Raw genomic sequence first — 57,671 nt, 5'->3', positions numbered from 1 at the left:
GGCCCGTCGTGCTGTTTGCATACTTGAGTTCTTCTTCGACGATGCCGTACAACGTCACGCTGCTTTGAGCGAACACCGGCGCGGACAGCAAGGGCGTAGCTAACAGCAGGACCTGCTTGAGCGTAGAAGTTTTCATCGGTTTGTCCCGCGTCGGAGTCGTTATTGAAGATAGTTTCGTCTCGCCCGCGCTCACAATTTATCGCCGTATGGAACCGGTTCCATACGAAAGTTTTAAAATTGCATCAGGGCGACATGCATTGCATAATAAAATTATGCGACGCTTCGTTGTTCTAATTGTTTCGGAAATTTATGATCGTGCCGATACGCACGATATTTTACTTGTAAGACGCCTTCAAATTCATGAGAAGATTAGTTTGCTGTGCAGTGCCGTCGATCACGTTGGCATAGCGATTGTCGAGCAAGACGGTAGCATCGACCTTCTGCTTAATAAGGCCAGATTCGAACGCGAGATCTGCCAGATCTTGCGAATAGGACGAGATAGTTGCTGGTGCGACTGGGACGACACGCGCGTACTTCCATACCGATGCCGCCTGGGCGGTAGTGAGATGTAGGCCGTTGACCAATGCTGTCTGAGCTTCTGCCTGATGCTGTACAAACCAGTTCTGGTACGCGACCATGCGTCGGACGAAGTCCTCTATAGCCCTGCCTTTCAGCGTGTCGTCAAGTGACTTGCGATTCGCGAGGAAACCGGTATAGATCGTCAGGCCATAGTCGTTCGCCGTGCCAATAATTTTCGCTCCGTGTTGTAGCGCCGCGGGTAGGTTGTCGGTTACATTGAACAGCACATCAACCTGTCCCGTCTCCAGAGCGAGCACCTGATTGGTGGCATCCAGATTTACAATTGTGACGTCCTTCGCCGTCCATCCCAGTTTTTTCAACACAACCGCTGAAAAGAGACTGTACGAGGAGCCTGGAATAATGCCCCAGCGCTTGCCTTTGCTTTGCTTGATGTCGGTAATGCCTGACATCCTCGACACCGCGATGACGAAACGATCAAACTGCTTGGCGTTTCCCGGACCGGTGACTAGGATGTTTTTGTAAGGCGCCGTTGCGCTCGTCCAGAGTGGCGACGCAGCCGCAGCAGCTTGCGTAGCCGTCCACTGGGAGACGTTATTGGCAATATCCACATTTCCCGACGCAAGCGCGGTCAGATTTGCGGAAGGACTCGGGAATGTGGCGAACTTAAGTTTGTACGGCGTGTTGTCGAAGAGATGAGACGCGAGAAATCCATACTGGGTGTCTGTTCCCTGCTGACCGACTGTGATCGTGACACCGCTTAAATCTGGCTTACCGGTGTTGGTCTGGCCGCTGGCGGCCGGAACACCGAATACAGCGACGGTCATGACCACAGCGGCCAGCGTACGCAGGAATCTGCCCTTTTTGTTGATATTCATGAATCTCCTCTTTGGTGGCGGTGGCGATCGCAAGGATGCGCTGTGTATTATGTATTTTTGGAAATAAGCTTATGTATTTTTATGCAATTTATCGCTTTCGCTAACCGCCCGCAATAAGGGAAATCGCGTATCGCACGTTATTCTTCCGGTCGCTCCATGCCGTGTGCGCATGATCAGTGCAACCAATCATGCCGCGTGGCTTTCTGTTCGAATGCTCACGACCTGTTGAACCGACGGCGAAGACAGCGGGTCGGGACAAGACAGTTCCACCATCACGCGACAGGCGGGTCCGATTAAGCAGTTGAACAGTGCGATGATGCGACCGTAAGCCGTTACCGGCATGTTACGTTACGGAGCCGGCAAGGCGAAGCTGCGTGAAGTGCAGCATGTTCTGTTTGTAATCGGTGTGGCGCGGGGCCAGTTGTAGCGGTGCGGCGTTTGATAAAACCGCAACTACAGTGTCGTCGCTTGGAAGAGGCGGACATGAGAAGCCCAGCGGCGGGACGATAGGCGAAATGAAGCACCGAAGCAATCTGAAACCCGCACTTCACGCAAGGGGCGTATCTGGTGATGGTCTTGCGATGCACTGTCACGAGCGCCATGCACCCAGTAGGTGACCAATTAATCTTTCGTCTATAAAACCATGAATCTTCTTCAGCTCCGCTTCACTCGAGAAATCGTCCGTCAGAACTTCAACATGACCGCTGCGGCCCAAGCCCTTTCGACCTCTCAGCCTGCGGTTTCCAGAGCAGTTATCGAACTTGAGGAAGAGCTTGGAGTCCAGATCTTCATTCGGCACGGCAAGCGCGTGCAATCTCTGTCAGCGCCCGGCCGACTGATTGTAACGAGCATTGAACAAGCGCTTCAGTCAATAGAGAGCCTCGCGCGGGTAGCCGAAGAGTTCTCCGCACAAAACGAGGGCCATTTGGCCATTGCTGCCACGCATACTCAGGCGCGTTATCTGTTGCCGCCGGTGGTCGCGCTTTTCCGGCATCAATTCCCCAAGGTACACCTGTCGATTTTGCAGGGAACGCCGACGCAGGTGGCTCAACTTGTACTGGACGGGAAAGCGGACATTGGCATTGCGACAGAAGCGTTGACTTTATATAACGACCTTATTTCTGTGCCATGCGCCGAGTGGCATCATATCGCCATCATTCCCGATGGCCATCCATTGTTGGCTCAGAAGCGCTTGAGTTTGAACACCCTGGCTCGTTACCCGCTCATGACGTACGAGTCGTCATTCTCTGGACGAACCAAGATCGATGAAGCGTTCGCCGCGCAGCATCTTCATCCCGACATTGTGCTGGAGGCGATCGATGCCGATGTCATCAAGACCTACGTCTCGCTCGGATTGGGCGTAGGATTGATTTCAAGCCTTGCATTTGATGCAGACCGCGATAAAGGATTAAATGCTATATCGGTGCGTCATTTGTTTGGACAGCTTACTGCACGACTGGCATATAGGAAGGGACGTTATTTGCGCAGTTACGTTCACGAGTTCGCGCGTCAGCTTAGTCCAACCATCGATGCGGAACTGGCTGACATGTTGAAGCATGAATGAAGGACACTCTTTGCATCCGGAACCGAGTGCTAGCTTCGCAGGGGTGCAAGACGGTGAGGGAATGCCTCTCGATTCGCGTCTTCAACTATGGCCCTGAGCAGTGCCATCGATATTAAACTCGTTGAAAACATGCATCCGAGTAGATCCAGTGCTGGTTCGAACGGCCAGCGCTCGCGCGATCCCGACGCTCGAATATTCTAAAAAGATATCGCCCGCATCGCACCGAATAACTCTTACGAAAAGAGCCATGCGGTTACATCCCTGTGGACCTTTCCATTGACTGATAGCCACCGACTGAAAAGCATCGACATCCACGCCCATTCCCCGACACTCCCGCAACGAGATGCTCGCAATCCCGCCCAGGCCGATGCACAGAACGAAGCCCCGGCGCGCGTTAAACATCTAACGACGAAAAAATATCCGTCGAAGCATGAGAAAAACGCTGTTACTCTCGCCGCTATGGTCCGGCAAATCGTCCTGCATGAAGCTCATCGAACACATGCCCTCTTCATAAACCGCAATGCTCAACCAGTAGCGAGGCAACACTATGACTCTTGCGCGACTTTCCAGTTGGAATGAATCGCGTAGATCTCCTTGAAATGCAACATGCGCAGATAGAACTCCAGCCGATTAGCACATCGTCAGGCCACCCGCCTGCGCAAAGTGATCGATCGTGCTTCAAACCCGCAATGTACACATGCAGCATCGCCCGAGTCTTCTGCGAGTCCAGCCACTTGAAATCAATATCGAAGACCTACGGATGGACTGCTCTCAATAGCCTCCTTTGCGCGTCGCTGGGCGTGCGCTGCGAGCCGCACCGGCGCATTCACTGCGCCATAACCGTCGTAGGTGCCCTTGCGTTGCACGACCTCCAGGAAAAACCGCTCCGCGAACTGCTCCGTGTAGACCTGGAAAAACTCGCCCCCCGCGTTGTCGCGGTCATACAGGATGCCCCCTTCGCGCATTTGCACGAGCTGGCCCGGGTCAAGATCGTAGCGCGCCTCGAGATCGTCGTAATAGTTGCGTGGAATGTGCAGGAGCGGCACACCCCGCTCGCGCAGCTCCGCGACGGCCGCGAAAATGTCGTCGGTCGCGAATGCAACGTGGTTCAGCCCGGAACCGCGGTAGGTCAACAGCGACTCCACCACGGCCGTATGCCGGTCCGCTGACGCGTTGAGCACGATCCGCACGGAACCGTCCCGGCTGCGCACTGCGCGGCTTCTCACAAGCCCGTACGGGTCCGGCAACAGGACCGACGGCTCGGCGTCGAAACCAAACGTCGCCTTGAAAAAAAGTACCCACGTATCCAGCGTGTCGGCAGGCAGGTTCAGGCACACATGGTCAATGCGGCGCAGGATATCAGCTCGGTCCTGCTTGCCCGTGCCGGCCAGGTCGAAATCGGTCTCGTAGAGCGTGGGTTCGCCCGGCGCCTCGTCGACGAAATATTGCAAACTGTTGTCCGGTGCCTGCACGCTCGGCACCACGCGCTCGTTGGGGCCGACCTTGCCCGAAAAAGGCGCGTAGCCAAAAGCGGCCGCGCGCTCGAACGCCTGCGAGGCGTTATCAACGCGATACGCCGACGCGCAGACCGACAAGCCATGCGCCTGATGAAACGCGCTCGCGAATGAATCAGTTTCGCCGTTCAGGAGGATGCACGCGTCGCCCTGCGCGTATAGCGTGACATTCTTCGAGCGATGCCGGCCAGTCGCGCGAAAGCCCAGGCGTTCGAGCCATTGGGCAAGCGTCAGACCACCGGCCGGATCGACGGCGAATTCGAGAAACTGAAAGCCAGTGTGCGCAGGCGCGGCAGGTGGATGGAACAAGGTCTCATGCGACGTCGTCCTTGAAGCGCCCGCGCATTGCTCCTCCAAAAACAGCAGCGAGCGATACCCGTCGACCGCCGTTGCCGCGTTGGGCGCCGCGCGAAAGCCGTCGTTGAAAATCTCCAATGACAGCGGCCCCGCATATCCCGACGCCAGTACCTGACGTGTAAAGCCGGCCACCTCCAGATCGCCTTGCCCCGGGAGACAACGGTAATGCCGGCTCCATTCAAGCACATCCATGGCCATCTTCGGTGCGTCCGCGATCTGCACGAACGTGATCCGGTCCGCCGGAATGCGGGCTATTTCATCGACTGAATCGCCAATGGAAAGCGTATGGAAGCTGTCCAGGATCAACCCGAGATTCGGATGATCGAGCGTGTCGACCAACCGCCAAGCATGTTTGTACGAGTTGACGTGCCGCCCCCAGGCGAGCGCTTCATAACCCGCCATCACGCCTTCCGAACGCGCGAGGTCGGCGAACTGACCGAGTTGATCGACGATCAACGCATCGCCACCAAGCGAATCCGCCAATGCATTGCTGCACACCAGCACGCGATCCGTGCCGAGTTCATGCATCAGATCAAACTTGCGCCGCGCGCGTTCAAGATTGCGGGCCAGTCGTTCTGGCGATACCCCTTCGAAGTCGCGGAACGGCTGGAACAGCATGATTTGGAGGCCGAGATCGTCGCAGATGTGCCTGATGTCGGCGGGTGAACCGTCGAAGTACAGCAAGTCATTTTCGAAAATCTCGACGCCATCGAACCCGGCGAGGCTGATAGCCTTGAGTTTCTCGACCAGCGTGCCGCTGATTGAGACGGTGGCGATTGAACGTAGCATCATGATGCTTTCCCTAAAAATGCGAAGCGCCAATGACATAGGCAGTCTCGCGGTATCTCTGTATCAATTCAAATGGCCGGTAAGCACAGCAGTCCTCGGACCTGCGTCGCCTCGTCATAGGTCGCGCATATTCAATGCGCAGTGATGTCACGCCCCTGACCGGTTGCGCATGGCTCTCGGCGAGCGTGTCCTTGTCCCAGCGAATGGCGTCTTCGAGCCTTGGCCGGTGGCGTGTTCTTCACGTTCGTAACGAACTCAAGACGTCCGTCGAGATATAAGCAACTGTTGATACCAGTTCCACTGTGCTGTATGGCATGGCCAGGTCGCAGGTCGTAATCTCTAGCGGCTTGAAGTCGTCTCTGCTCATCGACTTGTGCGAACGAGCACAAAAATGAGCCAGCCTCTCGTGGAGCACCCGACCACCGCGTGACAAAGCTGGCGAGGGTTGCTTTGAGTGCACGATTTACTATCGACGCTCGCGACATCCTGAGGCTGAGCAGTGACATTCATTACGATCTCAGACGTCTATGCGGCTTCAAGTTGGTCGATGAGTCAGTTGTCGACAAAGCATCACGGGGGCAGCATTTGACACGATCAAAGCTCGTTTCACGCTAGCCACGCTGATGGAGTTTTGGGTGACGCCAGCCGTCCCATTGCCTTGAACCTCCCGATGAGACCTGTCCGAGCCACGCATCAACCCGGGCTGATAACACTGCGTTCAGCCTTTGGCGGAGAACTGCCCGTACGCCTCAAGCGCACGTAACGAATACACGTAGGCCGCGCCCGCATTTAGCGCAATCGCACATCCCAACGCTTCACTGACTTCCGCTTCGGTCGCACCCGCCGCAAAAGCCGCTGAAGCATGCGAAGCGATACAGCCGTCGCACCGCGTCGTGACAGCGACCGCCAACGCAATCAACTCGCGGACTTTCGGCTCCAGCGTGCCCGGTCCGCTTTGCGCTTCGTTCAATGCACGAAAAGCCGCCAACATTTTTGGATTAGATTTTGAGAACGGTGTGACTGCTCCCTTTACCTTCATGACAAGCTCTGTCCAGTCGTAGAACATGGTTCATCTCCCAAAATGACTTCGTGAAGTTACTGGATTTGCATCGAAACCTTTTCAGCGAGATGACTTGAGCATGCTGAGTTCATCGGACGCTAAAAACGGGACTTCGTAGAAACTCTCGCCTTCGGGTCCCCGGGGCGGCAACACACCACCGCCGAGGTTGAACTGTAGAGACGGCCACATCAGTGTCGGTGTCGCGAGCGTAGCATCGCGTCGCGTTCGCATCGCAGCGAATGCCCCCGCACTCGGATACGGCACTATATGCACGTTGCTTTCGCGCTGAGTTGCTACGGTTGTCTGGAACGCCGGAGATCGGCCCGATGGAGGATAGTCATGACAGACGAACATGCGGGTTTCGTCGGGCAGCGACAGCAAACGGGCAATCGAATTGAAAAGAGCGGACGCATCGCCGCCTGGAAAGTCGCTTCGGGCAGTCCCTACGTCGGGCATGAACATCGTGTCGCCGGGAAACAGGGCATCGCCGATCAGATAGCTCACATCTGCCGGCGTGTGACCAGGGGTATGAAACGCTTGAGCGTTCATGCCCCCAACCGAAAACGTTTCCCCGGGTGCGAACAGATGATCGAATTGGGAGTAGCCGAAAAAGAAATCCGGCGCCAATCCAAGGACCTTTGCGAAATATTCCTGCACGCGGAGCACGTCCTGACCGATTCCAATCCTGCCACCCGCTTTCGCCCGCAGGTAACAGGCTGCGGAAAGATGGTCCGCGTGCACGTGGGTCTCCAGGATCCATTCGGGCACAAGTTGCTTATGCGCCATGAACTTGATCAATGCGTCTGCCGGTGCTGCCGATATGATGCCCGTACCACGATCAAATCCAAGCACAGGATCGATCACCGCGCATTCGGTGCCGTTGCCGTAGACAACGTAGCTGATACAGGATGTCTGCGGGTCAAAAAATCCTTCAACTTTCGGCATCATGGCAATTTACATCTATTAGGTTAGCGAAATATTCTCGTTTCATTAAATTCTATGTTGCCGTCTTGTCACCGCACGTCTTCGTCTTTTCACAAACAAGGACGCCGCGAGTTCGATGTCTACGCTTACTTGCCAGTGACAACCGGGCAATCTTGACGCCCCCCCCACTCCGACCACGACCCGTCGTAGATAATCGTTCCCGATCGGCCGATCACTTCGAGCGCAAGCGCCACAATGGCTGCTGTGACACCCGACCCGCAACTGGCAATGATCGTGCCATCCGGTCGGACACCGTGCGCGCGGAAAATCGCTGCGAGTTCGTCCGGCTGTTTTAGGGTTCCATCGGCTATAAGTTCGTCAGAAGGAACATTCACGGCGCCCGGCATGTGCCCCGAACGCAGGCCAGCACGAGGCTCCGGAACTTCACCTCGGAAGCGGGGCGATGGCCGAGCGTCGACGACCGCCGCAACTCGAGATAAGAGCGCTCCCTTTACATCGTCGACATTGGCCACGCATCCCGGACGTAGCACGGCTCTGAATTGCTCCTGCGCGCGATGATCTGGACCGGCTTCTACCGGCCGCTTCTCAGCATTCCAGCGCGGAAATCCTCCTTCGAGGATGCGCACGTCCCTTGCGCCAAAAATATTGAACATCCACCGCACGCGCGGGGCCGAGAACAACCCTGAACCGTCGTAGATGACGATCGTCATGTCCTCGCGCAGGCCTAACGCCCCGACGGCCGCAGCGAACGCATCGGCATCAGGCAACATATGTGGCAGGCCTGAAGACGCATCGCTGATCGCATCCAAATCAAATCGAACCGCACCTGGAACATGCGCCTCTAAAAAATCAGCCTCAGCGTCGCGATTAGCGGCCGGCATGTACCATGATGCGTCAACGGGCACCACCTTCGAATCGGATAGATGCGCAGCCAGCCATGTAGGGCTGACAAAGATATCTGGATTCACAACTCACCCCCTACTCGGTACTTGAACGATATCCGGATCCCTAATGCGTCAGATTAGCGCTCGGTTATTGAAGTGCAGCGACAGTCCCGGCGATGCCCATTTCATCTTAGCGAGCCGGCCAGATCGCGACATCGTTAGGAATACAGTGCATAGATCGGCACCCCCAAAACAAAGATTGGTGACATGACTATCCGGCATCGCGATATGCTTGTGATGGCTGCCATCGGATGCAATGGTCGTGACGCCGCCGTTCTCCAGGGTCGCGACACAGACATCGCCGTCCTCTTGGACTTTGAGCGAATCGAAATGCTGATATCCGCCCGCGCCAAAGATAAACTTTCCGCCGTTTGGCGACGGATAAGGCAGTTTTTCCAGATGACCCGGAGACAGCACACGGTAACTCCACAGACGCGCCGTGTCCGTCTCTGCCACAAAGATCACGGCGCCGTCAGGCGACAAGCCCACTCCGTTTGGCGTCCACATCGGAAACGCAACTTCCCGGATGAGCGATCCGTCGGTGCGCGCGTAATATAGGCAACCGCGGTCACGCTCCCGTGCGCGCGACTTGCCCAGATCCGTGAAGTAAAAACCACCTTCGCGGTCGAATACGATGTCGTTTGGCCCTTTCAACGGCACGCCATTGCACTCGGTGTAGATGACTTCGACCTTACCCGAGCGGATATCGATTCGTTCGATGCGGCCGCCCGAATAATCGTTCGCCGTTCCGACAATGCGCGTGCCGTCCGCCTCGCGCAACATCTTCGAGCCACCGCTGTTGCAGACGTAGAACATCCCGTCAGGTCCTACTGCGGCGCCATTCGGCCCACCTCCCGGTTCAGCGACAATGACCTTACGGCCATCGGGATAGACCCGCGTGAGACATCGGCGACCGATTTCCACCAGCACCACGGAACCATCCGGCAGCGCGACCGGCCCCTCCGGGAAATCAAGCCCGTCACAGACAAATTCCATTTCCAACACGTTGTGTTCGTCAGGCATTGGCCCTTTCCTTTAAGTTTTACTAAGTCATGGCCTGAAGCATCACGGCTTGAGGATGCTGCCGTCCCGGCGCCGGACCTCAGGCCATCCCCCGCCGAAGGGGTGATCAATCAGCGGATAACGCGCGGCGAGTTTCTCGTCAATATCAATACCCAATCCCGGCTGCTCATTGCACCATTGCCGACCGTCCCGTATCTCCGGCGTGCCCGGAAATACTTCCAGCGCGCGCTCGCTGAACAAGTGAGCTTCCCTTATACCGAAATTCGAGCACGACAGTTCCAAATGCAACTGCGCCGCATGACCGACCGGCGACATGTCGCCTGGACCGTGCCACGCCGTGCGAACGCCGAAGAACTCAGCAAGCACTGCAAGCTTTCTTGCCGGGGTCAAACCGCCGATCATGGAGACATGAACGCGAATAAAGTCGATGAGCCGGTCCCTGATAAGCGGCACGTATTCGCGCTGATTGACATACATCTCACCGCTCGCAATGGGCGTAGCGCATTGCGAGCGCAACGTGCGCAACCAGTCGTCGTCCTCGGGCGCGAACGGATCTTCGAGATAAAACAAATCGAATTCTTCGAGCGCCTTCGCCAGTCGTATGGACTTTATGGGCGGTAGCCGCTCATGGATATCGTGAAGCAGTTGAAGCTCGGTACCGATCTGCGCGCGTACGTGCGCAAAAATCTGCGGCACTTTGATGAAATAATCTTGGGGGTCCCATGCAGGTGGCTCCATCTCGAGACGGCTCGGCGACATTGGTTGGCACCGGACATAGCGAAAGCCCTCGCTCATTTTCCGATAAAGCTGATCGACGATCTCGGCACAGTCGTCGCTCTTTACGTGCGTGTAGACGTCGGCTGCCTGCCGGGTTTTGCCACCGAATAACTGGTAAACTGGGATACCTGCCCGCTTTCCTTTGATGTCCCACAGCGCTTGATCCAGCCCCGACAGTGCACAATTGAGCACTGCGCTATTGCGGTAATATGAGCTGAGGTAGCACGCTTGCCAGACGTCTTCGATGTTCGCCACATCGCGGCCCATCGCGAAGGGTCTCAAATACTCATGCACCGCGGCAGCGACCGCCAGCGGTCGTTGCGGAAACGATGCGCAGCCAACTCCGTACAGGCCAGGCACGGTGGTTTCGACCCGGACCACGACCAGGTTGTGATCTTCGGGCGCGGTGCAGATTGCCTTCAGGTTAGTGATCCGTACTGTATCCGTCACGGTATGTCCACGAAGTTTGAATCGAGCTTTATTACCTTGAAGATGAAAAACGACTTCATTTTTTCCCCATGACACGCATAACGTTCCCTGACCAAATCGATGGCGCGCACCGGCGGCCTTAGGTTATGCATGATGCCCTCCATCCGGACCAATGGTGCGCGTACTTATTCGCAGCGCGTTATCGCGCGATCTGGACCGTCACTGCCGTGCCCTTCTCCGCGCTCTCGTAGGCAGCGTCCACTACCTGCATGGTGCGATGCAAATCGGCAATGCCCGCGAGGCCCTCGAATCGATTCGCGATCCCCGCAATGGCGGCGGCCATGAAAATTGAAGTAAGCGGCCCGGAATCGACATTTGCATTCACCACATCGCTCTCACCTTTCACCGACGTAATGGCGATATCTCCGTTGCGGTCCATCGCCATGAACCCATCTTTCCCCCGTGCCGAATAAGAGAGATAGCGGAATTCGGGACATGTCGGGAACGTATAGCCGACTTCGAGCACTGCGGAAACGCCTTCAGGTGTTGTGATCAGCGCGGAGGATCGATCTTCCACGTCGTAAGCCGACGACAGCCGGTATTGCATTTGTCCCTGTACAGTCAGCGTCGTCGCGCTCGTCGCTTCGAGGAACAAGTCGATGTAATGGACCGCGAGATTAATGAAACTTCCGCCGCCCGCGTATTTTCTTTCAAGCGCCCAAGGGCTCTGATTGATGTACCGTTCAGGCGGACCCGATTGGAAGATGAACGTGGCGTAGTCCAGCGCGCCCAACTTTTGAAGGCTACCCCAGAGATTGCCCGCGCGTTGAATGAATGCGACCGCCACGGGCACTTCGTTCACTTCTGCCGCACGGCGAATTTCGCCAACTTCATCGGCGTTCATGCCCCCCGGTTTCTCCAGAATAATAGGAATTCTCCGTTCGATAAACGCGAGACACACTTCCTTCATCTGCGAGTGCGGACCCATGACCATCACTGCGTCGAGCTTAAGACTGTCATCGAGCAACTCGTGCCAGTCCAAGTGTCCCGTATCGCCGTAAAACGAGCGCACCTCGTCGAGCTTTGACCGGCTCGGGTCCGAATAGGCGACCAGCTCCGCATCACGAGCAATTGTTTCGCGGTAGAACTTGTGGTGCCAGTGGCTGCTGCCGACGACGGCCATACGCGGCTTTTTGAGTTCGGTCATGTTCGCTCCTTGTAGATGAAGTAAGGCTCAGGCGGCCGAAGCGGCCATGATGGAAGTGGGATTGCGATCGATGAGCTCGAGAGCTGTTTCAAAGTTTGCGATCACAGAGGCGGCGCGCTCTTTCGGATCTGGACGGCTTGCGGGCCAATTCGTTTTGACCGCAAGAAACACGAGATCGCATACGTGCCTGAGACTTTCCTCCGCAAGCGCCACGGTCATCAACGAAGCCGGTTCCGCGTATTCGCGCGCCGTGGTATCTGCAAATGCCAGATGAGAATCTGCCCACGCCTTGCCAACCGCATTGTCCTTTGCGGCCGTTCCGGATAACGTGAAGCCTTTTAGCAGTCCGGAAGCGCTTGCCTTTTTGACATGATCGACAACACGCGCCGGATCGCGCACCTCAATTAATGACCGGCCCCAATTGATGCTCATACCGACCGGTGAGCCAGTAAGGCCGTTAAGCACATTAAGTTCCTGGTCGAGCGTGAGGAAACCCTTCTGGGGAGTCTGGCCTTCGACGTAGGCATCGCAATGTTCGACCGTGACTGCGCAGCCGTCCCAATCGAGCCCCGCCACGGCGTCCAACGAACGCGCGAATGAATCCGCATGCGCCGTGTAGATCCGATCGCTGAAACCCGGTGCCGGTTGAATCTCCACGGCAAGCACTGCTTTGCGGCCGGCCGCGTCGTTGACTGCCCTGACCGCAGCGGCGATGTCAGTAATCATCGCCACTGCGGTCTCACGACCTGCCGCGTCAGGAGAGGCGAGACCAAATCGGTGATCGCTCGCCCAGGCCCCAAATGTCGCCGGAATTGCGTTGATTGTAAATACCCACTCATCCGGAACGATCTTCATCAGATCCTCGATATCGCTCTTCATCTGAGCACCCTTCCAAGCAAGTTCGAGACCGCCAGCGCGTTTGACCGTTGCAAGATGCTTGTAGTAAATCATTGAGTCTTCCTTATTGGCCGGCGCTGCGGTGTAACCAGCAATAATGAGTGTCATCGATGCCTCCTTCATATGAGAAATGGTTGCGTACGCCTACTTAGATGTACGTAAAGGCTGCGCTATGTCTGCGCGATCAAGTGTTAGGCGCGCAGACTCGAGCCACGGATCGATGCAATGATCGACCCAGCGGCCCGCATGGCAAGGGCTGCAACTGTGGGCGTCGGGTTCGCCGCTGCGTTGCGCGGAAAACTGCTTGCGCCTACCACCCAAAGGTTCTCCATATCCCAGCAGCGCAGCTCGGAGTCAACCACCGAGTTGGAGGGATGCGTCCCCATGATGGCGCCACCGGCAACGTGCGAATTCTGATAAGCAGCCAGGTTGTAATGGTCCGACAATGATTCAGTTACCTTAAGACTGTCCGCGCCGGTGGCGCGCAGGACCGCCTTCCCCACGGCCGCCATTGCCCGGATCTGCTTGCGTTCGTTCGTTTTCCAGTCGTAGGTCAATCGCAAGAGCGGGTCGCCCCACGCGTCGCGGTATGTGTTGTCCAGATCCACATACCGGTCGCGGTGCGACACGACCTCTCCGGTAAAGTTGATCCGGATCGTGCCGTTTGCGTAGTCGCGCATGGCCTCCTTCCACTCGTGTCCCCATCGAGGCACGCCGGGCGGCGCAATTACATCGGGCTTCGGCTTCAGCTCGAGATTCGAGCTATGCATCTGCACGCCGCCCACGTATTGCTGCGCGAGTCCGTCCGCATCGCATAAGCCGTTCTCGAAATCTGAGACGACCCAACCTGCGCCCGTTCGCAGCGAGCTGTCGATCGTGCGACTCCTGAAGAATCCAGCGGCGCCATACGTCATGTGATTGGACAATCCGCGCCCGACCATCCCGCGCCCGCTCCTCGGGTCGTAGGCCTCGCCGACCTTGGAAAGCAACAGCAAGCGGACATTGTTCAATGTCCACGCGGCGAGCACATACGCGCGGGCGGATACCGATCTTTCCTCTCCGTCCTTGACGTATCGGATACCTGTTACTTCGCGGCCAGCATGTTCCACCCGCCGCACCTGTGCACCGGTGATCAGCGTTAACTTGCCGGAGGCGCGATTGAACGGGTCGAGCGTATTCAACGGCGTGGCAAGCGTGGTCCCGTATTGTTCGCACGGCGTTCTGCGCACACCGTACGGATTGGTGTACGACTGATCGATCTCGGTCACCGGCAGTTCGACCACATTCAGGCCGAGACTGGATGCCCCCAGCCGGAAAATTTCCGAGCCCTCGTTGCTACGCGCAGGTTGCAGCGGATAGGGCGTCGAACGCCACCCGGCTCCGTCGACCGGATCCGTTGGACCCGACACGCCTGCGAGTAGCTCGAAAGCCGCGTAGCCGCTTTCCAGATCGTCGTAGTTGATTGGCCAATCCCGCATTTCAATTCCGTCGAAATCGGCGGTATCCAATAGATGCGCGAAATGTTGACGTGGTTTGAACGATTTCGGCTTGTATCGCGGGCTGACTCCGCCCCACAACACGCCTCCCCCGCCAACGCCGGAACCGGAAAGAAACGGCCCCATCCGGCGTATGGGAACTGCGTTCATCTGCGGTGTATATCGCAGCGTGAAAGTTTCCAGCGCAGCGTTCTGGGTGCGGTCGTGGGGTCTGCGTTCACGGATCGCCCCATGAAAATGACCGCACGGCTCTTGAAGGAGATCTGCGCCGCGCTCCAGAACCACCACATTGAGGCCCTCATGAATTAAACGCGCCGCGATGATACTGCCCACCCACCCATAGCCCACGATAGCAACGTCTGCCGCCTGCGAATTTTCCTCACTCTGCATGACGATCTCCGCTATCGGCCGGCGCGTTGCGGGCCTTGCTTGCGCGCATGCTCAGGTCCGACTCGGCCTGCGCGGATCGAAGCAGCCGTTTCCACGCCGATGCCAATCCGTATTCCCCGAGCGCCGGCGTGACAAACAACGCGGTGAACACCTCATCAAGCACGAGGCTAAAGAAGTCCTGCGCTTCCTTGCCCTCGAAACCTGGGAACTTGCCCTGCTCGAGTTGCTTGATAAGCTCGTCCTGCGTCTCGGCCGGCAATCTGTCGAAGGCAAGTCCGTCCACGTTTGTTGACCAATGCTGCAACATGTCGAGACCGTCGAGCAGCGCATCGCGCCGGCTTCTGCGGGTCTGCCAGCCCATCGCCGGATCGGCGTCGGGCACGAAAGGCAACCCTGCATACGAGTCTTCCCCTGTGCCAAACGGACCGCCCAGATGCGCGATGATGTCGCTCGCCACGTTCAGCTCACTCGCTCCGGGCCCCCAGTCAGTCGATGGATACATGCGTTCGACTAGCGCGTTGAGCGTACCAAGCTGCGTGGCTGACACCCCGTTGTTCTTATCAATTGACGGCATAGGAAGCCCTTAGGTGCTTATCGAACTCGACATCGTTCAGCGTCTTTTCGATCACATCGGAGAACCGTGGGTCAAGCAAGGCCGATGCATCGACCTTCTTGCCGATCAGGCCAAATTTCAACGCTGTATCGGCCAAGCCTTGCGAATACTTTGCAATCTCGGGAGTCGGCGCCATCGGCTTGACACGCGTGTACTGCCAGACGATTTTGGCTTGCTCGGCAGTCAGTTTGCGGTATTTCATGAGTGCCGCCTGCGCAAGCGAGGGGTTGCGGACGAACCAATCCTGCGCACGGATGACGCGGGTGATGAAGTCCTTGATCGCAGCGCCTTTAATCGGATCGTTCAGCGACCGCACGTTCGCCAAATATCCTGTATAGATCGTCACGTCATATTGATAAGCATCACCGAGAATTTGAGCGCCGCGAGCAAGCGCTCCCACTAGATTATCGCGAGGGTTGAAGACAATATCCACACGGCCTGTCTGTAAGGCCAACGCCTGGTTGGTCGAATCCAGGTTCACCACGTTCACGTCCTTGAACGTCCAGCCCATCTTATCCAGCACTTTGGCAGCGAAAAGCTCCCCAGATGTGCCAGGCAAGAAGCCCCAGTTCTTGCCCTTGCTGTCCTTGATGTCAATAACCTTCGACTGCGCGGACGCCGCCATGACAAATCGTTCGAATTTCGTCGGATCCCCGGGAGCGTTGACCAGTACATTGGTGTAAGGCACGGTAGCGGCAGTCCAGGGGGGCGTGGCCCCGGCGCTGGCTTGCGTCGCAGTCCACTGAGCAATGTTATTGCCAATGTCGACACGTCCGCTGGAAAGTGCAGTCAAAGTCTGGTCAGGATTGGAAAACGTCGCATAGGCGATCTGATACGGCGCGTTCGCCATGGCACCCGATTCAATGAAGATGCCCTCGGTTTCAGCCCCCTGCTGTCCCACGGTAATCGTCACACCCGACAGGTCCGGGCCTGCCGTGCTCGCCGCGCACGACCCAGCAGTTCCCACGACCAGCGAAACCACCAGCGTTGCGTTGGTACACATCCTAAAGAACACACGTCGTTGCAGCTTCGCCATACCTTCGTCTCCGTTTTTTACTCCGCCTAGCGAGATAGCGTTATCCCTTCGAAAATTCGTAGTCCTCAGAAACGCCAAGATGGTTAAGGAGAATCTTCCGGATATCGCGAAACTCGGCCGAGCTTCTGTCCCGTGGTCGATCAGCCTTCAGTTCGATATCCACGGCGAGCTCACCTTGCTTCAGGACCAACACGCGATCTGCGAGCACGATCGCCTCTTCAACATCGTGCGTGATGAAAAGCACGCCAGGCTTATGTTGCTCCCAGAGCTTCAGAACCAGGTTTTGCATCTTGATTCGCGTAAGGGCGTCCAGCGCGGCGAACGGCTCATCGAGAAGCAGGAGGTCAGGGGCGCGAACAAGCGCTCGCGCCAGTGCGATCCGCTGCGCCTCGCCGCCAGAAAGGCTTTTCGGCCAGGCGTTGATGTGGTCGGCGAGCCCCACTTCCGCTAATGCCGCGCCTACGTCTACACGATTCCTATCGGTCTTCGACAACCCAAGCAGCACGTTGCTTCGGACCCGACGAAAGGGCAATAGCCGCGGCTCCTGGAAAACGACTGACCGGTTCTGTGCGACTTCTAGTGAACCCGTGGTGGCTACTTCGAGCGAGCTCAGGATCCTCAACAAGGTCGTCTTGCCCGATCCCGAAGCGCCTAGCAGTGCGATAAACTCGCCCTTCTTGAGGTTGAGGTTTATTTCCTTGAGGACCGTACGGTCGCCAAATCGCTTCTGCACGTTGACCAGCGAAATTACGTCATTACCAAGCGTGGTGCGGTCGCTTGCAAACCCCTCTGTGACGCCGACCGCACGAGCCAGTTCCGGCACCTCGGGCCTGTCTAGTCCAGTGTCGTGTGATCGCGCCAAAATATCTGAAGTACGTGCCATTAAGCTTTGCTCCTTGCGAGCCATGGCATGGAATACCGCTCCACGATTCGCATAAATACGTCGACTAAAATCCCCAGCACTGCATACATGATGATGCCCGCCATAATGAGGTCGATCCGAAGCGCGTTGGAGGCCAGATAAATGATGTGGCCGATGCCCGCGTTGCTGTTCACTTGCTCAGCCACGATTAGCGCAAGCAACGAAGTACTCATCGCATATCGCACCCCAACGAGAATGGTCGGAAACGCTGCTGGTATGACAATTTGCATGACGATCTCGCGTCGGCTCATGGCGAACGTTCGACCGACCTCAACCAGCTTCTGATCGACCAATTTCACTGCCGAATAAGTGTTTATGTACACGGGAAACGTGCAAGCCAGGCTGATCAAGACTAGTTTCATGGTCTCACCGATGCCAAACCACACCAAGAACAATGGCACTACGGCGATGAAGGGAATCACGCGGATGATTTGCAGCGTCGAGTCGAACAGCTCTTCGGCCAGGCGCGCGAGACCGTTCGCGACGCCGAAGGTTAGGCCGATGGCCAAACCGAATGCGAGACCCGCGCCAGCGCGAGCGAGGGACGCGGGAATGGCCGACTGAATATCCCCGCCCCGCCATAGCTCGACGAAGCCCATCATGACGTCGGTTGGTGATGGCAACTGAAATCCCTCGCTCGTCACAACAGAGGACGTGACCTGCCAAAGCAAAATGACAAGGAGCGGTATCAATGCCCGCAGCGCCTGTCTTGCGTGCCTTAGCCAAACAAACGTCGCTTTATTGCTCGGCTCGATCGGGAGGCGGCGCAGGTCGATCGTGCTAGTTTTCGGGTAAAGAGCCCTGTTCATCAGTGTTTATCCTTCGAGTTGCCGAGATTCGACACGCGGCGCGTTGCAGCGATGACGGCCGGTTCGCTAGAGCCTCTTTGTTTATGAACTGAAATCAAGATGGATGACATGTTCGCGTGTTCGTACATTGCCTGTCTCCTATTTATGGTGTTCACCCACTCCACTCCTGCACGCATCGGCTCGCCATAGCCTTTTTGACTGGCCTCAAATAGCCATGGAACCGGTTCCAAATCGCATTTGACAATGGTCGTTTCCATCCTCCCCCTGCCTCGTACCATGCGCAAAAACAATCTTTAGAAGCGGCGGAACCGGTTCCATAACAACAATTCCCACTATGTCCTCATAAGCTTATGCATCAAATAGTATTAAGAAGGGGCCTACCCCGCAATAAGGGAAATCGCGTAGGTTTTTTTTAATCGCCCGTCTTGACAATTACCACATGGGCGTTTGCTACGAATTGCCGTGCCTTTCGACATCCTAGTCTTGGCGCAGGGTGCTCTGCGAATTGTCTGAAGGCTCATCTAATTCCCCATATGGCTACGTACTGCCTCGTAACAGTGACGTGCAGATAACCGTCAATAGTCGACATCCCGGCCAGCAATGATGAGCCCGAGCACTACGGTCAAACCGAGCGCCGGCAAGGCCGCTTCCGCCAAACTCAACAATGCCGCCACGACACGATCAGTTTTCCAAAACAAAACGTTCAGGGCATTTATCCCTCCCGTTTGCACCACTAAATGCGTCGTGGTCCGTAAGGGACAACTACTTAAGAACGTCGCGACAGGTAAAGGCTCCGCTCTCTTTCCGTTGAATAGTAACGACCGCTCCGCTAGTTGCTCGTCAAATAACGCAGACGAGCTTGTCTGGTCGCTGCAAGCCGTTGCTTTGCTACCCGCATAAATAATTTTGAGTCGGTCACTCGACGTTGGATATCGTGTTCTCGTTAGCTTAATTAAAGCATAAGCTTATGCAATCATCAAAAAAAGTTGTGAGTTCACTGGGCGGTTTCAAGGGTGAAGTGCAACAGGGAGTTTAGTGTTTAGCGCTTGGAGATTGGCTTGCTGAAACAAGGGTTGCAGCGAAGACCTCGAATGGCGAATGGAACGCGTGAGTGGCGCGCGGGCGGCTGTTCAGGCTGTCGGCGATCGCGTCGAGTTCATCCTGACTGTAGACCGATAGGTCGGTGCCTTTAGGCAAATACTGGCGCAGCAACCCGTTAGTGTTTTCGCAGGTACGGCGTTGCCATGGACTGTGCGGGTCGCAGAAGTACACCTTCCCGCCGGTCGCGGCGGCAAGCTCTTGATGGCGCGACATTTCTTTGCCTTGGTCGTAAGTAAAGCTTTGCCGTAAGGGCGCCACAATCGAATTGAGTTTGGCGGAGAAGCCCGCTAGCGCTGACGCGGCAGTGGCGTCCTCCATCTTGGCAAGCAGCACCAGGCGGCTGGTGCGCTCGACCAGAACGCCGACAGAGGATTGGTTGTTCGCCCCCTTGATGAAGTCGCCTTCCCAGTGACCTGGCAACAGTCGGTCTTCAATTTCGGGCGGTCGAACGTGGATACTGACCATGTCGGGAATCTGTGCGCGCCGGTCTGTGCCCCGCGTGCGTGGCATGCGCGTGCTGTGGCCGTGGCGCAGGCAGGCAATGAGTTGGCGGCGCAGTTCGCCGCGCGGCTGAGCATAGATAGCCGTGTAGATGGTTTCGTGCGAGACGCGCTGGGTCGAATCGGTTGGATACATGCGCTTCAGTGGGTTCTGTCGCAATAACGATGCTGCGGTAAAGTATTGGGATACCAACACTTTGCTTCGGCCCACGATGAAGAAGACTGCGACACCGCGAAAGCCCCTTGGTACGGGCATTGCCAAGGTTCTGAAGCGACTGCATTATCCGCTGGATGTGATGCTGCTGTGCGTGCGATGGTATGTGGCCTATTCGCTCAGTCTTCGCGATCTTGAAGAAATGATGGCCGAGCGCGCCATCGGCGTCGATCATTCAACGGTGCATCGGTGGGTCATCAAGTTGGTGCCGTTGTTCGAAAAGACGTTTCGCAAGCACAAGCGCCCGGTGGGCAAGAGCTGGCGTATGGATGAGACCTATATCAAGGTCAAAGGCTCGTGGAAATATCTGTATCGTGCCGTAGACAAAGCGGGTAACACCATCGATTTTCTGTTCAGAGCCAAGCGGGACAAGGTTGCTGCCCGGCGTTTCTTTGAAAAGGCAATCACTCAGAACGGTTCGCCAGAGACGGTGAGCATCGACAAAAGCGGCTCCAACCTGGCGGCACTGCATGCGGTGAACGCGCAGCGCGAGACACCCATCAAGATTCGTCAAATCAAGTATTTGAACAACGTCGTCGAGCAGGACCATCGGGCCATCAAACGTCGAACTAGACCGATGCTGGGGTTCAAAGACTTCAACTGCGCGCATGTCATTCTGAGTGGCATCGAAGTCATGCACATGATCAAGAAAGGGCAGATGAAGTGTACAGACAAAACGCTGCTTTCTGCCGCCAACCAGTTCTACTCTCTCGCTTCATAAGCAATACGTATCAGTCGTATATGCTCGACCATCTTGCCTTACTGCGACAGAACCATTGGAAATCACTGAACTTTTCGAGGACGCGATTGCCGTGGGCGAGCCATTTTCCCTGACATTGCGCGGTGCATGCGACGCGCTCGCTGACTGGATCGCTCGCAATTGGGAACGACTCTCGCCCGATGACCGTGTCGAGTTGATCACAATAGGTGTCGTGTTGCTTCGGCTGGGCATTGCTCATGATGTCAATCCCGCTCAGTTCAAGTTGCCTTCGGAGGGGAAAGACAAGGGGGAAAATTTGGCGATCGCGCCAAAGCGGACCTGGTCAGCGATCGCAGCAATATCGGGCGCAAAATAGCGATCTACGTCGTAGTACGGGACGTCCTGACGAATGACTCGCATCACCCGTTGCAAGCGTTCGCTCGTGACAAGCGGAGAGCGCATGTCAATGCCCTGGGCAGCTGCGAGCAATTCGATGCCAAGAATGTTCGTTACGTTTTCCGCAATATCACCAAGTTTGCGCGCAGCAAAGGTAGCCATGGACACGTGATCTTCTTGGTTCGCCGAAGTGGGCAGTGAGTCGACAGAAGCTGGATGAGCAAGCGTCTTGTTTTCTGATGCGAGTGCGGCAGCAGTTACATGAGCGATCATGAAGCCTGAGTTGAGCCCCCCATCCTTGACAAGAAATGCCGGAAGGCCTGACATGGTCGCGTCGACCAACAACGCAATGCGGCGCTCGGAGAGTGCACCTATTTCAGCTGCGGCTATTGCCAGATTGTCGGCCGCAAAAGCAACAGGTTCCGCATGAAAATTTCCGCCCGAGATTACTTCACCCGTTTCTGGGAAGATCAGCGGATTGTCAGAAACCGCGTTCGCTTCGATCAGCAGAACACGGGTCGCATGCCGGATCTGGTCAAGACACGCCCCCATCACTTGGGGTTGGCAACGCAGGCAATACGGATCCTGTACCTTGTTGCAGTCGAGGTGCGACACGTTGATGTCTGAATTGTCCAACAACCTGAGGTACGCGGCGGCAGCATCTATTTGTCCCTGGTGACCGCGCAGTGAGTGAATGCGCGAATCAAAGGGCTTGATAGATCCCATGGCTGCATCAACCGACATCGCGCCTGCAACCAACGCAGTGCGAAACAGATCCTCAATAGCGAACAGGTTAAATAACGCTAACGCCGTTGAAGCTTGCGTACCGTTCAGGAGCGCTAAGCCTTCTTTGGCTTGGAGCGATATTGGCGACAACCCAGAGCGTTGAAGCCCTTCGCGCGCACTAATACGCTCGCCTCGAGCGAAAACATCGCCTACGCCAAGCAAGGTCGCAGACATATGGGCCAGCGGAGAGAGATCTCCCGATGCTCCTACCGAACCTTTGATTGGAACTACGGGTAGCACGTCTGCATTAAACAACGTAATCAGCGCCTGCATGACCTCCCGCCGAATACCGGAGTGACCGCGCCCAAGGCTGGACAATTTGAGCGCGATCATCAGGCGAACAATGGGAGCCGACATCGGCTCGCCCACGCCGACCGAGTGCGACAAAACGAGGTTCTTCTGCAACAGATCAAGACTGTCGCGTGGAATATGGGTGCTTGCCAGTAAGCCGAAGCCAGTGTTTATTCCGTATGCGGGCTCGCCTTTCGCGACGATATCTTCCACGGTTTTAGCGCTTGCATCGATTGCAGCGAAGCTGGAGGGATCAAGCTCCAACGACACATTGGAACGTGCGATTTGGCGCAACTGAGCGAGTGTCACCTTACCAGGTGTGAGAATCATGATGAAGTCCTGTTCGTTGTCTGATGCAATGGATGGCGTGCGTGATCCAAGGGAAAACGTAGTGCGGATCGCATGCTTACTTTGCGGCGGGGCCATGCCCCGCCATAAATTGTCTTAATTGCCGGGAACGATCACAGCTAAAGACCTCTTCGGGCGTTCCGCTGACATCGACCTGGCCTTGGCTAAGAAAAATCACGCGGTTCGATACTTCACGCGCAAAGCCAAGCTCGTGGGTGACGACCAACATCGTCCTTCCTTCTTCAGCCAGGGTACGCATGACTAGAAGTACTTCTCCAACCAGCTCCGGATCCAGAGCCGAAGTCGGCTCGTCAAACAACATGACTTCCGGACGCATTGCGAGAGCTCTCGCAATGGCCACTCGTTGCTGCTGTCCTCCGGAAAGTTGGCTCGGATAGTGTCCGCTCTTGTTGCTCAAACCCACTTTGGCTAGGAGCACTTTGGCTTCGTGAATGGCTTCATCTCTAGGCCGCTTTTTAACCCGCGTGGGGCCTTCAATAATGTTTTGCAACACGGTCATGTGAGACCAGAGATTGAAGCTCTGGAACACCATTGCCAAATTGGTCCTGATCCGGTGGACCTGCTGCCGGTCGCTGCGTCGCAGGGTGCCGCTCCTATGCCGGGTGATATCCAGATGTTCGCCGGACACTGCAACTGATCCTTCGTCCGGTGTCTCCAGCAAATTCAAACATCGAAGAAAGGTGCTTTTCCCGGAGCCGCTGGCGCCCAGGATCGAAATCACTTCACCTTGTTTCGCGTCGAGCGAGATGCCCTTAAGGACATGATTGTCGCCAAACCATTTGTGGATATTTCTGGCCGACAGCGCGGCGACTGCTGCGTCATTCATGATAAGTTCCCACGGCGATGGTTACCCGCCGAATCAAGTATTGCCGGCCTCGGAATCACCCGGCCTCTCAGTGTTGAACTGCCGCCCGGAGCCAAGCGCCAAACGAACCTGACGAAGCCAAATGTCACTCACGGTAGCGGCACACATTGCTCAACAGGGGAAGCATCGGCTGTCTCCTGTTGGCAACCATCCCCTCCCCTGATCTGAATGTCAGTCAGCGAGCTCGACCGTCATCCAGATAAGTTCTTTCGTCTCGAAGGTCGACTTCCAGACCGCCTTGCCTACTTCTTCCAACTTGGCCGCATCTGCTTCATCGATCTCACCAAGCACCGGTTGTGAGAGATCCTCGGTCGTTGGTCCATACTGCACAATAAATTTTTGACCAGTCGATTGCGAGAACCGAAGACGTCCGATTGGCGCGTCGCAAATGCGTTCGCGGAGGTGAATTGGCGCCGTACTCACAAACGGCGACCAAGCGTACATCGACTCGCCGGTAACGACGGCGTGGTCCTGAATAGACGTGAAAGGAAGCGCGCCCACGAGGTCGGCACAAAGCTCCGGATTTTCGTTGGAAGCAAGGGTAGCGTTGACCGTGATGTTCAACGGCTTCCAACTGATACGAATCCGTTGCCCCGTCTTAATGTACGCACGCGTTGCACCCATGTCCGAAACAGGTGCCGGGGCCGAAAAAAGACGCTCTTCCGGATACTTGAAGTATTGCCCGAGTCCCCAGGGGAAGTAGTGAAACGACCATGCCTGCAGCCTGTTCGTGTAGTCCGTAAACGCGCGCAGTGCGGCGACTACGTCGGCTTTCGAAGGTTTGTCCTTCAGGTGGGCACGTAGTTCCAGGGCCAGTGCGCCCATCTTCGGAAAACCGCTATAACGAAGATAGTTGCTGTAAGATTGGTCGAGGGCATCTACGACCTTTGACAAGGATTTCGTACTGAGGTCCGGGTCTTCAGCAAGCACGACCAGCGGATACATTGTGTACATTGAGTAATCGCGGAGCATGCCGTGTGCAATATCCCATGTCCCAAAATACTGACCATAGCTTCCCGCCGGGATATCCATTTCGCCAAGACGAAGATCGGCAATTTCTTTCGGCTCTACGGTCATCATGCCAGCAGTTAAAGATTCTACTTCGGCAATAAATTCGCTCAAATTCCTTTGATTCTGGGACATTCTTTTCTCTCCAGTGGTGAACCAGGCATTTCAGTTAATACTCCAAAAACTTTGTAGTACGAAATACCAATAAAAACAGACCGCGTGGCTTATCTGATGACAAGTGCCGCGACTGAACGCGGACCCGTGAAAAAATGTGTTTCTATGGGGACGCACTACCTTGAAAGCAACCTAGTGAGCCGTGTCCGGTAGAGTTGCCTTGACGACCTTGATGGCCCCGCGACTACCCTGATGAAGATGCCGGGACATCCGCTTTTCAATGAAGTGCTGCATGATTGTCCACAGGCCGGTCAACGCCAGGTAATACACCGACACGCCCAGGTAAACTTCGAAGGTCATGAACGTCGCAGCTTGCATTTGCTCGGCGACGCGGAACATTTCGGCTACGCCAATGACGCTGAGCAACGACGTCGTTTTCAGCATGTTGTTGAATTGGTTTCCCAACGCGGGGATAAGTAAAGGCAGCGTCTGCGGCAGAATGATTCGGCGCATCGTCATGCCAGGGCTCATCCCATAAGCTTGCGCTGCTTCCCACTGCCCTCTCGGAATGGACGTAATGCTCGCTCGCGTTATTTCGCTCATGTACGCGCCCTCGTGCATCCCGAAGGCGATAATGCCCGCGGTCAAAGCACCACTAAAAGCGATCGGTCCAAGATGCATGACGCTTGGAAAAAGATCAAAGCCGACGAGATAAGGCAGTCCAAAGTAGATTAAGACCAACTGAACAAGTACAGGGGTGCCGCGGAAAAACCATATGTAGACTTGGTTAAACCCTCGGGCGACTCTGCTGGGAGACATGCTGGCAATGCCTAAAACCAACCCGATAATTGTCCCTAGAAGCTGTGAAATGGCTGCTGCTATAACGGTCGCGACAAGTCCTTTTAGCAGTGCGGGACTCGGCGAGAACACAAATTTTAGAAAAAAACTTGGGTCGAAGACAACGCCTATGTGATCTAACATGGTCACCCCTCTCCTTTGGTCGCCTGAGTTATTCGCATGGATGCATGCTGCTGCATACCGAGACGCTCTCTTGAACTCCCCAACACTTGACAAGAGATGTCATTGCTTCACTTGCCATCATCTTGTGGACGGATGGCAATACCAGCGCCTCTGCGCCAAAATCATGTATCGTCGTCACAATCGCTGCTAGCATCAGTGAAAAAATAGTCATACGAATTATTGCCTCCGTTTCAGGGGCTCGCATGTGATCCGAGGTCCTGGGAACATCGGTCGAAGTGCTGGCGTTCCTGGAACGATTGACCGATGCGGTGCCTGTTTGTTAACCCGCGACGACGTCAATACAAAACGTCATCGCCAGCCAGTACAGCTGCTTCTTCATCTATCGCCCGCTGGAGGGTTTCATCAGTGACGGCCTCAGCTGCCGCTGTGAGGCGCTTGCGCACGACATCAACGAGAAGCTGACGATGCGCCTTCGGCTGTAGCAACGCCAATTTCGCGAAGCGTGTACGTACTGTGTCCGGCCAGATTGCGTCGTAAGCTCTGCGCTCGGGTCCCATGTCGAATGGTGCTGGTGCCTGCGTCGAGCGTCTCGACGCTCGTTTGCATTCGGTGGCCTCCGCATCGATTGATCCGTCATTTAAAAATACAACGCCATAGTCCTGCGATGCTGCGGCGACGGATAACATGCCTCGTTTCAAGTCGCTTGCAATCGCAGGAAGATCACGGTCGAGCGGATCTCCAAATCCTCCGCCTGCGGGTGTCACCAGCCGAAGCACATCGCCACGCTCGAGCTTGAGAACCGTGACGCGTGTCAGGATTTCCTCGTTTTCTTTGCCCGGATTCAACGTTACTTCGGCCATGCGCCCGGGATGCCCCCCGTTGACGCTCCAGGGACGGAACGAAAAACGGTTCATGCCGCGTATCGTCATCGTCGCCTCTGCATCTGTGTTTTCGAGTTCCATCAATAGAGCTGCACCCCCACGCCAGCGGCCGGGCGAATAACTGTCTTCGACGAGCCGGTTTGCGTGAACAACAAGTACTGTTTCAACTTCAATGACCTCTGTCGGGACGCTCTTGAGGTATCCGGAGCGCGAATCGATTGCATCGGTGCCGTCGCTGCCGGCACGCCCACCGCCGCCACCACAAAGAGGGTTGATCACACTGACCTGGCGCTTACCACTGCGCGGGTCTCGCGCGCTGAGCACGATGACACCCGACATTCCAGGACCGGAAGCACTCAACCCTCCCTTGACCGCCTTTTGCAAACATCCGAGTAGAACGTCATAAACCCGCGTACTAGCAGCAACTCGTGATCCGCCGGCGGCTGGGAATTCTGCGTTAATGACTGTGCCCCGCGGAGCATGCAAAGATATGGGACGTAACAGCCCTGCGTTGCGCGGAGCGTCCGGCTCTACTGTCAGAAGGTAGTAAAGAAACGCTTGAATTGTGTAGGGATGCGTCCCTGCGCCGCTAACGAAGTTATATGCAGCCGGGATTTGCGGGTCGGTACCGGCAAAGTCGAACGATACGCTGTCCCCTTCCACGCGCATGGCACACCGAATGTAGGTGTATTGGCCAGGCTCGATGCCTTCCAAGTAGTCACCGAAATCGTAGGTGCCGTCAGGAATCTTCGCAATAACCGAGCGCGCCTTTGCCTCCGAGAAGGCCAACACGTCGAGCATCCCCTGCTCGACCACGTCTCGCCCATATGAAACCGACAGCTGGCGGAAACGACGGTCCATACTTTGGAGCGCCGATATCATGGCCTTCATGTCGCCCCACAAGTCGTCGGGCGTCCGGCTGTTATCAAGAAAGAGCCGACGGACGTCCTCGTTGATTTGACCTTTTTTATAAAGCTTGACCGGCCGGATGCGAATGCCTTCTTGGAACACCTCCGTGAACGCTGGCGAAATGCTGCCCGGGACGGCGCCGCCAATATCCGAGGCATGAACAAAACCCCATGCAAACGCGAACAGTCGACCATCCACGAATATAGGACGAACCATGGTCACGTCCATCATGTGCGTCACAAGACCGTCTGTCGAGAACGGGTCGTTTGTGAGAAAGCAATCGCCCTCTTCAATCCCAAGTTCGTGTAAAAGCTCGATCGTACGTTTGAGAGGTACGCCAATAAACGAGTTCACGCCGGCTTGACTTGGATAGGCGAACACCTCACCGTCCGGGGTCGCGACCGCACATTGGTAGTCTTGGACCAACTTGACGAAAGTTGTATGAGCCGTGCGATACATGACCGCTGACGCCTCTTCTACAATCGCGGTGAATCGATTATTCATCACTGCAGTGCGGACCGCTTGCATCTCAAACCTCCTTCGTCAACAGGATATTGCCGTGCGAATCAACCGTTGCGTTGAAGCCCGGCGGCACGAGAATCGTCGTGTCGCTCTGCTCAATGATTGCAGTGCCGTTGACTGAGTCTCCGGCGCGCAGGCTCCCACGGGCATACACGTTGCAACGGGGCTCCACGCGCGAAGCAACTTGAATTGTTCTTTGCCCGAGAAGCGCGTCGTTCATCGTGCCTTGACGAGGCAATACAGCGCCAGGAATGGGCGCTGGCAACATCCCTCGAATGCGGACTCGAAACTCGGTGAACTCGACGGCCGCAGAAGGGTCGGCGTGCGCGTAGAGTCGTTCGTGCTGACGATGGAATTCGCTTTCAATAACCGCGACATCTCCCGAGCGGGCCGCTTCCTCCGGAACGTTTACCGTTAGTTGAAACGACTGTCCCCGGTATCGCGCTTCGGCGCGATACTCGAATAGGGTTTCACGAAGTCCATCCCCAACGTTTTGCCCGTCCAGCCATTGCCACGCATGGCTTGCCAACAGCGCAAATTCAACCTTCGTTATTTCCGCGTTGGCCGCAACGCCCTGCATGCTCCGGACGTTGTCGTGCGTTAATCCGGCTACCAACCCGCCAAAAGCACAGAAAACCGAGGGCGTGACAGGAACCAACACTCGCCCAATACCCAACTCACTCGCTAACAAAGGGCCATGAAGCGAACCGGCGCCCCCATAAACAACCAGCGTGACATCCGCTGGGTCCAGCCCATGGCGTGCGAGATAGGGAAGGACGCTCGCGATCATGTTGGATGTTGCCACCGTCAGGCAAGCCTCAGCCGCCGCAACCACGTCTGTACCGAGTGCCTCTGCTATCGGTTGCATCGCGGCTTGCGCTGCAGAGAGATCGAGCGTCATTCGGCCGCCAAGGAAATGGTCGGGGTGAATAAATCCGCAGAGCAAATACGCGTCTGTTAGGGTTGGCTGCTTGCCCCCATGACCGAAGCAAGCAGGACCGGGGCGCGCGCCCGAGCTGCGCGGCCCGACCCTCAACACTCCCCCGTCAATCCAGCAGATCGAGCCCCCGCCCGCGCCAATGGCTTCAATGCCGGTGACCGGCATCATCAACGGAAAGTCGCCCACCTCGGCGTCGCCAGTAATCGACGGTTCGCCGTCCTGGATCAACGAGATGTCTGTGCTTGTGCCCCCCATGTCCATGGTAAGCATGCAGCGCTCATCAAGGGACACGCCCAGGTACTGCGCCGCTGTCACACCGGATGCCGGCCCCGAAAGCAATGTATGCACGGGGAGTGCTCGTGCCTCGGATGCAGCTAAAGCTCCTCCGTTCGATTGCATGATAAAAAGCTTGGCGTCGGGTAGCGTCTCACCCAGCCAACGCTCTATCTCCGCAATGTACGAGTTCATCCGCGGTTTCACGTACGTATTGAGCACCGCGACGATCGCGCGCTCATACTCGCCGATCTTTGGCCAGATCTCGCTGGAGATAGAAACGTTTTGCAGGCCCGTCCCCGCCATGATTGTGTCTCGGGCAGCCAGCTCATGTGCCGGGTTGCGAAAGCTATGAAGGAACGCTACAGCGATTCCCTCGACTCCCGCCTCTTTTGCCTGCATTGCGGCACGCGCTACGGACTGCAGGTTTATTTCCTTGCGTGCGCGTCCGCTGGATGCCATGCGTTCGGGAATCTCAAACACCAATTCGCGCGGTACGAGAGGCAATACCCGATCACCCAGCAGATCGATTGCACGCCGCAATTTCAACCGCTGCAATTCGAGAATGTCGCGAAATCCTTCGGTCGTGAACAATGCGATCGGAGGGCCGCTGCGTTCGATCACAGTATTGGTTGCTACCGTCGTGCCGTGCATAACCACGATCTGCTCTCCAACTCGAGGCTCCATGCGCTTTAGCATTTCCTCGCACCCGATTTTGAACCCTTCGGCAAAGTTCGGCGGGGTCGACGGTACCTTCAAGGTCTCAACCTTTTGCTCGCCTTCGCGCCATGCTGCGAAGTCGGTGAAGGTCCCGCCAATATCAACTCCGATCTTAAGCATCTTTTCTCCGAGCCTTTAAGGAAAAGGCTGCCACGTTTTATCAAAAATTTTTGGTCAGAGCGCCTGCCGCGGCTGAAAGACGTGTGCACTTCGCACCCACCCCAAGCACGTTGTCACTTGCACCATCTGCCGCTCGACATCTTGTTCAACAATGAACCGAGGATATGTTCAATATATGTAATGTACAATTGTTTTTTTGTTATTGAACATAATTGAACCTCGTTTTCGGGTTGCCTGGCCAATTCGATTGGAATCAGGCCTTCATCGGGGTTGAATCTCACGGTGTGACATGCGACGTGCAACGTGCAACGTGCAAATCAACAAGACGGCTTGAAGTCCGCGGCGAGCATTTCCGGGCCGGGGATGGCCATTTTTTCTCGACCAATCGACCTTCCCGACCACTTCCCGCCGCAATCCCAAGTTTCTGATCGGACCTGCGAGGCAAGCAAGCTGACAGCAGTGCGGGTGCCTGCATTCCTCGATTAGAACCAGTGATGGGCCCTCCGCCGATTGAGGACCGAAAACTTGCCGCCGTCGGCCTGCATCCCAATTAAAACTTGTGAGTTATGCCGACACGCAGGTCCGCTTGAGTGCTTGATAGCGACGGGGTGGTGAACCAGCCCAACTCTGGATTAACTCCGGCTGAGGCTTTCACAAAGTCGCCGGAGATGTAAAGCGTAGTGCGCTTCGAGGCGAAATACTGAAAGCCCGCCGATACTTGGTTCCACGTATGGCCTTCAAATGTGTCGTGCTGATACCCTCCGAGCAGCTCCAGCGACGGCGTGAAATTGTATGTCGCCCCGCCTTCGAAGACGTGCATATAAGACGTCATATTGCGGTAGACCAATTCGGTATTGGTGAAGTTGGCCATCACGGTCAGCTTCCCGAACGCGTAGCTTCCACCGATTCCCATGATGTTGTATTTATTCAGCACGAACGCGGTGTTGAGATCCTTTTCAACGTTGTTCGTCACCGTGGCTACAGTCTGACCGAAAAAGACCGGCGTCCCCAAGCGGTTATACGGATCGATGGAATATCCAGGAAGGGAGGCGTACGCCACCCCAACGTGCAGAGGACCATTGATATAGTTGCCGCCCGCTTCCCACGCGCTGCCAGTATGGAAGCTACCTGCGACATTGCTGAACGAATACATCACGCCAGCCTTGAAGCCGCCGATCCGTGGCGAGGTGTATTTAACGGCGTTCGGCAAACGCGTGCAGCTCATGCGGTCAATATCCCCCTGATGGATACCGTATCCGCTTGCGTAAAAGCTGACGTTATAGTCACAGAGGTAATCCGAAATACTGTCGTACTGGTCGCCGATGGTCAACTTGCCCCACTTCACGCTATCAAGACCGACCCAAGACTGGCGGCCGAATATGGCCCCGCCGTTATTCGCTTTTCCGGTATTGATGTTGAATCCGCCTTCCACATCAAAAATGGCTGAGAGTCCGTTACCAAGGTCCTCCTGCCCCCTGAATCCCCAACGGTTGCCGTGGGCGATTCCGCTATCCATCTTGAAGTTCTTGCTGCCGCTTTCGTTTGAGACGTACGTGATGCCGTCATCGATCAAGCCATACATCGTCACGCTGCTTTGCGCGTGAGCAACACCAACTGCTGACGTCAACCCGCACACTGCAACCATCGCCGCGACCCGCTTTTTCATTGTCGAACTCCCTGTTAAGTAGTTATCCTGATCGAATGTGCTTGGCTCCAGTTTCGAACAATGGCCCTCTGTTAGCGCCTGGATCATGTGATGTTTGCGCTGAAGTCCCGCTGGATAGGATGAAACGAGGATATGTTTGAAAATATAAATGTACAATCGCTTTTATGTTATTGAACATAAATTAACAACATGCTTCTTTGGGTGCTCCACCAGGCCGCCCCATTGTCACCAATCGGATGCATGAATCGAGAATGCGATCACAATCGGTGCACATCGCGACGCTTGCAACATCTCTGCAGACGGCGCGATTTGTGTAAGTAGCGAATGAATGTACAATTCATATTTTGTTATTGAACATTCGGGGACGACATGGACGTTGAGAGTTTCGTAAAGCAAGTCAGTGCCAGAACAATGCGAGGAATTGCATTGACGGTGGCCGACCTCATACGCAGTGGAGCAATTCCCATTGGTACGCAATTGCCGCCGGTCCGCGAATTGGCCGAGGCGTTCGGCGTAAGCCCAGCGACAATATCGGGGGCCTGGAAACAGCTTCGCGCCTTTCGAATGGTCAGCGGCGGCGGGCGAACTGGAACATGGGTCCGTGGCGATCAGACTGCAATGCGCCCCTCACGGTACGAGGATTTCGCGAACTACGGCGAGAACGTTCTTGCAGATTTGCGGTTTGTTATTCCCGATCCGGCGCTGCTTCCTGATCCGCAGAAGGCGTTAAAGCAGGCTCATCTTGCCAAAAACCTTCACAGCTACGTCCGCGAAACAATCGCGCAGGAACTCAAGGACGTCGTGACGAAGGATTGGCCATACGAAAAATGTGCATTTACAGCGGTGAATGGCGGCTACGACGGCCTTCATACCGCGCTGCAAATGGTTGTCACCCCCGGTGCAACCGTCGCCATTGAGGACCCAACGACGCTACGAGTCTTCGACATTCTTGAAAAACTCGGCGCTCGCACTATCGGCGTGGAATGCGATTCCCAGGGCCCGATTCCTGAATCGTTAGCCAGCGCACTGGAACAACGTCCGTTGGCATTCGTGTATCAACCCGGATCGCACTCTTTGACCGGGATGCGAGTCAGTCCTGCTCGCCTGAATCAAATGCGCAAGCTTCTCTCTGGTACCACTACGACGCTAATCGAGATAGATGGGATGGCTGGCCTGGTAAGCGCCCGGCCGTTGAGCCTAGGTACCGCCTATCCCGAGCGCACAGTGCACATTCGCACCTTTTCAAAATCGCTTGGAACGGATTTTCGGCTCGCAGTGCTATCGAGTTCTGAGAAGCTTGCCGATCAGATCCAGGCGCACAGGAACTTTCGGGAAGGTTGGACGAGCCGATTCCTGCAACGCGCCGCAGCAGCGCTTCTCACCGATCCCGAATCACTGCGTCAAGTTGCTCACGCCCGAAAAATCTATGCCCAGAGGCGCGATGCATTGGTCGATGCGCTCGCTGAACGCGGCATCAAAGTAAGCGGAGAAGACGCATTGTGTATATGGCTGCCTGTCGCCGATCAACAATATGCCTTGGTGACGCTAGCCGCGCGAGGGATTGCCGTTCAGCCGGGTTCGCGTTTTCAAGTCACGCCGCGAGCACACATCCGCGTTGCGACAAGCATTGAAGTCGGCCAGATTGAGACGATTGCCGACGCCCTTGCGCAAGCAGCAGCAACGTCCGACCGGGTAACTTCCAGAGCATGATGGTAACGGACATTCGTGCTCCGGGGTTGCTCCCGGAATCCGATGACCCGGGGGGCTACAGCAGATCGCTGAATTGACTTTGAGTCTCCATGCTCCGTAGCGACGCGAAGAGCGTCGCAAGAGGCGCTTGTGCGCGATTCCTGGCACGCGTCTGTGCATCTTGGAGCTTCGCAAAAATATCGGACCAACTCGCCGGATCTCCGGGAGAGCCCCGAGGCACGTCGCGCGTCACCGTAAAACGAGTTCCGTCCGTCAAGACTACCTCTACCAAACCACTTTCTTCCTCGCCGGCCCAGGTTCTCATGTGGACCTTTGGCATGAGAAGGGCAATATCTTCTCGATCGAGCGCGGTCGTATCGAAATCGTCCAGTGTTATCTTGCCGCGCGCCAAGACGACAGCAACCGTGAAGTTCATACTAAACTTGGCTTCAATACCGGTCTTTGGATTGGGAAAGCGCAAATAGTCCGTGCATTCCTTTCGCACGAAACACGAGACGTGGGCAATCTTCCGAATATCGAGCGAATGGCGTTGAGAGATTTCGATTGCAGCGTCAATCGCGAGGTGAGTGCAACTGCAACAGGGATAAAGCTTCACTGCTAGCCCAGGTGTAAGTAGTTCCCATTCTTCGCCAAGCGCTGGCAATTCTATTCGATGCTTTGACCGGTCAGTCAGCGCGTCTAAAAAACCATGTGGAGCTTCCAAGATGTCGGCGCCTGCTGTGAATCCTCGCTCGGCGAGCGCCGCCGCGAGATACCCTGCCTGCGCGGCACGACCACAATGAAGAGTCTTGGTCATGGTGCCCGTGTTGCCAAGCAACCCACCGGCAAAAGAACATCCGATTGCTAGCGCTTGCTCCGTCTGACTCGCATTAAGGCCGCGCAAAGCGGCGGCGGCCGCCGTTGCGCCCAGTGCGCCGAGGGTTGACATCGTATGCCAGCCTCGACGGGTATGTGCTGCGCCGAGAGCACTGCCAAGCTTGCACGCAACCTCAACGCCTACAGCGTAAGCGCGAATCACATCCAGACCATTTGCATTCGTCATGCATGCGGTCGGCAATAACGCACTTACAATCGGCGCGCTCGGATGACCGTTCATCGATTGCTCGCTGGTGTCATCAAAGTCGTCCGCGTGAGCGCATACACCAGTAAGCATTGCTGCTAGCGACGGATCATCCCAACGGCCCAACCCTGGAACGATTACCCGAGCCTTGTCGTTGGATGGAGCTGAAACCTCAATGAATAAAGAGGCAGCTTGCGTTGACGACCCGGCGAGGATGCACGCCAACGTGTCGGCTATGTGCAGCTTCGCCCGTTCCGCAACCGTCAAAGGTAACGTTCGCTGATTCGAGACAAACTCAGATATCTGACGTGTAGTGGACATGTCCGGCATTCTTTACGTTACCTCCATTCCGGTTGTCCTGGTTTGTCACGCATGACCGACTATTGCCATCTGGCTTCGTTCAAGGTCTTATGCGACACGCTTCAAAAAGGACACAGTGCGCGCGTTATTTGATTGAGAGAATATCTGGTCGGGCGAACCCTCTTCAATGATCGCTCCCTTATCCATAACAATCACACGATCGGCAACTTCTCGGGCGAACCCCATTTCGTGCGTCACGACGATCATGGTCATTCCGCTCTTCGCCAGTTCTTTCATCACCGACAAGACCTCACCGACCATTTCAGGGTCAAGTGCACTTGTAGGCTCGTCAAACAGAACGATATCGGGCCTCATTGCAAGGACACGAGCAATGGCAACTCGTTGCTGCTGCCCACCGGATAGCTGAACGGGATATTGATCTCGCTTGTCCGCGAGGCCGACACGCTCAAGAAGAGCAATGGCCTCCCGGGTGGCTTCCTGTTTCGTCAACTTCAGCACATGCATTGGAGCTTCAATGACGTTTTGAAGCGCAGTGAGATGCGGAAAAAGATTGAAGCGTTGAAATACCATGCCCACACTTCGACGCGTCGCCGTTTTCTCTTTTTCGCTTAGACTTACTTTTTTTCCACCCACCGTTTTGCCGCTGACAAGGGCGCCGTTCACGAAGATATCTCCGTTCTGGATTTCTTCAAGAAGATTAATGCAGCGGATGAGTGTCGTCTTGCCTGATCCAGATGGACCGATGACAACGACCGTCTCCCTACTTTCTACTTTCAAGGAGACGTGCTCGAATACCGTCAAGCTTCCAAATGATTTGCTCACGTCGCGGAGTTCGATGGCGGGTACAGTCAAACCTTCGGCCATGTCAGACCTCCATTCCTGAAAGTGCGGCAGTTTTCGTGTCCAGCCTCTTGCCGCTCGTGCGCCGACTTAAGGAAAGCCGATTTTCAACCCATCGCTGGAACACCATCCACGCTCCGCTGAGCAATAGGTAATAAACCGAAATTGCACCATATGCCTCGAAGGTCTTGAAATTCCCGGACCGCAGGCTGTCGGCGACATGCACTAGCTCGGGAACAGCAATGACGCTCAGAAACGCCGTAGTCTTGAACATCAAATTGCATTGGTTACCCAGCGATGGAAGAATGGTGCGAAATGCCTGGGGAAGGATAATTCTACGCATGGCCAAAGCGCCTGACATGCCAAGCGCCTGCGCCGCCTCCTTTTGGCCTTGGTCGATTGATCTGATGCCGGCCCTTGTGATTTCGCTCATATATGCTGCTTCGTGCAAACTGAACGCTAGAATCCCGGCGACTATGCTGCCGCTGATCGAGAACAGCAGCGTGTGTATGGTCGAAGGGAAGAGATCGACGCCAAACAACGATGGTAGCCCGAAATAAATGAGGAACATCTGGACCAAAACGGGCGTTCCACGGAAAAACCAAACGTAGAAACGATTGAGTCCCTTGAGTGTTCCTAGACGGCTGCTTCCGAATAACGCCAGCACCAGCCCGACCAAAACACCTACGGTCATTGATGTCAGTGTGACTGAAATCGTAATCCACACCGCGTAGAGCAACTGTGGTGGTGGCGAAAACACCAGCTCAAGAAAGTAGTGCAGATCAAAGTTCAAGGATACTCTCCTGATACTGTCTTTTCGCTCTTACCAAAATCCACCGACGGGATAGGCAGCAGTGCACTATGGTGTGTCATATCAACCTGAAACCCCTTGAGTAACGCTTCTCCAGCGCTTCCTGTATGTATCCCCAGGCGGTCGTCAGCGCCAGGTAATAAACAGAGACGCCCAGGTAGACTTCGAGGGTCTTGTAATTAACAGACTGGACGGCATCAGCAATGAAAAGCATTTCAGGGACTGCGATCAAGTACAACAGCGAGGTCGCCTTCAACATGCCGTTGATCTGGTTTCCAAGCGGAGGCAACATGATCCGAACCGCTTGCGGCAAAATGATTCGTCTCATGACCAGTCCCGGCGTCATCCCAAGTGCTCTGCCCGCCTCCCATTGGCCGCTATCAATAGAGGCAATCGCGGCTCTGGCGATCTCGCTGAAGTAAGCAGCTTCGTGTAGTGCAAAAGCCGTAACTCCGGCGACGATTGCACCCCCAACTGAAATGAAGCCGAAGAGCTGAACGCTTTGGGGGAATAGATCGACATTAATTAAGTATGGAAGACCAAAATAGATAATAATTACCTGTACCAACAACGGCGTACCACGAAAAATAAAAATGTATCCGCTGTTGACCCATCGGATCGCACGCCACGGTGACACGCCGCAGATTGAAAGAAAGAGTCCTATCAGCACGCCGAACGCCATGGACACGAACGTCGTCAAAACTGTTGTCATCAACCCTCGTATTAGCGCGAGCGGAGGATGAAAAACGAAGCCGAAAAAATAGCCTACATCGAAGTGCATTTCGGCGGTCTCTTCGCTCTAGAGGGAATCGATGAACATTGCAATCCGACCTGATCTTACCGATACTTTTGTGTCGAACATCGCACGGATCAAGTTGGGCAGACGCCGCAGCCTCGTCGATATTTCAAATCAGGAACAGGGTTTTCCGTCGCGGCACAGAGTTATGAAACCATCCATGCCCCATTTCTTGCTCGACTGCTGAACGTAGCCGCTGTCAAAAAGGGAAATATAGGCTTTCCGCACGGCATCTTCTATCTGCGGATCGTCTTTGCGCATGACGATCCCGATTGTCAGCGGCTCGACGGGTAATCCGCCAACCTGGAAACGGCCGTTACTCAAGTGTTCCCAGTAGCCAATAGTCATTGCATCGCCAACGAAAGCGTCAACGCGTCCAAGCTGCAACTGATGGAACACCGTCGTGTTCTGCGGGTACGATTGGATTTCGATCGGGCTTTTTCCTTCGGATACCGCTTTGGTGCTTGCTGCTTTTAAAAGTCGCTCGGTTGTGCTCGACACGAGGACAGCCCCACGGTGGCCGGCCAAATCGTCGAAGGTTTTGAGATTAAGAGGATTGCCCTTCGGAACCATCAGACCCAAGCGCATGGTCATGTAGGTAACGAAGTTATAGCGAGCGACGCGAGTAGGACTTTTTGAGCTACTGGACATGACCGCGTCGCACTTTCCTGAATCCAGTGCGGCGAAAATGTCGGCAAAGGGATAGTTGATCACCTCCGTCTTCACGCCCATTACCGGACCGATCGCAGACATGATATCTACATTGAATCCCTTCGGCGTTGAACCGTCCTCGGCCAAAAAGCCAGCCGGTGGATCTCCCAGTTCAGTGCACATGACGATCTTTCCCGCCTTTGCGATTTTTCCCGGCGGTACGACCGTTTTCGCGAAGGTGGTCGGAAGCTTGACTTCATAAGCGGTTCCTATCGCCGCTTCAGCATGAGCATTTGTGGCCATGCCGGTTAAAACGGCGAAGCACAAGCTGGCAAAGATTTCGTTGAAGCGAACAATCATCGCGTTTCCCTTTCGTTGGATCGTATAACCCCGACTTGCCTGAGACTTTTCGAGTCCCGTGCTCGGGGGGCTTCGTTACCTTCGTTCCCTCGCTACCTTCGTCACGTTAGCCGGACCGATTACGTCCGCACCCAAGCCAATGTAGTGTTAAAGCTGACGAGTGACCGCTCGGCGAATGCACCTCGCTTCGCTTCGGCCGAGTCCCCGCCTGCCCGTGACTTGTCACTCAACCACCTATGCTATCTACGCCCGGTCGTCGCACCCGGCGACGATGTTTTAAGCAACACTTCATCACTCAACCAGCCCTGGCGACCTTGGCCTAGCGTCGGGTTCGACCCGTTCTCGTCTCGGCGAGCACCCGGTTTTCGAAGCAGCGCCGCTCGCGTTGTCGACCCATTGATCAAAGCATATGTTTATCAAAAAAAATGTACAATCGCTTTTTCGTTATTGAACAATGAGACAAAAATGGATGTCGACCATCTTGTTGAAAAGGTCAAATCACGCACGATGCGGGGGATCGCTGTGGAGGTTGCTGACCTGATTTGCAATGGCAAGATTCCAATCGGCACTCAGTTGCCGCCCGTTCGTGACCTCGCAGAGGCATTTGGCGTGAGTCCCGCCACTATTTCCGGAGCATGGAAGCAGCTGCGCTCATTCCGCATGGTGGGCGGAAGCGGCCGTACGGGGACATGGGTGCGCGGAGATCAGACAACACTTCGACCGGCGCGCTACGAGGATTTCGCGAATTATGGTGAAAACGTAGTAGCTGACCTGCGATTCGCGTCGCCCGATCCCACGCTACTGCCTGACCTAAATCGTGCGCTCAGCCGAGCACATGTAGTGCGGAATCTGCACAGCTACTTTCGCGAGTCGATAACGAGCGAACTGAAGAACGCGGTAGCGCCAGACTGGCCATACAAGACTTGCGTCTTTACGGCGACGAACGGTGGATACGACGCGCTCCACACTGCACTCCAGATAATGGTAATGCCCGGATCGGTTGTAGCCATTGAAGACCCAACGACCTTGCGCTTGTTTGACATCCTGGAGAAGCTAGGTGCGCGCACGATCGGCGTCGACTGCGATTCAGAAGGTCCTCTACCCGATTCGCTGGCCGCCGCCCTGGAGCAGCAGCCGGTCGCCTTCATCTATCAGCCTGGATCGCATTCACTCACCGGCACACGTGTTAGCCCGGAACGGCTAAGTCGGCTAAGCAGCCTGTTTGCCGGGAATGGGACGATGATTGTGGAGCTCGACGGCCTGGCCGGGCTAGCCAGCGCGCCCTCACTGTCGCTTGGCACGGTCCATCCACAGCGTACTGTTTATATCCGTACGTTTTCAAAAGCGCTAGGAACTGACTTCCGGTTAGCTGTGGTTTCGAGTTCTGGGAAATTTGCAGAACAGGTTCAAGCGCTTAGAAATTTTCGCGAAGGCTGGCCCAGTCGACTTCTGCAGTGCGCCGCGGCGATACTTCTTACCGACCGCGAGTCGTTGCATCAAATTGCCCGCGCTCGTGAAACATACGCGGCAAGACTCGCGCGCTTAACCGATGCGCTTACTGCGCGCGGGCTGCCGGTGCATGGAAAGGGCGTGTTATCTGTCTGGTTACCGGTACGTGATCAACAATACGCGCTCGTAACCCTCTCTGCTCGTGGCATTGCGGTACAGCCAGGATCACGGTTTCAAGTAACGCATCGGCCCCATATTCGAGTCGGTACGGGAATTGACGAAGATCAGGTTGGGCTGATTGCAGACGCACTAGCTCAAGCTGCCGGATCGTCTGGAGGTCAGAATTCTCCTCCGCCTTGATGCGCTCGACTCGCAACGATCAATCCGAGTGCGCTGCGCCGCAAAGGGCATCTGCCAAAAAGCGACGGCATATTACCGCTGCTTTTTGTTGATCGACCTCTTGGATGCATTGGTTGCTGAAGGAACATCCCGAATTCTGGATTATTTTTCTGCCGGCCCCGGTTTCGCCGCATTAGCCTTGCTTTCAGCATCCTGCAGATCTTGCGGATAGTTCGTCTGTTTGCCTTCCGGCTTGTAGCCTTTCTTCTTGAGCGTTTCAAGCTCCGCGTTCGTTTTAGCACGAGCGGCTTTTCGTGCGACCTTTCGCTGCGTCTTTGCTTTTTTCTTTGCGGTTGATCCCGACGATGCGGGCTCTTGAGCGAAAACGGAAGTCACAGGCACGGCAAGGCTTGTAGCTACGACAACTGCGCCAATCATGGCGAATCTGGGAAAAACAAACATTTTGTAATCCTATTTTTTGGAAGAAGTACTTTCCCCATGCAACATTTTGCGGTTAAGTGGTATTTAAGCGATGCGCCCAGGCCCTCTGTACGAAGCTAGCGGATATCGCTATTTTTGCATCCACCAGATGATTCAGTGGATGCAATACGCCGAACAATCATTCGAGACTGGCGTTTCTGTGGCGTCGATCGTCCGCTAGAACGATGTTGACTCCAACCTGCTGCTCACATCCATCGGTCGCCGTCAACGACGGTGCTTGTGCAACGCTTACGTTGGGGTTAGGTCGCGTCACCGCGTGCTGATTGGTAACCCGTGACCTGCACAACCGATAAGACGCGAATCGCTTGCCCCATGTGAATTATTCAGGAATCCAGCGGCCCGGGCGTTCCTGCCCATCTTTACTACGGTTATAGAACATGCCGAGATACCAGGGGAACATCTGATACGACCATGCACACAGACGATTGCCATACTTGAGGAACGCACGCAGGATCTGCTGAATCTCCTCTTTCGATTCGGCCTTCGCAACGGCCTCGCGCACCTCTCCAGCAAAGGCTTCGAGCTTCTTGAAACCGACCACTGACAGATAGTCCGAGTAAGGTACGTCAAGCTCGTTCAGCACTTGACTGAGTTGCTTCGGTTCCAACTTTCCTGCCAGCGTCAGAATTGGGTAAATGGTGTACATGATGTAGTCACGCAGCATGCCGTTCGCGAAATCCCACGCGCTGAAATACTGACCGTAGGTCCCTGCGTCAACCACTTCGCCCAAACGCAGCGCCCGGATTTCATCAGGTTCTGTCAGTTGGATGCGATCGGCTTCGTCGAGAAGTTTCTTCGCGATGGCCGGAAGGTTTTCTGGCACAGCAGGATGACCCGGGTGACCCTGACCTTCATGGGGAGTGACTTCGAGGAAGATCACGTCTTTTTCGAAGAAAAGGTTGTTCCATACTGCTTTGCCGACTGCCGGAAGCAGATGGCAAAATTCTGGAAGCACCTGACCCAGCACCGGCTGGGCAAGCGGTTCCGTGCCCTTGCCGTACTGTACCGACATCTTGTTGCCCGTCGACTGCGAATAGCGCAAACGGCCAATCGGACATTCTGTGATGAGTTGACGATGATGCACTGGCGCGCTGCTGACGACAGGTGTCCACGCGTACATCGACGCGCCAGATACAACTGGATGGGCTTGCGTGACCGTGAATGGCAATTGTGACCAAAACTCTTCACACAACTCCGGATTGCGCTCGTCATTCAGTTCAGCAACGACCTTTACGTTCAGTTGAGGCCAGGCAATATCAATCAAACGTCCCATTTAAAACACCTCTTTTAAAAAAACAATAAATTACTCAACCTACACAACCGTTTTCCACGGTCATGCGCTTTGTCCATCTTCACCACATCTGCAAGAAAAATGGCACATCAAATACGAGATGCAGGTGATTGGGCATGCGGCGTCTTTGCTAACGCTCAATCCGAGCGTTCAAATCGGACCGTTATTCACATGGGTGGGCTGTACTGCAGAGGCCCACTCCATCGGCAATGCCCCATGTCTTCGCGATCTTGAGCATTTGACCGTTCGCGTTCATGCGATCAATCGCAGCCTGAACGGCTTGCCTCAACTCTTCGTTGCCCTTTTGGAGTGCGATTGCCCACGTGACGGGGGGCACCGGCACACCCCCTACTTCGAATTTTCCGCGGCCCCGCGACTTGTAGAAGTTGATGTTCAACGTGTCGCTGGAGAAGGCATCCACGCGGCCTAGCGTCAGATCCTGAAAGGCGTCGACGTTCGTACCCAATTCGACAATTTCCATCGGCGGCTTTCCTGCCGCGATAAGCTTGTCGTTCATCGCATGGAGTACCTTCGAGTTACGGCTACCAAGCAATACGGCAACGCGCTGACCGGTCAGCTCTTCGTAGCGCGTCAGATGCTTTGGATTACCTTTCGGAACCAGCAGGCCTGATGCCACGCTCCAATAGTCAATCAATTCGTAGCGCTTCGCCCTGTCAGCTGTCTTGCCCAAGCTCGCCATGACCATGTCGCACTTGCCGGTATCAAGCGCTCCGAAAATTCCAGAGAACTGGAAGTTGCTTATCTCTGTCCTCACGCCAAGTTCGCGTCCGATTCCATTCATGACATCTACCTCTGCGCCCGACGGAGTGGAGCCATCGTCGGCAATTCCATCAGCGGGCGGATTCGAAAGATCGGAACAGAACCGAAGGATGTGCGTGGCCTGAATATCTGCGGGGACTTTAATTGTTTGAGCAAACAATACCGGGGAGAAAGCCACTGAAAATGCAGAACCCAAGGCAGTCAGGACGTTAACAGCTTGACGGATAGAACTGCTTGTAGACCGACGCATGGCGATATCCATAGGTTTATATGAGCAATGAAAACAGCCGACGCAAATTGCGCCTTGAGATCTAACACAAGGCGAGGCTATATAACAATTACATGCTTGAAACAGGCTTCCGCGCGGACCACAGCGTAGTCGGTATATCACCCCGATCCCTGACATCCATATCGTTAGGAATCCTCTAATATCAGACGACAATGACTGCGATAACGAAGTATTTATGTGGTTTTAGATTTCCAGACGCTTGGTGAAAGTGAGTGACATCGCGCAATCCATGACGTAAGAATATGCACAACAAAAAAAATGTACAATACTTATTATGTTACTGAACATAAATAGGCGCGCCGGGTTTTGCGTCATGAGAAACGGCGGGGAAAATGACCAAGGTCCGCCGACGCAAAGAGTTTGACCTAGCGAAAAAAGCTGGCTGACTGGCTCGCCAAGCACTGTCCTTGGAGCCGTAAAGCATCGGCCATGACTCATCCGGTTCGGCAATAACCGCCGTCAGCGGGTCGATGAGTGACCCGGAAGTCGACCCGAGATCACCTCAGTTTGTTTAGTTTGACGCGGTTCGCACTATGCTGTCGTCAACGCAAAGGCTGGGCAACCAAAAGATTTCATCGCATCGATTTACGACCGGAGCGAACCAAAGCCGGATTGCCGATGCAGATAAGAGGATTGCCGCTGCGTACACGGCAGCTGAAATTTGCCGATCGCATTACACGAAAGAAAAAACTCGCATTTAGAAAGGTTGTTTGAGAGAGTTCGAGCGCGCTGCCCGGGAAGGGCTGGAACCAGCGGCACGATGCGATATTCGTGGCTTGCACTCGGCACCCATTCCACTACTCGGAATGGGTGCATTGTAAATATGGTAAAACCCGCCGACCTAGCTTTAGCCAAGCATACCGAAGAGCGTGCATCGAGCGTATCGCATCACGCTTTAGCGCTGTCCCATACAACCGGGAACGCGTCGCAATCCAGAACCGCGCCATGCGCTGGCGCACCAACCTCAGGCAGCGGAGGCGATAACTTCCCTTTGCGTATATTTATGCGTGCGTCGTCGCCGGTCCAACGCGTGGTCAACACCCGACGTGCGGTGTTATATGGGTTTCCCGGTGCGCCGTGCAGCATCAAGCCATGAAATACCAACGCGTCACCCGGCATGACTCCCCAAGCAACAATGTTATGCGCAGCTCGATCCGCTTCGATATCCGGCAACAACTCCCAACACGGGTCATCACCTTCACGCAGGCTCCCGTCGATAAAGCGCTGCGGTCTATACCAACGATTGTCGCTATGTGAACCTGCTACGAATTCGAGCACCGCGTCGCGAGGCACCGGATCGACTGGCATCCAAATAGTGCAGAATTGCCAGCCGTCGACAGGGCTATACGGTTGATCCTGATGCCATTGAGTCGCTTTGCTGGTACCCCCTCTTTTGACCAGCGTGTGGTCGTGAAGAAAGTTGATCTTATTGGAACGCAGCAGTTGGGCGGCAACCACTCGCGCTGGCGAGTGACGTGCGAATTCCTCGAATTCGGGGATTCTTCGCCAGTTGTTGGCGTCCTGGAAGAACTGCTTCTTGTCCCCGTCCGCATAATTGGCGAAAGGACCAGGCTCCGCCAGATTGCGTGCGATACCTCGCTCGACCAGTCCAACCCAATCAGGGCTGAAGACATTACGCAGGCAAACAACACCGTCCTTGCGGAACATATCGATCTGTTCGACGTTCAACGTGGGTGACATGACTGCTCCTGATCAAAAATTTGAGGGCTAAGGCACCCGCCTTGAATACGCGCAACGAGGTTGCAACTGACCGCAGTGCTGGCCTCGTCTCGGCATGACGCGTCATTGCTAAGCATTTAATCTCATAGATTCAGGCATGCAGCCTCATTTACCACCTAATTGGGAGTGAACGCTATGAACAGGCTTGGGCTCATTCGCGTGCGGCAGCTCTCTACCAAAAGCGCATATTATGTTCATTTTTTTCATTTGTTCAATGATTTATATGTTATTGAACATAAATAAAAGTATCCCATCAAACCTGGACGAGGTGTGGGCAGATGTCGATGAAAGAGCCTTTCTATCCACGTCGAAGATCTGCTGATACTTAGAGCGAGTTCAAACAGCGCATGCACGCATGCTCCTACCTGCCAACGCACCGGGCGCGCATAGGCTCTGGGGCAAATAGGGTCGGCGGATCGGCTAGAGTTGTTGGAGCAAAAACAAACTGATGACCCGCGACGAGCAAGCTGAAGAGTCTGGAGGAGTTATTAGGAGGACGCCATGTTGATCGGGAGATCATCATTCTGTGTACCTGCGCTCCAAGCTCAGCCTACGCGATCTGGTCGAAATGATGACCGAGCAGGGTTTGTCGCTGGCTCACACCACGATTCTGCGCCGGGTGTGTCGAGGCGTTATAAGCCCGAGTTTGTCAAACGCTGTAACCGCTTTGTTGCTGCGCGGGCGACAGGATGTTTGGCTACTGACAACTATGTAGTGGTCTACGGCGGAGCGATCAAGTAGGTGAATTTGAAGTACCCATACCGGGGGTGGGTACCCGCCGACTATTCAGCCTCATTCAGCGGAGTAGAATGTGATGAATCGAAAGGGTCGCGCGCTCAATTTATGAAAACAGAAACCCATGGAGAAAAGAACATCCACCACCGCGGCGCAGGGAACTCATCTCAACCGTTGCTTCCCTATGAAGCATTGGACTATTTACCAGATTTGATCTGCGTTATAGGGCCTGATGGATTCTACGAGTACTTCAACAAGCCCTGGAGGCAATACGCGTCGGGCAACGCAGATCAGTTCGTTTCCCCCAATTGGACAGAATGCATTTATGAAGCCGATAGATGCGATGTACGCCGTGAAGTGGCGGACGCCATGGCGTCCGCCACTTCTTTCAGCATCGACCTTCGCCTTACCAATATCGAGGGCGGAGAGCGCTGGTTCCTGCTACGGGCGCACCCTCAGCTCGACGAGTGGGGGCAGATCCGCTTCTGGCTCTATATTCTGACTGACATTCATGAACGCAAACTTTATAAATTCAATCTAGCCCAGAAATCGAAGATCCAAACTGACATGCTCAATGTTAGCCTGGACTGCATCAAGGTCATCACGGTCGATGGCAAGTTGCAGCACATGAATAAGGCCGGCTGTATTGCGCTCAACGTTCAGGAAAACTCAGGTTTCGGTATGGACTGGCTGAATCTGCTCCCCGAAGAAGTCCATGAAGACGGCCGGACAGCGTTCCGGTATGCCGGGGAAGGACGCCCTGCCCGCTTTCCCGGCATAAGTCGCCTGTCGGGGGAAGGCGTTCGCTACTGGGACAACATGCTTACGCCACTCAAGAATGGGAGTGGGGAGGTCGACGCGATTCTGTGCGTTTCGCGTGATGTTACGACGCAAAAGGAAAACCAGCGCCGGATTGAACTGCTCTTGCGCGAGCTGGATCATCGCTCGAAGAACATGCTAACGGTTGTTCAGGCGTTGATCAGGCGTACGGTGCCGGACCCAAGAGCCGACTTCGTCAAAGCCCTTGATCAACGCCTTTGTTCCATATCCAGGAGCCAGGACCTGCTCATAGAAGGTCAATGGGTCGGGATTACGGTCCAGGATCTGGTTTGGTCGCAAACGGCTATCGCAGGCGGTGCGCAGGAGAAGCACATGCTCCTCAATGGCGATCCCGATTTACGGCTGCGTCCGGGGGCTGCCGAGATGATCGGCTTGGCGATGCACGAACTGACAACGAACGCGATCAAATATGGTGCGCTCTCGAATGACTGCGGGACGGTGACGATCACCTGGGAGGTCGAGGAGAGACCGGATGGAAGGTTCTTCCGCCTGCACTGGAAGGAATCCGGGGGCCCCGAGGTCACGACGACACAACGACGAGGCTTTGGGACGACCGTAATCGGACGTAATCCGTTTGCTCGCCACGGTGCAAAAGTGACTCACGCCTTTGACGCCAGCGGGGTAAGTTGGGAATTCGCGGTGCCTGTAGCAGCTATTCTTAGCGATATCGAACCGGAGTAACAGCGCGGTCATCGGGACTTCGCCGACCGCGCGACCTACGATGAGTTTCTGCGTGAGATCGTCATGCGCGTCAACCAGTGTAACGCGGCGACGTCCCGCCTCGAGCGTGAACAGATCACGGATCTGCGCTGAGGCGCACGCCCGAGTTCGTCGAGAAGGAAGCGCGCGTCGCACGCTACAGCACATTTACTACACGCAGTATTCTGTACAGCGCGCCGCCAGCCCTGATTGGTCAACGCCTGAGGGTGCACGTTTAGTAACGTAATTGTTAGATTGTTGAACCAGTCACGTAAGATGACGAGATGAAGAAATAAAAATCGCTTTATCACGGTCACCGGTTCCCAGCTGGCGTCATCAGTTGCGCAGTTCGCTGGTATTTCCGCTTCCAGTTAAGCTTGCGCGACATTGAAGAGTTGCTGTTCGAGCGGGGCGTGATCGTGACGTACGAGACGATCCGATGCTGGTGCGAATGGAATGAAAGGCCCCCGCCAACCGATGGAGATATGCAGAGTGTTGCCCTTACCCACAGGGGGACGGAATCGAAGTGCCAAAGCTGGCGGATCATAAAGATCTTCCCAGGCAAACCGGAGTAGCGATCATGACGCATACGATAGTGGGTGTGGATATCGCGAAGAACGTGATGCAAGTTCATTGGGTCGACCCGGACAGCGGCGAGATCGTGAACAAACCCATCAAAAGAGCAGTATTTCTTGAATACTTTGCCAATCGCTCTCCTTGTCTGATCGGCATGGAGTCCTGTGGTGGCTCCCAGCATTGGGCCCGGCGGTTGATCGAAATGGGCCATCGTGTGAAGCTGATGCCCGCGAAGTTCGTCAAGGCGTTCGTTACCGGAAACAAGAACGATGTGGCGGACGCCCGGGCGATCTGGATGGCCACGCAGGTGCCCAACAAGGAAGTCGCCGTGAAGACCGAAGCGCAACAGGCCGTCCTGGCGCTACACCGGATGCGGCAACAACTGATGAAGTTTCGCACGATGCAAATCAACAGCCTGCGGGGTCTGCTGACCGAATATGGAGAGGTAATGGGAGCCGGTCGTGCCGCACTCGACAGGACCATCGCCGGCGTACTGGAGAAGCTGTCGGAGCGTCTGCCGGTGATATTCATTGATACGCTTCGCGAACAGTGGAATGGGCTGGATGCGCTGGACCAGCAGATTGTCCAGATCGAGCGCCGTTTGCAGGCGTGGATGAAACAGGATGATGCAGCCAGGGCGATCGCAGCGATACCCGGTGCGGGTCTTCTGACTGCAACAGCGGCGGTAGCGACGATGGGGCATGCGAAGTCGTTCAGGTCTGGTCGCGAGTTCGCGGCGTGGCTCGGTCTTGTGCCTGGGCCGACCCGTTCCGGGGGCAAGGTCGAGCTATTGGGAATTAGCAAGCGCGGCGATACCTATTGAGAACACTGCTGATTCATGGTGCGCGTAGCGTTTTGACTCATGCGAAAGACCCCGGCGAATGGGTCGAGCAGATGAAAAAGCGTCGACCGCTGAACGTGGTTGTCGTAGCGCTGACCAACAAGATAGCCCGAACAATCTGGGCACTACTGGCACATCAAAGGCCGTATGAGAAGGGTTACCGGAGTGTGAGGCCGGTGTAAGCAGTCAGTGTTCAGTGTCAGCAGCTTCGTTGTATGCAATGGAACGTCAAGGTTGCGTTGGCATTCGAGTGTGATGACGATACAGGTCGGACCGGGACTCACCAAACCTGAGAACTTGTCAGAGACTAATGATCTCGTGGTGCGAATGAGGCGTGAGTCAGCGGATTTCATAGGGGCCTGCAGCGAAGCAGACTGCAAAAAGGCCGAATGTAGAGCTGAAACCCATCCTGTTAATCAAAGCACACGAAAACCTGGCGCAAAGGGGGGCGTTCATGTAGACAAGTTCGGTAAGGGCTTTGCGCATCGAGTTAAAGCCGCGCGCCGCAAGCCCGGTAGCACGTGGCACCTCGACGAGATGTTCGTCACGCTACGTGGCGAGCCGTACCTGCTGTGGCGTGCGGTCGACGAGCATGGCGCCGAACTCGACATCCTGCTGCAAAAGCGGCGCGACAAAGCCGCTGCCAAGCGCTTCTTCTGGGGTGTGCTGCGCTTGAACGCAGTGCCGCGCAAGATCGTCACCGATCAGTTGCGCAGCTATCCGGTGGCAAAAGCGGAGATCCCGGAACTTGCGAACGTGAAGCACGTGTTCGTTAAAGCTGCGGCCCGACTGAATAACCGCGCAGAGAACAGCCATCAACGGACGCGCGAGCGCGAGCGACGCATGCGCGGCTTTCGCGATCCTAAACGCACACAGAAATTTCTCTCGTGCTTTGGGCCGATCCGGCAACATTTCGCGCTCAAGCGGCATCTGCTGCGCGCTTCACTTTATCGGAAACAACTCGCGGCGCGTTTCGTTGCGTGGTGCGAAATCACCGAAGTCACCCGAAATCCGTCGACTGCTTTCTGACCACTTGTCGTATCTGCCGTCGTCCCGTCTCACTCTTGGCAAGTGGACAAAGCCCCTAAAATCGGTGCCGCATGCCGATCCTCACAACTGCCTGCTTGTTGTCCGATGACGGCGTCATGGTTGTATAGACCGCAACGGTGCCCGGCCCCGACGCCTTTAAATAATGACCGCTAAAATAGACATCAGTCCGCTTAGACAGTAAGTAGTCCAACACTGCATCGAACTTGTTCCACTTGGAACTCTGAAGCTTAGAATATGAATAACCGCCTGAGAGAATCAACGAAGGAGTAAAGAAAAATGCTGCGTCGCCCTCAAAACTCTGGCTTGTCTCGCTGCCACTCGCACCGGAATCAAGCCGCGTATTGCTATACACGCCTGCAAGCTTGAGTCGACCGAATTGATAGGATGTTCCAAAGCCAACCGTGCGCAAGTTTTTCAGCACGATCGATGTGGCTGATGTGGCACTGAAATCCTGCCCAAAAATCGAAATCAGACCCAGACCCGTATAAGGAGAAAACGTCAGCCCATTGATGTCGGTCATCGCCGCACTTGCGCTGAACGGTCCGTGTGCGTAGGTACCCAAGAGGCTGAATGCTCGTCCGTAGTTGGTGGTAGTTGTACTGTTTTCTCCAAAACTGTACATGGCGCCAAACTTTGCCCCACTGAAAGTTACAGATTGAAACTGAACGGAATTGTTGAGCCACTGGCCCGAGCCACGATCGATGTCACCGGGATGAACGTCGAGAATCCCTGAATAAAGGCCTCCGGTATATTGCACAAGCGCATAGGTCATGAAATCGTACTGACGACCTATGGTCACTTGACCGTAGTCATCCTGTGCCAGTCCGACGTACGCACCGCGCGAGAATTCTGTTCCTGTGGGCCCACGTAGCGCACCGGTATTCAGGTTCGGAAACATCTCTAGCGTGAAGAGCGTCTTGAGTCCACCGCCCAAGTCCTCGACACCTTTCAAGCCCACACGATTACCTTGCGAAATGGTATCTGCGAGAAGAAAAGCTGAATGGCCGCCCTCGTTCGACACGTATGAAATTCCGTCGTCCAGCACGCCGTAAAGGGTAACGCTGGACTGCGCATGAGCCGACGCGGCGTACGCAAAGAGTGCCGCATAAGATAGTGCAACCTTCTTCATGTTAGGTTTCCTAATTTATTATTTCTGTCGGTAGCTTTTTGACCCATTTGATATGGGAGTTAGTCATGCGACCTGTACGCGAACTACGACTCGACTTGTTACTTAAAGAACCTCAGTTGAGATCCTGCTTGTCCTGACCAAGACGACGATCAGTCTCACGTACTGGTTAGGCCAAGATTGAGACAAGAAGCACAACACGGCCGATTGTTCATAGCCAATTTCCACGAGTCAATATAATTTCCAATATTTTTATATTTGTGGAAATTTATAAACTGCTAGACCCTCAGTGGCACAGTCTGTAATCACCGCGGCTGATTCAGCCAGCAGACAACAACGAGATTCCACTGCCCGGGCGTGTCCGTCTCGCCGTACGCATTGACGTCAAGCTGGGCACCCACCCCGCGCTAACTGCCGGCCTCGTCTATCGCGCTATGCCGGCACTCATTCAAGCTGCGCTTTCAGATCACTTTCCGGCAGCTTGTCGCGTAGAGTTTGATCAGGGAGCGCCCACGCAGCGGCGATATTGATCGCGGAAATCACCGCTGCGAACAAAAGCACTGAACGAAAAACAGATGCTGCCATGACACGCGCTAATCCGAGTGTCGTGCCGGAGACCTCTCCCAGGGTCTTGAACAGTGAGTCGATCGAAGACGAATGCGCGGACCAAGAACCAAGCGTGGGGAGCACGAGGTTTTGCATCATCCCGAGCAAAACGGCGGAGGCCAGTGTGACACCCACCGTGCCCCCAAGACTTCGAAACAAGCTCGTGGTTGCTGTCGCTACTCCGATCTCCGAGCGAGGCACGACATTCTGTACGGTAACCAGCGATGTCGGAAACAGCACCCCCGCCGAGATGCCGGCAATGAGAGTCACCACTCCGCTCAGCCAATGATCTCCGGGATCGATAAAGGCCAGCGTCGCCAGCGCAAATGGCATGACTATCGCGCCGGCTAGCATCTGAGGACGGCAGCGACCGGTACGCGACGTCGTCTTACCGCCTAAATACGCACCGATCGGAAGGCCCATCGCGAGCGGCATCAAATGCAGCGCGGCGCTGCCCGCCTGGCTTCCCACGACGATCTGGTATCTCAAGGGAATGAGCAGCGAGAGGGCGATGACTTGAAAGTTGGAGAAAAACGAAATGCAAAGCGCCCACGAGGAGCTGGCCGTTGCGAAGAGGCGCAACGGGATGAACGGCTGGACCGCCTTGCGTTGTGCGGGAACCAATAGTACGAAGCAGAGTAACGACAATACGAAGAGTGCACCGTTTGTGTAGGGCGAAGCATTACTGCCATGGTTCATGAGGGTCATGGCGAGCAACAATGTTGTAAGCCCGATTGTGGTGAGCGCGATGCCGACGTAATCAATTGTGGCGTCGCGGCGCACTGAAGGCAAACCGTCAAGCCGCGAAAACGCCAGATACATGGCCCATAGCCCTAGCGGAAGGTTCAGGCCAAAAATCCAGCGCCACGACACATATTGAGTCAAGACGCCGCCGACTATCGGGCCAGCGATACTCGCCAGCGCGTACATGCCGCTGAAGTAACCCTGGTAGCGTCCCCGTTCTCGTGGCGAGACGAGATCACCGATGATTGCCTGGCCGATCGATAGTAGCCCGCCCGCCCCTATCCCCTGCGCTGCGCGTAGCAGAATCAGTACCCACAGCGACGGTGAAACCGCACACAGCACGGACGCTGAAGTGAACAGGCAGATAGCGACCAGCATCATTCTTCGCCGACCATACAGATCGCCCAACTTGCCGTATATGGGCGTGGCCACGGTCATCCCGACCATATATCCCGAGATGACCCACGATACCAGGCCTAGCCGGCCGAAGTCGGTTGAGATGGCCGGAAGCGCTACGGCCACGATCGTCTGATCGAGCGCGCCAAGAAAGATCGACAACATAAGACAGCCAAGTACGCGGTGGACTGGCGAAACAGGACGAGACATAGGTGGCAGTACGGCAGAATTTTAGTTGTGCATAGCACTGGCTATCGGTGAAATCCGACTCGGGGCTACGGTGCGTCACACGGGATTGAGTAAATGCGAATAGGCCGCGAGCGTGAGGTTTGCGCTGCGGCGCAGTTCATATCTCGCGCTTGACCTCCCACAGGGCTGCGAGCTCGTCCGCCGCAAGTACGTCGCCGAACAGAAAGCCTACGTTAGCGAGCGTTGCATCGTGCAGCGCCTTTGTGTGCGAAGCAACGCCGTCACGAACTAACGCGACGTAATAGCTACGGCTATGTGCGTCGCGCAGCGTCGACTCCACGCACACATTGGTCTGCACGCCACAAAACACCAGCGTCTCCACGTTCCTCACCTGCAGAAACACGTCGAATGAGGCATTGCTGAAGCCGGAGTAAGTATGCTTGTCGAAGACGCTTTCGCCTTCGACCGGCGCCGGCCCGAAGTACTCGTAGCCCCACGTTCCTGGCACGCAGCACTCTGCCTGGACGCCCATCAACTGTTTCTTCGCGAGCATGCCCGGCGTGATGGACTCATTCTCGTAGCTTGCCCGCAGCCAAATCACGGGGACACTCGCCGTGCGCGCGACCTGCAGGACTCGCTCGACCGGCTCGATGAGGCTCCTATAGGCAGCAACGTCCTTGCCTAGCTGATGGATATAGCCCCCAGTTGCACAGAAGTCATTTTGCAAGTCAACAATGACTAGTGCCGATCGCGAAACCGCCAGGCGTTCTCGCTGTTCAATCAGCGGCGGCTGCCTTACCGCCTGGACGTTGAGTGCTTCCTCACGCACCGTCTAGCTCCGCGACATTCTCCCAGGCGCTGGCACCAACGCCGCAGCGCATTTCCTTTGATCCAACGTAGAACACAGTGCGCGCCTTTGCCCCACCCGCCGCCGCCATCGCGACCATCCAGGCGAGGAGTTCGGTCGTCCCACCGCCGCCCGCTTCATTCATCTTGTCGATGGTGGCTTCGCGCACCACCCGCGATTCGTCGCTTTCTTCCATCAACCCAAGGAACCAGTTATCAAAGTCCGCGTCGAGCGTGAAATAACGCGGGCCGCCCGGCTCGTGCGAGAGTCCCCCGGTCGCAACGACCGCGACGCGCATGTCGGCGGGCAACTGTTCAAGGATCACCTTCCGAAGAAGCTTTCCGAACGCAACGCTGTCCTCGGGACTCGGCGTGGGTGGGTTGATGCAATTCATCTGCAGCGGGACAAGCGGCACGTCGTAGCCCATGAACCAAAGCGGGACAGACCAGTTGTCGTCGAACAGGAGATCGCTGCGGCCATCGACCGAAAAACCCTCGGCCTTGGCCGCTTGCAGAATGGCCTGTGCGACCTCGACGTTGCCCGACAGTTCGTAGCCCGGCTGCTTAAGCCAGGCCTTGAAGAACTCTGCCGGACCTTTCCAGCGCGCGGCTGTTCCGACGCACCAGTGCGGCGGATTCTTGAGTGGTAAATTCAGCATGTGGTCATTCGCGATGCCAATGATTACATCCGGACGTGATTCAGCCACCACGGCAGCGACCGCGCGATATCCGTCGATCATCACCTTCTGTTCTGACGCCGGGGCAGCCTCGAGCCACCCGGTGACTCCTGGCGCGTGAGCCATTGCTACGACTGATACGAGCTTTGCCATCTTGATGTTGCTCCTTGTACATTCACCTACAACGGGTCAATCGACGATCTGGTCACCGAATGCGACACGGTATGCCTGGGCCGCGGCGCTTTTCGAGTGGTTCCCGGCGCTACCGCGCATCAGGCGCGTCACTTGTGGCAGAAAGTATGGGTGCATGCCGAGATCGGCCAGTCTACGTAGATCGATGTCACGCCAAGCCTGCTTTTCCGCGTCGGAAAGACCGTAGAAGGTCATCACTTCCTCAACCCGTTCCTTGAACGTCGGCCATACGGCGTCGTCGCGCCGCACTTCATAAACCAGCCGGTTAGAGGGAAGATCGGGGTCAAACTCGTTAGCCATGACAACTCCAAAGGATTTAATTGGTTTCGTTTTTGCAGCAGCCGTTAGAGATCAAGACGAGCCCTGCCCGTCCACGATCTCTTCTATCCACTTGAGGGCACGGCTCGCGCCGGACACAGTCGTGGTGGCACCGAACGTCGCCAGCGCGATCTGCTGGATGTTTTCGATTGGCATACCCATGTCGAGCAGGCGCCGCGCGTGGATTTTTACCGCGGCCTCATAGCCAGCGGTGACGAACGCGGCCAGCATGACCATTTCCATTGCCTGCTTGTCGAGCGATCCGACCTGCGCAATCGCGTCACGGGATATTTGAAATCCCTCCATCAGGCCGGGCGACACTTCCCGGAGCAGCGTCGATGGCAGTTTGTCAGTGTTTTTCATCTTGTCGATTTCTCAGGCGTTTGATCTTGTACTGCGGGCACGCCCAGACGGGCGGTGCCGGGACCGTAAAGTTCGCCAAACCCCGGCGCAAGTTCACGCCCGAGTGCGGTGCACAACCAGATTCGTTTGAGCAGGCGCTTGCGCTCGGGCTCGTCGAAATCCTTGAATTCGGTCCGCGAATGGTGGACCGTGTAGTTGTTCAAGTACTGAATGTCACCCGTCTGGAAATTCATGTCCAGATGCAACTCGGGACGATTGCCGATCTCGTCGACCTTCGCGATCGCGGCCACCTGCAGCGCAGTCAGCGGTACGTCCCGGCGCCGGGCTGCGGCCTCTGCGAATGCCGGGCAAAAGCGGAAACTGAGCCGCTCGTCGAACCAGCTGAGCATCGGAATGGGTGCCTCGCTGACCGCTGGGACACCCGGCGGCTCCTCACCTTTTCGGTCAAAGTAAAAACCGTTATAGAACACGTCGACGTATTCGGGAGACTCCTCCAGCAAGGTGTTGAAGATAGTCATCGCGCTCACGATGCGGCTCACCCCTCCCTCCTTCGAAGGCCGAATGCAAAGGAGACCGACCACGTCCGTGAAGTCGGAATGAAAATGCAACTGCGAATTGCCGAAATAGGCGCGCCAGTTGATTTCGGTCTTTGCGATGCCTGCGTCAGCGACCGACACGAGGCGACTGCCCTTTGCGTTTTGTGAGGTCGTCTCGCCCAGATGCAAGGAGAGCCCGAGGTAGATCGTATTGATGTCGTCCGTGCTCCAGCGCTCAATCGGCAGGCCGCGCAGCAGCTTGAAGCCGCGATCGAACTCGATTTCGCGGGCAATGTCGGCGAGCGTTTTGGTCATGCTCGGCAGCTCGAAGTCCTGCACCACTAACTCGGAATCGCTGATCTTAGCCGCACGTACACGGGTCAATGCGGCTTGAATGTCGCGGATATTCCCATCCGTGAAGCGGTATAGCCAGTCCTCGCTGTGTTGATAATCGGCGCCGCGCCATGCGCTAGGGTCTGTGATCGGCGTATAGCGACGTTGACCGCTCATACATTGGCTCCAAGCACGTGATGTTCATTGACGGGAAGGCTTTGTCGCACACGACGCAGATATTTGAGATCGACGTTGCCCGCCACCCATCCCGGCCCTTCGGACGCCTGCGCGATCACCGCACCCCAGGGATCGACCACCATTGAATGGCCCCAACATGCCTTCTTGCCCCGCGCATGGCTACCGGTCTGACCGGCGGCAAAGACATACATTTGCGTATCGATGGCCCGCGCGCGCAACAACGGCTCCCAGTGATCCTTGCCCGTCTGCAGAGTAAAGGCCGCGGGCAGCAGGACCACGTCGCAGTCGCGCGCTCTCAGCGCCTGGAAGAGTTCGGGGAACCGAAGGTCATAGCAGGTCGCGCAGCCGACCTTTACGCCCTCGAATTCGTAGCTAACGATGGACTCTCCGGGGCTGACCATCTCTGATTCGGAAATCCGGGTGCCGTCAGGCATCCAAGCATTGAACATGTGAATTTTGCGGTACGTGTCGATCACGCTGCCGTCGCGATCGAATATCACTGCCGTGTTATAGAAGGCGTCACCAGCACGTTCAATCAGCGTGCCGGCGTGAATCGCGACATTCAGTTCCTTCGCAAGGGCGCCGAGTCGCAGGCACGCGGGACCTTCGGGTACCGCTTCAGCGCTATCACGCTGGCCCGCGGCGTTGCCTGTCAGACAGAGAAAGAACTCTGGCAGAACCAGCAGATCCGGATGGTCGCGGGTCACAGCGGCTCGTATTAGCCGCTCGGCCTCATCGAGATTAAGCCCCTTGTCCGCGTCCGAATTCATTTGGACAGATACGATCTTCAAGATGGATTCCTTCCGTTAAACGCTCTCGGCGAGATTGCCCGTGCACCCGCCACAAGTTGAATGGTCATCCGATTAATTTCCAACGTCAACATAATTTGGAAATTATTGAATCAAAAGTTTTTCTTCTCTTGCACGAAAAGCATCGCAAAGAACGCCAGGAGTGGGCCCATCGCCATGACGGCAAAGGCGCAGTAGAAGGAATGCGTGCTCTGGAAGACAACGCCAATCACGACCGGCACCAGTACGCCACCCATCTGCCAAAGCGCATTCGTGAAACCGGTCGCGGTTCCGGCTGACTTTCGCCCGGCGACTTCTGCTATGAGTGCGGCCATCAGCGGCCCCCAGCTAAAGCCGAAAAACCCGAGCACGAGCGCACCAATGCGAAACTCGAATGCGGTCTCAAGTGCGCCGAAACTGAGAAGCCCCGCTGCATAGATCGCGAGGACGATCAGGATCAGGCTCTTGCGACGTCCGCCGAGAAAGTCCGACAATGCGCCAGTCGCTGGTTTGGCGACGATGGCCGCCGCGCCAAAAAGCGTTGTCACAAACCCCGCCTGCACCGCAGTCAGTCCGTGGCCCTTAGACATCAACGCATTGGCCCAGAAGGCGAAACCCCAGGTTCCCCACGCGGCACCGAAGCCGGCCAGCGCGAGGCACAGCAGGTCGCGGTCATGCAGCAACGCCTTAATACTGCCCGCCTGAGCAGGCAACGCCTTCGCTCGTCCCGTAGGGCCATCACTGAGAACCGCTATCAGGACGAATGCGAACGCGAGCGTAGCGAGACCCAACCCGCGATACACCATCGGCCACTGGACATGCAGTAGAAGAGTGGGAATGATGGCATTCGCGAGCAGGACGCCAACCGGAACCGAAGTCATCAGCAAACCAATTGCCTTTGCGCGCTTCGTGATCGGAAACCACGAAGCGATCAGTTTGATGCAAGCTGCATAGTCCGCGCCCGCCGCAAGGCCCATCAGGAATTGCGCGCCCAGGCCGAAGGCGACCGAACCAGTGAAGCTGAAGATAAACGTGAATATTCCAAGTGGAACCAATGCCATAACAAGTGCGACCCGCGGGCCAAACCTGTCAGTGACAAGGCCGCCGACCAGGTTAGCGATCACATAACCGGAAAAG

47 protein-coding genes and 5 pseudogenes (2 of these 52 cut by a window edge) are annotated in these 57,671 nt (G+C 55.7%); 9 read left to right on the top strand and 43 right to left on the bottom strand.

The window, feature by feature from the left end; translation table 11 throughout:
* Window positions 1–136, bottom strand: partial view of a porin gene (locus HB376_RS21035; RefSeq protein ID WP_213765595.1) — the 5' end (the start) only. The gene continues 1,070 nt to the left of window position 1, outside the view; 136 of the gene's 1,206 nt are visible here — the first part of the coding sequence; it begins with the start codon at window positions 134–136; its stop codon lies off the left edge, out of view.
* 199 nt (window positions 137–335) lie between these two features.
* Window positions 336–1,415, bottom strand: coding sequence for a PhnD/SsuA/transferrin family substrate-binding protein (locus tag HB376_RS21030; RefSeq protein WP_213765594.1), 1,080 nt, complete (start codon window positions 1,413–1,415; stop codon window positions 336–338).
* Window positions 1,416–2,058: 643 nt separating this feature from the next.
* Between HB376_RS21030 and HB376_RS21025 the strand changes: the two genes are divergently transcribed.
* Complete coding sequence (locus HB376_RS21025) at window positions 2,059–2,979, top strand: CysB family HTH-type transcriptional regulator (protein ID WP_213765593.1); 921 nt, start codon at window positions 2,059–2,061, stop codon at window positions 2,977–2,979.
* A 740-nt stretch (window positions 2,980–3,719) separates the two neighbouring features.
* On the opposite strand, the gene HB376_RS21020 is transcribed toward HB376_RS21025, so the two are convergent.
* The 15 genes and pseudogenes from HB376_RS21020 to HB376_RS20950 all read right to left on the bottom strand — a co-directional run.
* Window positions 3,720–5,639, bottom strand: coding sequence for a sugar phosphate isomerase/epimerase and 4-hydroxyphenylpyruvate domain-containing protein (locus HB376_RS21020; RefSeq protein WP_213765620.1), 1,920 nt, complete (start codon window positions 5,637–5,639; stop codon window positions 3,720–3,722).
* Between the two features lie 718 nt (window positions 5,640–6,357).
* A complete protein-coding gene (locus tag HB376_RS21015; protein ID WP_213765592.1) occupies window positions 6,358–6,705 on the bottom strand; it encodes a carboxymuconolactone decarboxylase family protein in 348 nt (115 codons plus the stop codon).
* 54 nt (window positions 6,706–6,759) lie between these two features.
* On the bottom strand, window positions 6,760–7,647 hold the full coding sequence (locus HB376_RS21010) for an MBL fold metallo-hydrolase (RefSeq protein ID WP_213765591.1): 888 nt from the start codon (window positions 7,645–7,647) through the stop codon (window positions 6,760–6,762).
* A gap of 122 nt (window positions 7,648–7,769) precedes the next feature.
* Window positions 7,770–8,612 carry a 3-mercaptopyruvate sulfurtransferase gene (gene sseA / locus HB376_RS21005; protein WP_213765590.1) on the bottom strand — a complete coding sequence of 281 codons (843 nt, stop codon included), beginning with the start codon at window positions 8,610–8,612 and terminating at the stop codon, window positions 7,770–7,772.
* Between the two features lie 48 nt (window positions 8,613–8,660).
* Complete coding sequence (locus tag HB376_RS21000) at window positions 8,661–9,611, bottom strand: SMP-30/gluconolactonase/LRE family protein (protein WP_255631470.1); 951 nt, start codon at window positions 9,609–9,611, stop codon at window positions 8,661–8,663.
* Between the two features lie 42 nt (window positions 9,612–9,653).
* Window positions 9,654–10,838, bottom strand: a complete 1,185-nt coding sequence (locus HB376_RS20995) for an enolase C-terminal domain-like protein (protein WP_213765589.1) — start codon at window positions 10,836–10,838, stop codon at window positions 9,654–9,656.
* A gap of 178 nt (window positions 10,839–11,016) precedes the next feature.
* Window positions 11,017–12,024, bottom strand: coding sequence for a Gfo/Idh/MocA family oxidoreductase (locus HB376_RS20990; protein ID WP_213765588.1), 1,008 nt, complete (start codon window positions 12,022–12,024; stop codon window positions 11,017–11,019).
* 27 nt (window positions 12,025–12,051) lie between these two features.
* Window positions 12,052–13,029 (bottom strand): DUF4862 family protein, encoded by a 978-nt coding sequence (locus HB376_RS20985; protein WP_213765587.1) that lies wholly within the window; start codon window positions 13,027–13,029, stop codon window positions 12,052–12,054.
* 83 nt (window positions 13,030–13,112) lie between these two features.
* Window positions 13,113–14,807: a GMC family oxidoreductase gene (locus HB376_RS20980; RefSeq protein ID WP_213765586.1), complete on the bottom strand. Its 1,695-nt coding sequence runs from the start codon at window positions 14,805–14,807 to the stop codon at window positions 13,113–13,115.
* The gene (locus tag HB376_RS20975; RefSeq protein WP_213765585.1) at window positions 14,797–15,381 is read right to left on the bottom strand and encodes a gluconate 2-dehydrogenase subunit 3 family protein; all 585 of its coding nucleotides are present in this window, start codon (window positions 15,379–15,381) and stop codon (window positions 14,797–14,799) included. The genes HB376_RS20980 and HB376_RS20975 overlap by 11 nt, the downstream gene beginning before the upstream one ends.
* Window positions 15,368–16,456 carry an ABC transporter substrate-binding protein gene (locus HB376_RS20970; RefSeq protein ID WP_213765584.1) on the bottom strand — a complete coding sequence of 363 codons (1,089 nt, stop codon included), beginning with the start codon at window positions 16,454–16,456 and terminating at the stop codon, window positions 15,368–15,370. The genes HB376_RS20975 and HB376_RS20970 overlap by 14 nt, the downstream gene beginning before the upstream one ends.
* Before the next feature lie 40 nt (window positions 16,457–16,496).
* On the bottom strand, window positions 16,497–17,339 hold the full coding sequence (locus tag HB376_RS20965) for an ABC transporter ATP-binding protein (protein ID WP_213765583.1): 843 nt from the start codon (window positions 17,337–17,339) through the stop codon (window positions 16,497–16,499).
* The gene (locus HB376_RS20960) at window positions 17,339–18,187 is read right to left on the bottom strand and encodes an ABC transporter permease (RefSeq protein WP_213765582.1); all 849 of its coding nucleotides are present in this window, start codon (window positions 18,185–18,187) and stop codon (window positions 17,339–17,341) included. The genes HB376_RS20965 and HB376_RS20960 overlap by 1 nt, the downstream gene beginning before the upstream one ends.
* Window positions 18,187–18,444, bottom strand: coding sequence for a hypothetical protein (locus HB376_RS20955; protein WP_213765581.1), 258 nt, complete (start codon window positions 18,442–18,444; stop codon window positions 18,187–18,189). The genes HB376_RS20960 and HB376_RS20955 overlap by 1 nt, the downstream gene beginning before the upstream one ends.
* 775 nt (window positions 18,445–19,219) lie before the next feature.
* Window positions 19,220–19,933: pseudogene (locus HB376_RS20950) on the bottom strand (IS30 family transposase); the annotation flags it as partial.
* A gap of 67 nt (window positions 19,934–20,000) precedes the next feature.
* Between HB376_RS20950 and HB376_RS20945 the strand changes: the two are divergent.
* Entirely contained in the window at window positions 20,001–20,723 is a 723-nt protein-coding gene (locus tag HB376_RS20945) for an IS6 family transposase (protein ID WP_213765580.1), read from the top strand.
* Window positions 20,724–20,733: 10 nt separating this feature from the next.
* Here the strand turns inward: HB376_RS20945 and HB376_RS20940 are convergent, their stop codons facing one another.
* The 8 genes from HB376_RS20940 to HB376_RS20905 all read right to left on the bottom strand — a co-directional run bounded on the left by HB376_RS20940 (window position 20,734) and on the right by HB376_RS20905 (window position 31,543).
* Window positions 20,734–20,961: a hypothetical protein gene (locus HB376_RS20940; protein ID WP_213765579.1), complete on the bottom strand. Its 228-nt coding sequence runs from the start codon at window positions 20,959–20,961 to the stop codon at window positions 20,734–20,736.
* 14 nt (window positions 20,962–20,975) lie between these two features.
* The gene (gene hutH, locus HB376_RS20935) at window positions 20,976–22,508 is read right to left on the bottom strand and encodes a histidine ammonia-lyase (protein WP_213765618.1); all 1,533 of its coding nucleotides are present in this window, start codon (window positions 22,506–22,508) and stop codon (window positions 20,976–20,978) included.
* Window positions 22,509–22,581: 73 nt separating this feature from the next.
* Entirely contained in the window at window positions 22,582–23,370 is a 789-nt protein-coding gene (locus HB376_RS20930) for an ATP-binding cassette domain-containing protein (RefSeq protein ID WP_213765578.1), read from the bottom strand.
* Between the two features lie 210 nt (window positions 23,371–23,580).
* Window positions 23,581–24,552 carry a hypothetical protein gene (locus HB376_RS20925; protein WP_213765577.1) on the bottom strand — a complete coding sequence of 324 codons (972 nt, stop codon included), beginning with the start codon at window positions 24,550–24,552 and terminating at the stop codon, window positions 23,581–23,583.
* A 171-nt stretch (window positions 24,553–24,723) separates the two neighbouring features.
* Window positions 24,724–25,512, bottom strand: a complete 789-nt coding sequence (locus HB376_RS20920; RefSeq protein WP_213765576.1) for an amino acid ABC transporter permease — start codon at window positions 25,510–25,512, stop codon at window positions 24,724–24,726.
* A gap of 335 nt (window positions 25,513–25,847) precedes the next feature.
* Window positions 25,848–27,830 carry a hydantoinase B/oxoprolinase family protein gene (locus tag HB376_RS20915; RefSeq protein WP_213765575.1) on the bottom strand — a complete coding sequence of 661 codons (1,983 nt, stop codon included), beginning with the start codon at window positions 27,828–27,830 and terminating at the stop codon, window positions 25,848–25,850.
* Window position 27,831: 1 nt separating this feature from the next.
* Window positions 27,832–29,877: a hydantoinase/oxoprolinase family protein gene (locus HB376_RS20910; protein ID WP_213765574.1), complete on the bottom strand. Its 2,046-nt coding sequence runs from the start codon at window positions 29,875–29,877 to the stop codon at window positions 27,832–27,834.
* A gap of 550 nt (window positions 29,878–30,427) precedes the next feature.
* The gene (locus HB376_RS20905; RefSeq protein WP_213765573.1) at window positions 30,428–31,543 is read right to left on the bottom strand and encodes a porin; all 1,116 of its coding nucleotides are present in this window, start codon (window positions 31,541–31,543) and stop codon (window positions 30,428–30,430) included.
* 432 nt (window positions 31,544–31,975) lie between these two features.
* Here HB376_RS20905 and HB376_RS20900 point away from each other — a divergent pair, with 432 nt between their 5' ends.
* A complete protein-coding gene (locus tag HB376_RS20900) occupies window positions 31,976–33,253 on the top strand; it encodes an aminotransferase class I/II-fold pyridoxal phosphate-dependent enzyme (protein ID WP_346730540.1) in 1,278 nt (425 codons plus the stop codon).
* A gap of 55 nt (window positions 33,254–33,308) precedes the next feature.
* Here HB376_RS20900 and HB376_RS20895 read toward each other — a convergent pair whose 3' ends face one another.
* The 5 genes from HB376_RS20895 to HB376_RS20875 form a co-directional block, all read right to left on the bottom strand.
* Window positions 33,309–34,634, bottom strand: a complete 1,326-nt coding sequence (locus tag HB376_RS20895; protein WP_255631468.1) for an MmgE/PrpD family protein — start codon at window positions 34,632–34,634, stop codon at window positions 33,309–33,311.
* An 87-nt stretch (window positions 34,635–34,721) separates the two neighbouring features.
* Window positions 34,722–35,498, bottom strand: coding sequence for an amino acid ABC transporter ATP-binding protein (locus HB376_RS20890; RefSeq protein WP_213765570.1), 777 nt, complete (start codon window positions 35,496–35,498; stop codon window positions 34,722–34,724).
* A 1-nt stretch (window position 35,499) separates the two neighbouring features.
* Window positions 35,500–36,267 carry an amino acid ABC transporter permease gene (locus HB376_RS20885; RefSeq protein ID WP_213765569.1) on the bottom strand — a complete coding sequence of 256 codons (768 nt, stop codon included), beginning with the start codon at window positions 36,265–36,267 and terminating at the stop codon, window positions 35,500–35,502.
* A 76-nt stretch (window positions 36,268–36,343) separates the two neighbouring features.
* Complete coding sequence (locus HB376_RS20880) at window positions 36,344–37,066, bottom strand: amino acid ABC transporter permease (RefSeq protein ID WP_213765568.1); 723 nt, start codon at window positions 37,064–37,066, stop codon at window positions 36,344–36,346.
* Window positions 37,067–37,195: 129 nt separating this feature from the next.
* Window positions 37,196–38,092, bottom strand: coding sequence for an ABC transporter substrate-binding protein (locus HB376_RS20875; RefSeq protein WP_213765567.1), 897 nt, complete (start codon window positions 38,090–38,092; stop codon window positions 37,196–37,198).
* A gap of 465 nt (window positions 38,093–38,557) precedes the next feature.
* Here HB376_RS20875 and HB376_RS20870 point away from each other — a divergent pair, with 465 nt between their 5' ends.
* Window positions 38,558–39,901 carry an aminotransferase class I/II-fold pyridoxal phosphate-dependent enzyme gene (locus tag HB376_RS20870; RefSeq protein ID WP_213765566.1) on the top strand — a complete coding sequence of 448 codons (1,344 nt, stop codon included), beginning with the start codon at window positions 38,558–38,560 and terminating at the stop codon, window positions 39,899–39,901.
* A 141-nt stretch (window positions 39,902–40,042) separates the two neighbouring features.
* On the opposite strand, the gene HB376_RS20865 is transcribed toward HB376_RS20870, so the two are convergent.
* From HB376_RS20865 to HB376_RS20850, 4 genes are all read right to left on the bottom strand, one after another.
* Window positions 40,043–40,342: a hypothetical protein gene (locus HB376_RS20865; protein WP_255631467.1), complete on the bottom strand. Its 300-nt coding sequence runs from the start codon at window positions 40,340–40,342 to the stop codon at window positions 40,043–40,045.
* Window positions 40,343–40,700: 358 nt separating this feature from the next.
* Window positions 40,701–41,654: a DUF3830 domain-containing protein gene (locus HB376_RS20860; protein WP_213765565.1), complete on the bottom strand. Its 954-nt coding sequence runs from the start codon at window positions 41,652–41,654 to the stop codon at window positions 40,701–40,703.
* 181 nt (window positions 41,655–41,835) lie between these two features.
* A complete protein-coding gene (locus tag HB376_RS20855; RefSeq protein ID WP_255631466.1) occupies window positions 41,836–42,714 on the bottom strand; it encodes an ABC transporter substrate-binding protein in 879 nt (292 codons plus the stop codon).
* A 915-nt stretch (window positions 42,715–43,629) separates the two neighbouring features.
* A complete protein-coding gene (locus HB376_RS20850; protein WP_255631465.1) occupies window positions 43,630–44,430 on the bottom strand; it encodes a phytanoyl-CoA dioxygenase family protein in 801 nt (266 codons plus the stop codon).
* Window positions 44,431–44,957: 527 nt separating this feature from the next.
* On the opposite strand from HB376_RS20850, the pseudogene HB376_RS41120 reads away from it, so the two are divergent.
* The 5 genes and pseudogenes from HB376_RS41120 to HB376_RS20830 all read left to right on the top strand — a co-directional run.
* Window positions 44,958–45,138, top strand: a pseudogene (locus tag HB376_RS41120) (IS6 family transposase); the annotation flags it as partial.
* Window positions 45,139–45,324: 186 nt separating this feature from the next.
* The gene (locus HB376_RS20845) at window positions 45,325–46,737 is read left to right on the top strand and encodes a PAS domain-containing protein (RefSeq protein WP_213765563.1); all 1,413 of its coding nucleotides are present in this window, start codon (window positions 45,325–45,327) and stop codon (window positions 46,735–46,737) included.
* 353 nt (window positions 46,738–47,090) lie between these two features.
* Window positions 47,091–47,204 (top strand): annotated as a pseudogene (locus HB376_RS20840) (IS6 family transposase); the annotation flags it as partial.
* 131 nt (window positions 47,205–47,335) lie between these two features.
* Window positions 47,336–48,354, top strand: a pseudogene (locus HB376_RS20835) (IS110 family transposase).
* A gap of 277 nt (window positions 48,355–48,631) precedes the next feature.
* A pseudogene (locus tag HB376_RS20830) lies at window positions 48,632–49,201 on the top strand (DDE-type integrase/transposase/recombinase); the annotation flags it as partial.
* 55 nt (window positions 49,202–49,256) lie between these two features.
* Here HB376_RS20830 and HB376_RS20825 read toward each other — a convergent pair.
* The 9 genes from HB376_RS20825 to HB376_RS20785 form a co-directional block, all read right to left on the bottom strand.
* Window positions 49,257–50,351 carry a porin gene (locus tag HB376_RS20825; protein ID WP_213765562.1) on the bottom strand — a complete coding sequence of 365 codons (1,095 nt, stop codon included), beginning with the start codon at window positions 50,349–50,351 and terminating at the stop codon, window positions 49,257–49,259.
* 441 nt (window positions 50,352–50,792) lie between these two features.
* Window positions 50,793–52,259 (bottom strand): MDR family MFS transporter, encoded by a 1,467-nt coding sequence (locus tag HB376_RS20820; protein ID WP_213765561.1) that lies wholly within the window; start codon window positions 52,257–52,259, stop codon window positions 50,793–50,795.
* Between the two features lie 181 nt (window positions 52,260–52,440).
* Window positions 52,441–53,112 (bottom strand): isochorismatase family cysteine hydrolase, encoded by a 672-nt coding sequence (locus HB376_RS20815; protein WP_213765560.1) that lies wholly within the window; start codon window positions 53,110–53,112, stop codon window positions 52,441–52,443.
* Window positions 53,105–53,959 carry a hypothetical protein gene (locus tag HB376_RS20810; protein ID WP_213765559.1) on the bottom strand — a complete coding sequence of 285 codons (855 nt, stop codon included), beginning with the start codon at window positions 53,957–53,959 and terminating at the stop codon, window positions 53,105–53,107. The genes HB376_RS20815 and HB376_RS20810 overlap by 8 nt, the downstream gene beginning before the upstream one ends.
* A gap of 36 nt (window positions 53,960–53,995) precedes the next feature.
* Window positions 53,996–54,298 (bottom strand): hypothetical protein, encoded by a 303-nt coding sequence (locus HB376_RS20805; RefSeq protein WP_213765558.1) that lies wholly within the window; start codon window positions 54,296–54,298, stop codon window positions 53,996–53,998.
* A gap of 51 nt (window positions 54,299–54,349) precedes the next feature.
* Window positions 54,350–54,679 (bottom strand): carboxymuconolactone decarboxylase family protein, encoded by a 330-nt coding sequence (locus HB376_RS20800; protein ID WP_213765557.1) that lies wholly within the window; start codon window positions 54,677–54,679, stop codon window positions 54,350–54,352.
* On the bottom strand, window positions 54,676–55,725 hold the full coding sequence (locus tag HB376_RS20795; RefSeq protein ID WP_213765556.1) for a TauD/TfdA family dioxygenase: 1,050 nt from the start codon (window positions 55,723–55,725) through the stop codon (window positions 54,676–54,678). The genes HB376_RS20800 and HB376_RS20795 overlap by 4 nt, the downstream gene beginning before the upstream one ends.
* Window positions 55,722–56,516 carry a carbon-nitrogen hydrolase family protein gene (locus HB376_RS20790; RefSeq protein WP_213765555.1) on the bottom strand — a complete coding sequence of 265 codons (795 nt, stop codon included), beginning with the start codon at window positions 56,514–56,516 and terminating at the stop codon, window positions 55,722–55,724. The genes HB376_RS20795 and HB376_RS20790 overlap by 4 nt, the downstream gene beginning before the upstream one ends.
* A 131-nt stretch (window positions 56,517–56,647) precedes the next feature.
* On the bottom strand, window positions 56,648–57,671 hold the 3' portion of the coding sequence (locus HB376_RS20785; protein ID WP_213765554.1) for an MFS transporter. Its footprint extends 209 nt past the window's final position; the window shows 1,024 of its 1,233 coding nt (coding positions 210–1,233); its start codon lies beyond the right edge, outside the window; the stop codon is at window positions 56,648–56,650.

Origin of the sequence: Caballeronia sp. dw_19 (genome assembly GCF_018449515.1) — a bacterium.
Classification (GTDB): Bacteria; Pseudomonadota; Gammaproteobacteria; order Burkholderiales; family Burkholderiaceae; genus Caballeronia.
This window is presented reverse-complemented; position numbering and strand designations above follow the sequence as displayed.

Excerpts from the sequence above, each read along its gene's own strand:
- HB376_RS20810 (WP_213765559.1), bottom strand. The coding sequence starts at position 53,959 with ATGGCAAAGCTCGTATCAGTCGTAGCAATGGCTCACGCGCCAGGAGTC.
- HB376_RS20920 (WP_213765576.1), bottom strand. The coding sequence starts at position 25,512 with ATGTTAGATCACATAGGCGTTGTCTTCGACCCAAGTTTTTTTCTAAAA.
- HB376_RS21015 (WP_213765592.1), bottom strand. The coding sequence starts at position 6,705 with ATGTTCTACGACTGGACAGAGCTTGTCATGAAGGTAAAGGGAGCAGTC.
- HB376_RS20890 (WP_213765570.1), bottom strand. The coding sequence starts at position 35,498 with ATGGCCGAAGGTTTGACTGTACCCGCCATCGAACTCCGCGACGTGAGC.
- HB376_RS20860 (WP_213765565.1), bottom strand. The coding sequence starts at position 41,654 with ATGGGACGTTTGATTGATATTGCCTGGCCTCAACTGAACGTAAAGGTC.
- HB376_RS20795 (WP_213765556.1), bottom strand. The coding sequence starts at position 55,725 with ATGAGCGGTCAACGTCGCTATACGCCGATCACAGACCCTAGCGCATGG.
- HB376_RS20965 (WP_213765583.1), bottom strand. The coding sequence starts at position 17,339 with ATGGCACGTACTTCAGATATTTTGGCGCGATCACACGACACTGGACTA.
- HB376_RS20805 (WP_213765558.1), bottom strand. The coding sequence starts at position 54,298 with ATGGCTAACGAGTTTGACCCCGATCTTCCCTCTAACCGGCTGGTTTAT.
- HB376_RS20945 (WP_213765580.1), top strand. The coding sequence starts at position 20,001 with ATGAAGAAGACTGCGACACCGCGAAAGCCCCTTGGTACGGGCATTGCC.
- HB376_RS21020 (WP_213765620.1), bottom strand. The coding sequence starts at position 5,639 with ATGCTACGTTCAATCGCCACCGTCTCAATCAGCGGCACGCTGGTCGAG.
- HB376_RS20855 (WP_255631466.1), bottom strand. The coding sequence starts at position 42,714 with ATGGATATCGCCATGCGTCGGTCTACAAGCAGTTCTATCCGTCAAGCT.
- HB376_RS20880 (WP_213765568.1), bottom strand. The coding sequence starts at position 37,066 with ATGCACTTCGATGTAGGCTATTTTTTCGGCTTCGTTTTTCATCCTCCG.
- HB376_RS20940 (WP_213765579.1), bottom strand. The coding sequence starts at position 20,961 with ATGAGCAATGCCCAGCCGAAGCAACACGACACCTATTGTGATCAACTC.
- HB376_RS20970 (WP_213765584.1), bottom strand. The coding sequence starts at position 16,456 with ATGGCGAAGCTGCAACGACGTGTGTTCTTTAGGATGTGTACCAACGCA.
- HB376_RS20905 (WP_213765573.1), bottom strand. The coding sequence starts at position 31,543 with ATGAAAAAGCGGGTCGCGGCGATGGTTGCAGTGTGCGGGTTGACGTCA.
- HB376_RS20955 (WP_213765581.1), bottom strand. The coding sequence starts at position 18,444 with ATGGAAACGACCATTGTCAAATGCGATTTGGAACCGGTTCCATGGCTA.
- HB376_RS20910 (WP_213765574.1), bottom strand. The coding sequence starts at position 29,877 with ATGCTTAAGATCGGAGTTGATATTGGCGGGACCTTCACCGACTTCGCA.
- HB376_RS20925 (WP_213765577.1), bottom strand. The coding sequence starts at position 24,552 with ATGTCCCAGAATCAAAGGAATTTGAGCGAATTTATTGCCGAAGTAGAA.
- HB376_RS20960 (WP_213765582.1), bottom strand. The coding sequence starts at position 18,187 with ATGAACAGGGCTCTTTACCCGAAAACTAGCACGATCGACCTGCGCCGC.
- HB376_RS21025 (WP_213765593.1), top strand. The coding sequence starts at position 2,059 with ATGAATCTTCTTCAGCTCCGCTTCACTCGAGAAATCGTCCGTCAGAAC.
- HB376_RS20915 (WP_213765575.1), bottom strand. The coding sequence starts at position 27,830 with ATGCAAGCGGTCCGCACTGCAGTGATGAATAATCGATTCACCGCGATT.
- HB376_RS20895 (WP_255631468.1), bottom strand. The coding sequence starts at position 34,634 with ATGTCCACTACACGTCAGATATCTGAGTTTGTCTCGAATCAGCGAACG.
- HB376_RS20875 (WP_213765567.1), bottom strand. The coding sequence starts at position 38,092 with ATGATTGTTCGCTTCAACGAAATCTTTGCCAGCTTGTGCTTCGCCGTT.
- HB376_RS20825 (WP_213765562.1), bottom strand. The coding sequence starts at position 50,351 with ATGAAGAAGGTTGCACTATCTTATGCGGCACTCTTTGCGTACGCCGCG.
- HB376_RS20985 (WP_213765587.1), bottom strand. The coding sequence starts at position 13,029 with ATGACACTCATTATTGCTGGTTACACCGCAGCGCCGGCCAATAAGGAA.
- HB376_RS20865 (WP_255631467.1), bottom strand. The coding sequence starts at position 40,342 with ATGTTTGTTTTTCCCAGATTCGCCATGATTGGCGCAGTTGTCGTAGCT.
- HB376_RS20800 (WP_213765557.1), bottom strand. The coding sequence starts at position 54,679 with ATGAAAAACACTGACAAACTGCCATCGACGCTGCTCCGGGAAGTGTCG.
- HB376_RS21010 (WP_213765591.1), bottom strand. The coding sequence starts at position 7,647 with ATGATGCCGAAAGTTGAAGGATTTTTTGACCCGCAGACATCCTGTATC.
- HB376_RS20975 (WP_213765585.1), bottom strand. The coding sequence starts at position 15,381 with ATGCCGTCAATTGATAAGAACAACGGGGTGTCAGCCACGCAGCTTGGT.
- HB376_RS20790 (WP_213765555.1), bottom strand. The coding sequence starts at position 56,516 with ATGAATTCGGACGCGGACAAGGGGCTTAATCTCGATGAGGCCGAGCGG.
- HB376_RS20980 (WP_213765586.1), bottom strand. The coding sequence starts at position 14,807 with ATGCAGAGTGAGGAAAATTCGCAGGCGGCAGACGTTGCTATCGTGGGC.
- HB376_RS20870 (WP_213765566.1), top strand. The coding sequence starts at position 38,558 with ATGGATGTCGACCATCTTGTTGAAAAGGTCAAATCACGCACGATGCGG.
- HB376_RS20845 (WP_213765563.1), top strand. The coding sequence starts at position 45,325 with ATGAAAACAGAAACCCATGGAGAAAAGAACATCCACCACCGCGGCGCA.
- HB376_RS20930 (WP_213765578.1), bottom strand. The coding sequence starts at position 23,370 with ATGAATGACGCAGCAGTCGCCGCGCTGTCGGCCAGAAATATCCACAAA.
- HB376_RS21030 (WP_213765594.1), bottom strand. The coding sequence starts at position 1,415 with ATGAATATCAACAAAAAGGGCAGATTCCTGCGTACGCTGGCCGCTGTG.
- HB376_RS20990 (WP_213765588.1), bottom strand. The coding sequence starts at position 12,024 with ATGACCGAACTCAAAAAGCCGCGTATGGCCGTCGTCGGCAGCAGCCAC.
- HB376_RS20820 (WP_213765561.1), bottom strand. The coding sequence starts at position 52,259 with ATGTTGTCGATCTTTCTTGGCGCGCTCGATCAGACGATCGTGGCCGTA.
- HB376_RS21000 (WP_255631470.1), bottom strand. The coding sequence starts at position 9,611 with ATGCCTGACGAACACAACGTGTTGGAAATGGAATTTGTCTGTGACGGG.